Consider the following 54,598-nt stretch of genomic DNA (forward strand, 5'->3'; position numbering starts at 1 on the left):
TTGGCCGGATGTACCACCAACTCACTGGGCATTCAAAGATATTGAAGCAGCGTCCAAAAAATAAGGATCAATCAAACATTCAATCCGCAGTAATATGAAGTGCACCCCAGTTGGTTAGTCACGACTAACAATTGGGGTGCACTTCTGTGGTTAATGTTCTTTCCTTGACTCCAGAGCTTCACGCTCCGCTACGTAAGAATGAGTTCGAAATCATCACCACCGTGTCCAAGTGACAGGTGATCCTTATGATCTATGACCACTTATGGATAGTAAATGACAAGAAATCTACTTTGAGACGAGTCAAGACCATTCCAGTTTTCATAACGAACGAAGCCGTAGTTCATAAAAATACTGCACAATGGGATGCTTTAGCTTTATCTTTTCGGACATGTTTACAATCCGCTTTTTTCCAACTCGTCTGTCCACCAAGGCTAGAATATTCAATAAGATATCATGGCTCTCTATGCTTTCTTCTATCGAACTAGATAAAAACGTAGTAGCCACAACGTTAAAATTTGATTTACTTAAAGAAGCCTGTGCTGACAAAAGCTCCTTGGCATATTCTGTTATTTTTCTATTTCTTGCAATGACTTTTAGACGATCCTCAGGAACCATTCCCTTGGTCTCTTCTCTGACCGCTTCCATTTCTTCATTGGTGATCGGGATTTGGATATCTGCATCATTCTTGATTTCCTGCTCGGTTTGATACCATTTGATCGTGCTAGTTCGATCACTCATATTGAATACGTTCTTTTTATCTACGGAAATGTAACAAATACCTGCTTTATCAGGTAAATAACGGTAACTGGTTGCGCGGTATTCGACCCTTCCCTGTAACGAAGGGCAGAGAAAACTCTCTAGTTGTTGCTTCAATTTGCTCCAGGACATGTATCCTCCTATGTTTTCAAATGTTGATTCCCAGTATATTAATGATAACGAATGACAACAGGATAAGGAAATTCGTAACGATGTTATGAATTCCTTATCCCACTGAGCTTACGAGGGGCGCGATATCATTTTGTGCCCTTCCATTTAAGCAATGTCACTGCTTCCACATGCGCCGTATGCGGAAACATATCCACCGGCTGCACATGCTTCAATTCATACTTCGCCAGCAGCTTCCCAATATCCTTTGCAAGCGTAGACGGATTACAGGACACATACACAATCTTCTTCGGGGTAACTTCAAGCAAGGAACGGATCAGCGCATCGTCCAATCCGGTACGCGGAGGATCGACCACAACAACGTCGGGCTTCACTCCTTGCTTGGCCCACTGCGGCATCAATACCTCAGCGCGCCCTACATGAAACTGGGCATTCGTCGCCTGATTCCGCTCAGCATTTTTCCGGGCATCTTCTACAGCCTCTGGAATCAGCTCAATTCCGCGTACTTCCCGGGCAAATGGAGCGAGCCAGAGGGAGATGGTTCCAGTCCCACAATACAAATCAAGCAAAAGCTCGCTGCCGGTCAGTCCGGCGGCTTTTTTTACTTCATCGTACAGCTTGTGAGTTTGCTCAGGATTCAGCTGAAAAAAGGCACGAGCAGACAAGTCAAAGGAAAGCTCGCCAAGCTTTTCTGCGATGTACGGTCGTCCCCACAGTTCACGGGTGGTCTCGCCGAAGATGACGGATGTCTTTTGAGCGTTGACGTTTTGCACGATGCTGACCAACTCGGGCAGTTGCGTACGCAGCTCCAGAATCAATTCCTTAACACGCGGAATCTCCTGGGTAGCGGTCACGAGGGTAAGCTGTGTTTCTCCTGTGGCAAATGCGACACGGGCCACTACGGTACGAATGACGCCAGTTCGCTTGCGCTCCTCATATACAGGAATACCCAGCTTCTGTATGATTTGCTTGGCAGTGCGAACGATGGCTGTCGTTGCTTCATGCTGCACTTGGCAAGTCTCCAAATCGACAAGCTGATGCGTACCTGTCTGATACAGTCCAGCGACCAGCTTGCCGTCCCGTTTGCCGACCTGAAACTGAGCTTTGTTTCGATACCCCCAAGGGTTGTCCATGCCAATAGTAGGTGCTACCGGCGGATTTTCCAAACGGGCGTACTTGCGGAGCGATTCGATCACAAGCTCCTGCTTCGAGGCGAGCTGCGCCTTGTAATCCATATGCTGTAGACTGCAGCCGCCGCACTCCTCGTACACGGGACAAGGTGCTTTTGTTCGTGCAGGTGACTTTTCTACGACCTTCAATAATCGCGCTGTGGCGTATTTTTCTTTTACCTCTGTTACTTGTGCATGGATCACTTCACCTGGCAGTGCTTTATCTACGAAGACAATTTTCCGTTTAAAATAGCCAATCCCTTCGCCGTTGATTCCCAGGCTTTTTATGGTTAGGGTCATTTGCTGACCGACAGTGAGCTTCGTCTCTTCTTGCTTTCCGTCCCGGGGACGGACGTCCTTTTGATGCTTGGCTGATGACTTCATGGGGCGTGGCTCTCCTTATTTCATGATGGTTTCTATTATACATGGATTCCCCCTACAGACCCAAGCAGAGCAGAAGAGGATGTCACAGATAATGGCAACTTCCTCCCCTGAGCTGTTTTTGTTATAATAGTGCGGAGAATAACGAGGGAGTTGTGACGCTAGATGCAAGAGCTATTTGACAAAATGAAAGAATATCTCAACATGGATTCCGAGATTTCCTTCGCCGAATTTGATGGTTATTATAAAAATGTGGTTGCGTTCCTGAACGACAACTGGACAGGTTTGAACGAAGATGACACCATGAAAATGCTGTTCATCCTCGATAACCTCAAATCCAACGGGGAAGACCGTGCGAAGCGTAAGGAAAAGGAAGCCAAAAAATACGGGAAAATGGCACAGCGCACTGAAATCTGGGCAAATGCTCTGATTGGCCGTCTGCGTGAAGCTGGCTTGACTGACGAAGAAATCGGCAAGCGTTACGAAGAAATCTACGAAGCAGTATAATAGCAAGAAAATGACGATGAGGTCCGATCACGGGCCTCATCTTTTTTTGGTTTCATCAGCCCGACCTACGAGATATGTCAAAGGACTGGGAGTCATTTTCAAAAAGTTATGTCATTAGAACCAAATTTTGTAAAAACAATGTTAATAGGGCAAAATTACAGGATAAATATGGTAATCTTTAGAGGAATTCTCTATCCTATCAAAAGGAGTTGGACCATTTGACCAAGCAAAGAAAGCATCGGCTATCATCCTTTCTTCTCTCCCTTGCGCTCTTCACAGGCATCTTTACGCTGCCACTGACGAACGCCACTGTCACCAAGGCAGAGGGACCACTCGATCCAGCACCTGTTTTGACGCCGAAAGTCGTAAATAACAACAACAGCAAAAAAATTCTCTTTGATAACACGCATGGACAGACAGCGGGAGCAGCCGACTGGGTCATTGACGGAGCATTTTCCGATTTTGGCGAAGCATTAGCGGACGAAGGGTATTATGTTACCGAGCTGCGCAAGACGACACCGATCACTCTGAGCGATTTGGAGGATTATGCGGTATTCGTTATCGGAGAAGCAAATATCCCTTATAAAACCACTGAACAGCAGGCGATGCTTGATTACGTGCAAAACGGCGGCAGTATTTTCTTCATCGGGGATCATTACAATGCAGACCGCAACAAAAACCGCTGGGATGCAAATGAAGTATTTAACGGGTATCGCCGCGGAGCCTGGAATGATCCAACGCAAGGCATGGACACGGGAGAACGCAATTCAGCTGCCATGCAAAATGTAGACAGCTCTGATTGGCTGGGAACCAACTTTGGCATCCGTTTCCGATACAACGCCCTTGGCGACATCACGGCAAATAACGTCGTGCCTGCAAGTGAATCGTTTGGGATTACAAGCGGAGTAAGCACAGTAGCGATGCACGCTGGCTCGACCCTGGCTATACTCGATCCGGATAAAGCGAAAGGAATTGTTTATTTGCCAACTACGAATGTGAAGTGGGCAAATGCCGTAGACCAAGGGGTGTACAATGGTGGCGGCGTAAACGAAGGACCCTATGTAGCGATTTCCAAGGCAGGAAGCGGAAAAGCAGCATTCATTGGTGATTCCTCTCCTGTTGAGGATGCTACGCCAAAATACAAGCGCGAGGAAAATGGCGCAAGTAAAAAGACTTACGATGGATTCAAGGAGCAGGATGATGCCCAGCTTCTCGTCAATCTGATCGATTGGCTGGCAGAACCAGAGGCGTACACGAGCTTTGACCAGTTGACCGGTTTTACTCCAAGTCCTGTCACACAGCTGTTGCCGATGGAAAATCCGCAAACCTCAACAGAGCCTGTGCCAGAGCCTTGGGCGGCACCTGCTGCTGGCTACAAATGGTGGGATGCTTCTACTTTTAAACAAGGTTCTTATGGTTACTCGAGTACGACGCCGAATCCGGGTACTGGCCAGGAATTCGAAGATTTTGAAACAGGGACAAAAGCAGCTTATGCAGCCGGAGATGTGACATTGGAGAGCGGCACATGGAATTTGGATAATGCCCTGTTAGGAAATACGACTGCGGATAAAAAGCTGGGCAGTCAATCGGTAAGAGCACGAGCAGCTGGCTCAATCACGATGAAGTTTGATGTAAGCAACGTAACGACGGTCACGATTTCCCATGCAAATTATGGTACAGATACAGGCGCTACGTGGAAGCTGCAAAAATCGGTAAACGGCGGGCAGACGTGGCAGGACGTCAGCAGCCTGCAGAGCAGCACCGGGGCTTTGCAGCAGCAGAGCTTTACTGTGAACGAAACAGGCAACGTCCGTTTCAAAATCGTCATCTCGGGAACGTCTGGCAAACGCCTCAACTTTGATGACATAACGTTTGACAACTAGGACGAGTACATTTATAATTTGTAACTAATTTGAATAGTTCGTTAGTTGCGTAGATAAGGAAGAGTAAAAGCAGAGAGCAGCGTTGCAGAGAGTCGTCCCTCGTGCTGAAAGGATGATCGCCAGCCTGTTTTGAAAATCACCTTGGAGCAGTGTCCTAGAAAAGAGAAAGCTAATTTCTGTTAGTAAAGGACAACGGATTCGTCTCCGTTACCAGACGGGAGTTCCCATGTTGAACTTCCCTAAGTCTGTTTTCCGTGAGGGGAATAGAGTAGCTGAGTGGTACCGCGATGCCCTCGCCTCAGCCAGCCATGCGCATATAAGCGCTGCTGGCGGGGCGGGGGCTTTTCTTTTTCATGAGACAATAGAGACATGAGACACCTTTGGGAGGAGCATTCAATATATGAGTACAGTAACTGTGGAAGAGATCGTGGTAGCCAACCATGCCTTGAAAGACGTGGTAGAAAAAACACCGCTACAAAAAAACAAGGTCCTGTCCGAACGATATGGCTGCAATGTGTATTTGAAACGAGAAGACCTGCAAGTAGTACGTTCGTTTAAAATCCGAGGTGCTTATCATTTTATTCGCAATCTTTCGTCAGGCGAGAGGGAAAATGGTGTTGTATGTGCCAGTGCGGGGAACCATGCACAGGGTGTGGCTTATTCGTGTCATCAATTAAAAATTCAGGGAACGATCTTTATGCCGACGACAACTCCGCGGCAAAAGGTCACGCAGGTGAAGCTGTTCGGCGGATCTTATGTGGAAGTGGTTCTGATTGGGGATACGTTTGACGATTCTTTTGCAGAAGCGATGAAATATTGCATACAGGAAGAGAGGACCTTTGTTCATCCGTTTGATGATCCGCTTGTAGTTGCTGGACAAGGCACTGTAGGCTTGGAAATCATGAATGACATGGAGGAGCCTGCCGATTTTGTTTTCATGAGCATTGGCGGGGGCGGACTGGCAGCTGGTGTAGGTACGTATGTAAAAGGGATCAGCCCGGATACGAAAATCATTGGGGTAGAACCTGCGGGAGCGGCTTCTATGAAAGCGGCGCTTGAGCTCGGTGACGTGGTGACCTTGGATGAAATTGATAAATTTGTCGATGGAGCGGCTGTTAAACAGGTAGGGCAATTGACCATGTCACTTTGTCGTGATGTGCTGGACGACATCGTAATGGTGCCAGAAGGAAAAGTATGTACAACAATCCTTGATCTGTATAACAGCAACGCGATTGTGGTGGAGCCAGCAGGCGCTTTGTCCATCGCTGCGCTCGACTTTTACCGGGAGCAAATTGCCGGCAAAAACGTAGTGTGTGTCATCAGCGGGGGTAACAACGATATTGACCGGATGCAGGAAATCAAGGAGCGCTCGCTGTTACACGAAGGATTGAAGCACTATTTTGTGATTCACTTCCCACAGCGTGCAGGCGCGTTGCGCGAGTTTATGGAAAAGGTGCTCGGGCCGCATGATGATATCACGCGTTTTGAATACACCAAGAAGAACAACAAAGAAAATGGACCTGCATTAGTGGGAATTGAGATGAAGTGCCAGGCGGATTATCAGCCGCTGGTGGCGCGAATGAAGCAGCATGGAATCAGCTATGTAGAGATCACAAATGATCCGTATCTGTTCAATTTGCTGATTTAAAAAGGCTGCTAAACCAGTCTGGAAAACAGAGCTGTGATCATTGTGTTACAACAGATTGCGAATTTGCAAAAATGTATGAATACAGCGAAAAAGAGAGCAAGCGAGAGAGAATGAGCGCGAGAGAAAGATAATGCGGCGTAATGTATTATAACAAACTTTTATAAAACAGCTCCTGTTGTAATACAATACAGATAACAACACACGGGGGGTTAAAATCATGACGCCGATCACTACTTTCTTTCGCAATCTGGAAGCAAAATGCTGCGCTGCTTGCGGGCAAACCATCAACGAACAGGCAGAATCCTATGCTACAGAATGCTTTACTTGCCAGGAGCAGGCATCCTTCGACGCCTACAAGCACTACCATCAAAAACGCTAATGAACCGATTCGAGAGATAAGGTGTACCGCTTGGCAGCAGCCAAAAGCAGGTGCGCCTTTTTTGTATGGAAAGCTACAAGGCTGTTTTCAGCAAAAAGGAACTTCCTTTGACTATCCAGAAAGTATGTAGGAATGGTTTCAAAAGGAGCGAGGGGGGATGAGCATTTTGAAAGTCGTTTCTTTTTCTACAGATCGGCTCACAGAGGCAGGGAGATTGCTCGCTCTCTGCCAAAAACGAGCAAATGCAGCCATTCCTATGCTGCCAAGTCAAGGGGAGGCAGAAGAAATAGCCATTCGTGCTCTCACGGGCGAGTGGGAGAAAACAGGTGTATCAGGAGTAGCTGCGCTAGACGATGACAAGCTAGTCGGCTATGTCATCGGTCAAAAACAAGAAAATGCTATGCGTGGCAGGCACGTTTGGATCAGTTTGGCTGGTCAGGCGATAGCTTCGGAACAGCCTGTAGAGCTGTATCGGGATTTGTACGCAGCAGCGGCCCAGGAATGGGTGGATGAGGGATATTTTTACCATTGCGCACTGTTGCCAGCCGGTAATCCGGAGCTGTTACAGACATGGTTTTGTCTCGGGTTTGGTCATGAGCAGGTACATGGTCTGCTCTCATTAGAGGAGCTTCAGCTGAGTGCCTCCTCATTGTGGGTGGAGGGAGTGGAGCTTCGCTTGGCGACGCCCGACGATCGTGAGGCGATTGCAGACGTATCATCGCTGATCAGGACTTATCAAGCAAAATCGCCTGTGTTCGGCGTAGCATTGCCCGAAGACGCACAAAAGATTCGCGATGGTTATTCAGGGCTGGTCGATGATCCGCAGGTCGATCTGTGGATTGCGAAAAAGGGAGAAGAAATTATTTCCTTTCAGGCCTACTTCCCAGCTGACAGTGATCCATTCACGATGACTCCAGAGCACTGTATCGAATTGGGGATCGCGGCGACTCGGCCCGAGTACCGAGGAAGCGGGATAAATTTCGCGTTAACGACGAGAGGCTTGGCCCATGCAAAAGAAAAAGGCTATCATTATTGCATGACTGATTGGAGAATGACGAATCTGCAATCCTCTCGTTATTGGCCACGTCAAGGCTTTGTTCCGGTTGTCTACCGGCTTTCTCGGCTGATCGATCACAGAATTGCTTGGGCAAAAGGATAAGGAAAGAGGAAAAGGCCGCTGCGTGTCAGGATGCAGCGGCTTTTACGTATCCTTCAGCGACTGGAGGGGGATGCCTTCGAGGCTTGCTGCTTTACATAGTCAATCAGCCCCAGCTGAAAGCCCTCTTGGGTAAGCAATCGCTTCGCTTCGTAAGTACTTGCATAGTAAGCGTGAACATGTGGGTCATTTTCGAGAACTTGCCGGCATGCTTCATCAGCGTACAGCTCCAGGTACCAATCTGCTGATTTGATTTGCGCGACCAGGTCTTCATAAGGGGGCTCCGGTTTTTTCCACGGATTCAGGCGGTGAAACAGTTCACCAAAAATCGCTACAACGACTAAAATTCCGATTAAGAACATGGCTGTCACCTCAAAGGTTGGTTCCCTCCCATGTTACCACTCCATTGCCCCTGTTTTCCACGGGTAAGTCCGCCTGCTTGCAAAACAGTCAGAAAGGAGGCATCCTAGAATGATAAGAAGGCTTGTACGAGACAGCTTTTTGGAAGGGACTGAGGATAACAGATGTTTCATCCGTTAGTATTTGACAACATCAGGGTGGTGCTGGAAGGAGCAGTATACGATCGTGATTTTGAGGGCGCCATCACCATTACCGGGCGCTTGGACGTGATGGATATGGCTTCTTTTCACCGGATGTTTCAAATAGAGTTTACATTAGTGGATCGGGATAAAAGTGAGCAAGCTGTAATCGCAGAGATGCACCTGCGAACAAGCCTGGCTGATATTGCTGCTGAACAGCTGGAGCAGCCGTTGACAGAGCATGTTGGCTGTACGATTTGTATTCATTTTCATTTGCCGATGACGAATCATGAGGATGTTCCGCAAAAAATAAGATCAATCACAACGATTCTGGACGATATATGGGGAAGTCGACCATACATAACACAAACGCTGAAGGCCAAGGTAGAGGAAAATCGGATCGAGTGGCCGCCAAAGCATCTGCGGAATCAGGTAACTCTTGATTTTTATCGTAAAATTGACGAGGGGAATATTGACGACTTGCGCTTTTTAATTGATCACACGGTGCAGTCGCTCACGCAGCTACAGGCGTTTGCAGACAACGACCTCAGCTAAATTTGCATAGGGGCATTTACAATTCCCAGCATGCGTATTATTATTTTGTTAACCTTATTATAATTTTAGTTAACAAACGGAGGCTATACGCATGAGAAATGAACGCTTGAGGTGGCTTCTCTTATCTGCTATTTTTGCTGCGATTACGGCTGTCTTGTCCCAGCTGACGATTCCATTGCCTTTGATCCCGATTACGGCGCAGACGCTTGCTGTAGGCTTGACTGCTACGATTTTGGGCAGTCGCTACGGAACGGTAGCACTTTTGATTTACGTGCTGCTTGGTGCGATCGGCTTGCCAGTTTTTACAGAGGCTAGCGGCGGCTTGCAAGTATTGGTTGGGAAAACCGGAGGCTATATCTTCGGATTTATCGTGACCGCATATGTAACGGGCCTGTATCTGGAAAAGACGAGCTTTACCTTCGTAAATGCTGTGATCGCCAATATTATCGGGATGATCGTTACATTGATTTTTGGTTCCATTCAATTGAAATTTGTACTGGATGTTCCATGGGACAAAGCGTTTGCATTCGGCGCGACACCATTTTTGATGGTAGGCGTGATCAAGGCAGTGCTCGCTGCCCTCATTGGAATCAAGGTGCGGGAGCGTCTGGTTGCAACACGCTTGCTGCGTACACAACAATCAATTACAAACTAGCTTGCAGTCTTTTTTTATAGTCATCCGATTTTCGGGTGGCTATTTTTTTCGCATAATCTCCTTTTTGTGCTGGATACTATTCCGTAACATGCCGTATTTACCACAAGGAGGACGTTATGAATGTAACGATTTCGGGACCAAAGGGTCTGCCGCTCTCGGGGAATCTGTTATCCTTTCGCCGTGATCCGCTACAGTTTATCCGTAATGCTTCTGAGGAGCACGGTGATGTGGTGCATTTTCGATTTGGACCGAAACGCCATGTCTACCTGCTCACGAATCCAGATCAGATCAAAGAAGTGCTGGTGACCAAGCAAGCGCATTTTCGCAAAGGAAAAGGGCTGCAAGTAGCGAGAGCAGTCGTAGGAGACGGAATTCTTACGAGTGAAGGGAAGAAGCATTTGCGGCAAAGAAGATTGATGCAGCCAGCCTTTCATCGTGAACGAATTGCTGCTTATGGTCAGGTCATGGTTCGCCAAGGGGTTGACCTGATGAGCGAATGGAGGGACGGTGAAGTTCGCGACATCCACCACGATATGATGAAGGTCACGCTGGCGATCATTACCGAGACGATGTTTGGCAAAAGCATCAAAGAAGGCGCCGATCAAATTGGAGAGGCGATTGATATCGGATTGAAGTACGTTGCCAACAAGGCGTCCTCGTTTATTGACATACCGCTGTCTGTACCGACAAAAAGCAATCGCCAGTTTATGGAGTCGAACGAGACATTGGACAAAACGATTTTTTCGTTGATCGAGGAAAGACGTAAAAGTGGGGATCATGGGAAAAATGACCTTTTGTCGATGCTCTTGGCGGCACGAGACGAGGATGACGGCGAAGGGATGACTGACGAGCAAGTGCGTGATGAGGTTATGACCATTTTTGTGGCAGGTCACGAGACGACAGCCAATACGATGTCCTGGATTTTTTATTTGCTGGCTACACATCCAGAAGCAGAGAAAAAGCTCCAGGATGAGCTGTCGACGGTCCTGTGTGACCGGCTGCCTACAGTCGAAGATTTGCCTCATCTGACGTATACGAATTTGATTGTACAGGAGACGCTGAGGCTGTATCCAGCGGCGTGGACGATTAACCGGGAGGTCGTGGAAGAGGTAGAGATCGGCGGCCATACTTATCAGCCAGGGGAGACCTTGATGATGAGCCAGTACGTCATGCATCGCAATCACCGTTACTTTGACAATCCTGACGAGTTTATCCCTGAGCGTTTTGAGGGCGATTTGCTAAAACGAATTCCGACCTATGCCTATTTCCCGTTTGGGGGAGGTCCGCGTGTATGCATCGGGAATAACTTTGCCTTGATGGAAGCAGCTCTGCTTTTGGCGACGATCGCCCAGCGCTATCGATTGCGCCTAGAAACTCCTGATCAAAAGGTAGAGCCAGAGCCGTTGGTTACATTGCGGCCGAAAAATGGCTTGCCCATGAGAGTAGAGAAGAGAGGATAAAAAAACCCACTATCGAGGACTCCTCTTAGATGAGCGACCGCGTTTTAATGGAAGGTTTTTATGCGTTCCAGAAAGTTTAAGCAAGATTGCTTTTATACGTTGAAGCACTTAAACTTTCTTGCACGTTAAAAAAGGAAGGGGATTTTTGGACAAAAAAAAGGGCATCTTTTCACCTACGGGTTACGCCGTGTTGTGTCAGATACCGAACTGGGGGTTATTTATCACTGAAAGCAACATGCTTACAAGTAATAATGTAACAGAGAAAAATAAAAAATATATTAACTGAGAATAAATCTATATAAATTTTAAATGTGGTAAAAAGGAATCGTGAACGAGAAGCTGCTTCCGACTCCGAGCTCACTGTTTACCATCAGTTCTCCACCATGTCGTCGAACGATGCTTTGGGAGATTGTCAAACCAAGTCCCGTACCACCGTTGTTTCGGTTGCGGGACTTTTCTGCGCGATAAAATTTGGTGAATACTTTGGGCAGGTCTTCACTGGAGATGCCCTCACCCTTATCAATCACGGAGAAAAGCACATGTCCTTCACGCTGGTCACAGGTAATCATGATAGAGCCTTCTGGCTTATTGTAGTAAATCGCGTTGTTGAGCAGGTTTTCCATAACCCGGCGCAGCTTTGTTTCATCCGCCTCAATATGCAGCTCGTTGGAAACACGCAGCTTCCACTGGAAGGAAAGGCCTGCGTCCTTGATGCGGGTCAAATAGTCTTCAATAATCCCTTTCAAGAACCCTTTTACATGAATCCGGCTAATGTTGAGCCTTACTTCAGTGCTTTGCTGGCTAAAGTCCTGCAATTCGTCCAGCAGCTTTTCCAGATCAGACGTTTTCAATTCGATTTTGCTCATCTGCTTCTGAATCCGCTCAAGCTCAGTGACGCGTCCTGAGCCGATGTAGGAAGCGTATCCCTTGATTGTAGTCAGCGGTGTACGGAAGTCGTGGGCGATCGAGGCGATCATCTCAGATTGACGTTCCTCGGAAAAGCGCAGCTCATCCACCATATCCCCGAAGTAGCGAAACAATTGACCGAACTCGTCATGGGATTTGTAGGTAAATGAGACGAGTCGCTTTCCTCCGCGAATCTCTTGAGTTACACGTGACAGCTCGCTCACAGGGCGCAAAATCCAGCGGACAAATAGAGTGAGTAGCACCAGACCGACCAATACAAGGCTTCCGTAAATAAACCAAAGCATCATGGATACACCAGTTGTAGACATGATGTCATAGTCGTCTGTGTAAAAATAAATGACAATTTCCCCTTCGCGTGGCGGCTCCTGTTGAAAGTGGTATTCCGCAACCGTCTTGAGGTCCCCCTTTTTGGAGGAACTCCGGTTCGAAGTGGACGAAGGGACCTTTAAATCATAAGCTTGCGAGGTTTTGTTGAATATCGTATTGCCGTTTGCGTCCTTGATCACCATGCGGTACATGACGTCCTCAGGAAGCTGCTTTTCCAGCTCCTGACGCTCCGTAGGGTCCTTGAAGTTGCTCGTACGCAATAGCTGATTGACTCGAACCTTTTCCGCTGCTTCCTTTTCGTATTGATATTGATTGTGTCTGTCATTTTTTAGCTGGTCAACAATGATGTCTTGAAAGACGAATTTGAACAAAAGGATATTCAGTGTGATCAAAGCGATAAACGAAAGAAACAGTTTATTGCGCAAGCTCATTTATTGCTTCTCCCCGATAAATACGTAGCCTGTCCCCCATTGTGTCTTAATGAACTGGCGGTTCGTCTCCAGCTTTTCACGCAAGTTTTTAATGTGGACGGTCACTGTATTAAGCGAGCCGTAGCCATAGCCCCAGACACGATCGTAGATTTGTTCCCGTGTAAACACGATGCCAGCATTTTCAGCGAGGAATGTGAGCAGTTGAAATTCCTTGGTGGATAGCTCAATTTTCTCATTGCTGACATAGACAGAATACGTTTCTTTATGAATTTCCAGGTCTTTAAATTTGAGGACTGTAATAGAAGAGTTGGCAGCTTCTTTATCCGGCTGCTCTTCGGTATGCTTGCGAATGCGCTCATAGCGGCGCAAATGGGCACGAATACGGGCAAGTAGCTCTTCCGTATCAAAAGGCTTGGTAATGTAATCATCGGCACCGATTTCAAAGCCTACGACCTTGTCCACAGCTTTTCCTTTTGCACTTAGAAACAGAATCGGCAAATCCCACTCACGGCGAATTTGGGAGCAGAGCTCATAGCCGCTCATATTCGGCATCATAATATCTAGCAGAATGAGATTCGGGCGATGGCCCTGGCTGAGCATCTGCAGTGCATCTTCGCCATTTTCGGCTGTGGACACCTGAAAGCCTTCGTTTTCCAATATGTCTTCTAAGAGTTCAATAATCTCGAGGTTGTCATCGACAATTAATATGTGATCCTTCACCGGTTATACCCCCAGTTACTTCTATTAATATGGAAACGAGAAATCAGAAAAAAATTATTTACCATGTCTATCTATCATAACATGCTTTGACCAGGGAAAGGCAAGTATGCCCCTCACTATAATCAAATACTTATAAGTGAGGTCACCTCATGACACCAGGTACTAAGTTTCGTCAGAAAAAGCCAGAGACGCGAAGTCCCTGGCTCTTATTTTTTTGCCGAACTACTTTTTAGTTGCTTGATTTTCCGGCAACGATGCAGCTTGCACCGCGTTTTCCTTCTTCGGGTTTTCAGCCTTTGCTTCCAGAACAGGCGTGTTGATGCGCTTTGCACCTACATAACGCTTGCTCCAGTAGTAGGGATCGCTCAACTTGGTGTTGACGACGCCACGGCCAGTTTCCGAGTGCACGAATGTGCCGTTTCCGATGTAGATGCCAACATGAGAAATGCTGCGTCCATTCGTATTGAAGAAGACAAGGTCGCCGGGTTGAAGGTCTTTCTTCTCGACGGATTCTCCTACTTCATATTGAGCCGCAGAATTGTGAGGCAAGTCTACACCTAACGCATCAAATACGTAGCGTGTGAAACCGGAGCAGTCAAAGCCCTTTTTGGATGTACCGGACGATTTGTAAGGAACGCCGTACAGATCGCTTACCACATCATTCAAAGATGTGCTTTCAGCAGCCTGTGCAGCACCGGCTCCCATCGCCAGCAATCCAGCCATAATAAAAGATACTACCAACTTGCGCAAAAGAAACTGCTCCTCCCATGAGCCTACGAGGTTAGCTGAAGGGTTCGGTCGAAAGGACGCCCTAGACTGCCGTGATACACAGCCATTCACCCCAAAAACTTGGTTCCCCCGTTTCCGCCAGGCGGAACTCGGCTATTTTCGATGTTTTTTTACACGCATACTCAACACAGATTCTACGCTTGTCCAATATTTCCTCTTTTTCGATGATTTGTTCACATTTTTGCCACAATATTTTGTCTGATGGCGTAACGTTTTGTCCAGGTAATGCAAGCTATGATTCGGCAAGGTCCTGCAAGGTCCTGCAAGGCTTTGCAAGGCTCGTCCGATTGGAGCAGGAAGCAGTATCCGTCCAAGGACGGAGGGAAAAACCAACCGCTCGCCCGTTATGGGGAGCCTATGCTCGGGGCTACAATAAGGTCATAAGGTCGACCTGCACCACATCAACAACGAATGGAGGCAAGCAAAGGATGAGCGAACGGTCTGGAAAGATACTACTCGGGCTGGTTCTGCTGCTAATTGGCGGGTTGGTTCTGTTGGACCAACTGGGAATCGACAGCGGCGACTTGATTGGCGTGTTGATTCCTTCAGTAATCATGCTGTACGGAGCTCGCAAAGTAATGGGTAATTCGGGCTCACGCTTTTGGGGAGTCATTGTCTTCCTGTTCGGGCTGTTGATGCTGTTTGGGAAGCTGCACCTCTTGTTCCACAGCATCTTGGCCATAGGGGTTATCTATTTGGGATACCGCCTATTGCGTCCGCGGCCAGAACAAAAAGAAGCACCACCAGCTTGGGAGCGTCAGTGGGCAAAAGGAGTATTGAAAGAAGATACGTTGGATGACTGGGAAAAAAGAGTAACAAGACGCCAGCCGTAAGTAACTTTGTCGAATGTGGCTTTTGGATGAAACTATATGATGTGATATGATGAGGAGGAAATAAAAAATGAGTATCTTTAGACGTTTGCGTGACCTGACAGTAGCTTCTGTGAATGATGCATTGGATTCGATGGAAGATCCAGTAGTGATGCTGAACCAGTACATGCGTGACATGGAAGTAGAAATTGGACAGGTTGAAGTAGCGGTAGCTCGCCAGGTTGCCCTGGAAAAGAAATTCCGCCAGCAGCTGGATGAGGCCAACGCACTGATCGAAAAACGTGATCGCCAGGTGAAGCTGGCCCTGACCGAAGGCGAAGATGAGCTCGCTCGCCGCGCTTTGGCAGACAAAAAGCAGTATGAAGGACGTGCAGCAGAATACGAAACCCTCTACTTGTCGGCTTCAGAAGCAGCAGCGCAAATGCGTGAGAAGCTGGCTGAGCTGAAAGAAGAGTTCTATAAAATGCGTGCTAAAAAATTCACACTGATGGCGCGTGCGCAAGTTGCTCGTACACAAAAACAAGTAAATCAAGCGGTTGTAGGTATTGGCAACCAAACAGCTGGCCGCGGCTTTGCAAGAATGGAAGAAAAGGTTATGCGCATGGAAGCAGAGGCACAAATGAGTGGACAATGGCGCGGTTCCAATGTAGGTTATGGATGGGAGAATGCTTTGTCCCAGCTGGAGAAGGATGATCTCGATTCCGAGCTTGCAAACATCAAAGCCTCATTGCAAGAGAAAAAAGCACCGGTCCAAAAACCAGAGCAGTCCTAATCGGACAGGAACTAGGGGACCAGGTGTAGAATAAAGTGTGGCAACTAGGCAGCCTGGATTTCAGGCTGCTTTTCCCCCTAGGAGGTACAGTTCTTGGTAGACTTCTTGGTCTTTTTGCGACGGTTTATCGCTGAGCCCGGTCGTGTCGGCAGCGTTATTCCCAGCTCTCGGTTTTTAAGTGCACGTATGCTGGAGCGCGTTAATTGGGCTTCCACCGATGTCATACTTGAGCTGGGGCCTGGCACGGGTGCTTTTACGCAAGCGATTTATGAAAATATACGTCCCGATACCCATTATGTGCTTGTAGAGCGCGACTCCCAGTTTCGGTCGATGCTCCACTCCCGATTTCCGGAGATTCCGATCATGGAGGAAGCAACGAGACTGCGGGATTACTTGGAGGAATTAAAACTTGGGCAGGTAGATGTGATTATATCAGGGCTGCCTTTTGCCAACTTTCCGCAAGAGCTACGGACAGACATTTTGAATGAAGTCCAATCCGTGCTGAAACCAGGCGGGCTGTTCATTACATTCCAATATTCGCTACAACTCCAAGCTGAGCTGCAGGCACGTTTTTCCAGGGTAGAGACCAGCTTTACCTTGCTGAATATACCACCTGCATTCATTTATACATGTCGTAACGGTCAGAGTGAAAACGATCGGCATGGGGCGTAAGAGAGGAGACTTCTGTGAAATTGTCCCGCTTGCACAAAATGTTGGCTGGTGTCCTGATCATTTTGACTGGGATTGGCCTTTTATTAAATGGGTTGCATATAATCACGTTCGGTCTGTTTGATCTGTGGCCGATGCTCTTGGTGTACTTTGGCGCACGGTTGTGGAAGCAGAACAATCGGATCGGCGGCGGCATATTGATCAGTCTGGGTACGATCATCGCTCTCGAAATGTGGTTTGGCATTGGCATAGATGATTTGTTTCGACTAGCAGTACCCTTCGTCTTTATTTACTTCGGCTTCCGCCTGGTGCGGGGCAGAACGCGGCAAAAGGGCCCGCTCCCAAAAAGGGATACAGTGCTCGCAAAAGATGATCTCGACTTCCAGCCTGAGTCGATGCCTGATGATGAAGGTGTAGCTGATGAGCCTAAAACGAAAAGTGAAAGCTGGACAAAATGGAGACCGCCCGGTGCGAAGTCAGGGGACAAGGATGGTTCGACCGTTTATCGAGACCGCATGTTGCCGAAAGATTCCCGCAGCTCGCTGATTGGTGATTTTCACCTGACCTCGGGCAGGTTCGAGCTGAGCCAACTGCATGTATGGCATGGCATTGGCGATGTTGTGATTGACTTGTCTCGGGCTATGCTGATGAAAGAGGAAGCGCTTCTCGTAGTGGAGGGATGGGTTGGCGACGTTACGATCTACGTCCCTGTCGATCTTCCCGTTTTAGTATCAGCGGAGCTCACGGTTGGCGATTTGGAAGTGTTCAGTCACCGCCAGGGCGGGGTCAATCGAAGCCTGATGATTCGTTCTGATCATTATGATCAGGCGGTGCATAAAGTAAATTTGCATATCTCGCTGCTAGTCGGCGATATAAAAGTCAAGTACATCTAGGAGGTACTGGCGGATGCGTCGACAGCGGTTGGCAAGTATACAATGGCAGTATGTGCGCTACGGTGTAACAATGGCCGTCAGTGCGATCGTGATAGCATTTATTTGTTTCTTTTCGCTCTACTTTCAGTGGAGAAACGATCCCAGTATCCATCAGTGGTATTTCAAGATCATCCATGATCCCCAAATCGTACTGTGGCTAGGTGACAACAGAGGGTCACTATTATCCCCAGACCCAGATTGGCTGATTCAGCTAGTGGCCTTTATTATTTCATTGCCAGCTGGATTGATTGTCGCCCTGATTATCTCTTACATCGGTGGGAACCTGTTGAAAAAGAGACTGTTTGTTCTGGGCGAAGCGGCAATGAAGCTGGGGCGGGGAATGTTATCGTACCGTGTACCAGAGCTTGGAGTCGATGAGGTAGGAGAGCTCGGCTGGCAATTAAACAGGCTTGCATCTCAATGGGAAGAGCAGGTGGCATCCTTGCAGCGCCTTTCTAATTCGAATGCGGCACTTGCCGAACAGCTGAAGCATGCAGCTGTGACGGAGGAAAGACAGCGACTGGCGCGTGAGCTGCATGATGCGGTCAGTCAACAGCTGTTTGCCATTGCAATGACCACAGCAGCGATGAAGCGGTTGGTCGAAAAAAATCCGCAGCGCGCCAGCCAGCAAATTGAACTGGTTGAAGAAATGGCAGCCGCAGCACAGGCGGAGATGAGAGCGCTATTGTTGCATCTTCGCCCGGCGACTTTGCAAAACAAAACGTTGAAGGAAGCCATTTTGGAACTTTTAGATGAGCTCACACGTAAAAATACGATGGAGCTGACGTGGGAAATCGAAGACGTCGAAGGCTTGCCGAGTGGAATTGAGGATCATCTGTTCCGAATTCTGCAGGAATCGCTCTCCAATACGCTGAGGCATGCCAGAGCCAACCTGATTACCGTTAAGCTGTTTACTCTGCAAGAGCAGGTTCGTATGCGGGTGTCAGATGACGGGGTAGGCTTTGATCCGGATGGAGATAAGCTGACGTCCTATGGTTTGCGCAGCATGCAGGAACGGGTTGCCGAGGTAGGCGGCTCGATGGAGATTTATTCAGCGATAGGCAAGGGAACGCAAATCGAGGTGCGGATTCCCCTGATGTCACAGGCAGAACGGGAAGGGTGAGATCTTTGTGATTCGGGTATTACTTGTTGATGATCATGAAATGGTACGGATGGGACTGGCTGCCTATCTCTCAACTGAGGACGATATTGAAGTCGTAGCGGAAGCGGGCAGCGGGGAAGAAGGCGTTCGGATGACGATTGAATTGCGTCCAGACGTCGTATTGATGGATCTGGTGATGGAAGGTATCGGTGGTGTAGAAGCGACCAGACGCATTCGCGAGGCTTGTCCTTCCAGCAAGGTGATCGTGCTTACGAGCTTTATCGACGATGAGAAGGTATATCCTGTCATCGAGGCTGGTGCGTTTAGTTATTTGCTCAAAACCTCGCGTGCTGCCGAGATTGTCAAAGCGATCCGTTCTGCGGTCGCAGGAGAGCCTGTACTGGAATCACGGGTTGCCGGCAAAATTATGGCGCGTTTCCGTCATGGACAGGAAGCGCATCCGCATGAACAGCTGACGCCACGTGAGCTAGAGGTGCTCAAACTGATCGGTCAGGGCAAATCCAATCAGGAAATTGCCGATGAGCTCATTATTGGGATCAAGACGGTAAAAACCCACGTAAGCAACATATTGGCTAAGCTAAATGTAGAGGATCGCACACAGGCGGCGATCTATGTACACACACATAATTTGGGTTAGATATGACTGCGCCAAAAAAAGGAAATGACGAGGAGGCTCACTCTTTTGAATAGAGAGTGAGTTTTTTTTGTATATGTGGTAAAGATAGTAAGTAATAGCTTTTGGAAAGGAGGGAGTGTAAGATGAGGCACAAACCTCAGACACGATCCAAGGTGCTTTCGGCAGACAAGGGAGTAGATATCGTCGGAGATGTTCATGGTTGTTATGACGAGTTTATCGAACTCTTGCGGCGCTTGGGGTATGAGCGAGGTCATGATGGGACGTATCGCCATCCACAAGGTCGAAAGCTCCTTTCCCTCGGAGATATTACAAGTCGTGGACCACAATCAATCAAGATGCTGCAATTTTTTTTGCTGCACACATCATCCGGCATTGCTGAGATGGTCGATAGCAATCATGGATGGAAAGTGGCGCGTTGGCTCGACGGAAGGCCTGTTACGCTTGCCCATGGGGACGAAAAGGTAGAAGAAGAGCTGCGCATGTACCAGCAAGAATTTGGACCGAAAAAGGCATCGCTTCTGCGCGAGCAAAGTCGGCGTCTTCTATTTTCTTCTCCGTCGCACATGATGATCAGGAGAAATGAAAAGCTGGTCGCAGTCGCTGTCCATGCAGGAATTAAAGATGACTATATCGGGATGGAGTCGTCAGCGGTACAAACCTTTTGCAGGTACGGGGATGTAGCCGGAACAGGGCCAGATGGTCGTCCGATCCGCAGAGAGTGGGCAAAAGAGCGCAAGGCTACGGAGCCGCTTATTGTGTGGGGACATGATCCACGCCCGAATCCAGAACGCAAAAACGGCACACTCAATATCGACCAGGGCTGCGTGTTTGGCGGAATGCTGACCGCCTATCGCTTTCCAGAGGACGAATTGATAAGTGTACCGGCAAAGAAAAACTATTCGGGTTTGACTGACACACCGTTAACACGTTATACCGCGGATTGAGAATCGTTGTTCTTGCTTTTTATCTGGTTTTGCTTCTCGTTCGTTTTGCTTACGCTAAATTGCTCCAGCGTGTTTTTGGCAGAAGAGTGAATCCCGACACTGGCCAGACCCGCGGTCAAGCCCTCGAGCAATGCTGTCTTCCAGTCAAAGCCGGGTGAATACAACCACTGATTCACCATGTACAGTCCGAGAATCAGCACGACAGCTACCCAACTACGCAGCTTTTTGGGGATGCGAAGCACGTCGGAAAGGGTAGCAGTGCCTGCCAGGGCAAAGGCAATAATTAAGCCCAGATCAAATCCCAAGGCACACTACCTCCACAAATTCGGCTTAGTTTTTCAGTTTTTCATACAGACGCTTGAGGATGACTGCTTCAGCCCAGAGGGGCAAAGGCTTGTCAGCTTGGCTGCGCCAATCTTCATTGGTGAGCAGCCCTTGGTCAAACATCCAGTCGATTGCTTCCTGTTTCCAATCGGGCAAAGTGCCACCTCCTCCGTTGCCAGGATTGCCGGTCCCCCCGCCATTGCCTGGTGAGCTGGTCGGTGTTGGCGTCGGTGTCGTTTTTGGCGGCTGATAAGGGAGCTTGGCATACTCACAAAAGGCTCGAACGACTGCTTCTGCGAGGTCTTTCCAGTCTTTGGCGAGCTTATCTGCATCCAATGGGTTGTCGGCAAAGCCATATTCCACGATGACTGTTTCCACGCTGCCCGTCTCCCGATGCATATAGTAGTAGTCGAGTCCGGGATTGTTAGGAAGCGTACGAGTAAAAATTCGTCGATTAGGCATGCCTTCTGCTTCCAAATCCTCCTGAATCAAGCGAGGGAATGCAGCAGAGCCATAAATGGAGTAAATGACTTCGGAGCCTCTGCCGCCGCCAGAATTGATATGATTGGAAATACAATAACGAGCCCCACTGTTGCGGACAATCGCAGTTCGAGCATCGCTTGAGAGGGTAGTATCTGTTGTTCGCGTCATGGCGACGGCAATGTTTAATTCTTGGAGTCGGTTGTATTGGTAGGTTGATATCTTGAGGGTCATATCCTTCTCTGAAAATTGGGAATTATTACCTCCCCCAGGATCGACACCACCATGGCCGGCATCGAGAATGACGATAGGATTCATTGTCACATCACCTCTTGCAATTAGGATATGCTAGAAGTAGCGATCATGCTTGAGGCGGACTCATCAATTTCCGATGGTGCAATGTACAGATTGTCCAACTATGGTACAATGAACATGTATATAATTACGCAAAGAGGATGGTAATGTATTGATGGCTTGGTACAACTGGGTAATTCCGATTGTTACACTCTTACTTGGCCTCGTAGGCGGATTTGCCGGAGGAACTTATTATTTGAAAAAGCAGGTCTCCAATATGCAAATGGACGACAAGCAGCTGCAAGCCATGGCCCGTTCTATGGGGATGAACCTTAACCAGAAGCAACTGAAACAGATGAGCCGTACGATGAAAAACATGAAAATGCCAAATAAATTCGGTAAATAAAGCGGAGGGATGTCGTTATGGGGCCGACTCGCCTGCGCTACACGATGATTGGCTTTATTATCGGGGTATTTATCGTGTACATGAAAGATCTGCCGATCGGTGAAGGAACCCGATTTGCAGCCCCTTTTTATTTGGCGGGCGTCGGCCTGCTGATTGATGGCATCATTTTACGCTTGAAACAGAGAAAAGGAAACGATGAGTAGGGGGAGGAGCCTGGCTGAATGTCAGGCTTTTTTCTTTTGCGTAAAGGTATGTAAACCTCCACAAAATGAAGGGAAATATGTTGACAGAGTCCACTAAATAAACTACATTATTTGTTGACAAAGTCCACTAAAAAGGAGTAGCGTCATGCAGCAGGACATCATTTCAGATATACGAAAATTCAACCGGTTTTACACCATCCTGCTCGGGATTTTGGAAAAGCATGTATTGGATACCGGATATTCCTTAACCGAGGCACGGGTGATTTTGGAGATTGGCTTCATGAGAGAGTGCATCGCAAATGATCTGGTCGAAAGGCTAAAAATTGATCGTAGCTACATGAGTAGAATCATTGCCAAGCTCAGCAAGGATGAACTGCTTATAAAAGAAAGCTCACCCTTAGATAGTAGAGTCAGCTTGATTCAGTTGACTCCGAAAGGGATGGCTCTTTTTCAGCAGTTGAATGAAAAATCGGATGAACAAATAGCAGAGCTACTGCAAGGGTTATCACAAAAAGAGATAAATGAAATACATGCTTCTATGCTATTGATCCAAAACAAATTAGACAGGTAGGGGAGGATACAAAAAATGATTCGATTTGAAAATGATTATGCAGAAGGTGCCCATAAGCGCATTTTGAAACGGTTACTGGAAACAAATGAAGAGCAGACACCTGGGTATGGTATGGATAAATACTGTGAAAATGCCAAGGCGTACATTAGAAAAGCGTGTGATATGGAGAATGCAGACGTACACTTGTTAGTCGGGGGAACACAGACGAATACGACGGTTATCGCTTCCATATTGCGCCCGCACCAAGGTGCAGTTGCTGCTAGTACCGGTCATATAGCCGTACATGAAACAGGGGCAATTGAAGCGACTGGTCATAAAGTACTTACGTTGCCGAGTGACGATGGGAAAATTCGGGCTGAGCAGGTAAAGGAAATGTATGACGCTCACTGGAATGATGTCACTCATGAGCATATGGTACAACCAGGCTTGGTTTACATTTCTCACCCTACCGAGAATGGAACAACCTACAGCAGAGCAGAGCTGGAAGCATTAAGCAAGGTTTGTCGCGAGCATGGCTTGCCACTGTTTTTGGATGGCGCCAGATTAGGATATGGACTGGTTTCAAAAGATAGTGATCTTTCTTTGGCAGATATCGCAAGGCTTTGCGATGTGTTTTATATCGGAGGAACAAAAGTGGGAGCATTGTGCGGCGAGGCAGTCGTCATTACAAATGATGCTCTGAAAAAAGATTTTCGCTATTTCATCAAGCAAAGAGGAGGACTGCTCGCGAAAGGCAGATTGCTCGGAATACAGTTTGAAACCTTGTTTGAGGATGGCCTGTATTATGAGATTGCGAGTCACGCCGTTGAAATGGCGATGATGATTCGAGAGGCATTTATCGAAAAAGGATACTCATTCCGCTATGATTCAGTAACCAACCAGCAGTTCCCTATTTTGCATAATGATGTGCTAAGCGAATTGGGCAAAAAGTATTTCTTTTCCTTATGGGAAAAATTCGATGACAATCACAGTGTTGTGAGATTTTGTACGAGCTGGGCTACGAAAAAAGAAAATGTAGAAATGCTGATAGAGGATATCAAGGCATTGTAAGTGAGAAAAGGAGCGGGTAATCCGCTCCTTTTCCTATTAGCTTACACCTGTATTACCTCACTGCAGAGGGCCCAAGAAGCTGGAGCATTTTCTCCTTTTTCATCTCCTCCACTACAGTCCGGAAGTCACTTTACTTTAAAGCTCTTTTCTTTCAATGACCTACGTAAAAATCAATTCATAAATCATTTTTGTAATCAACGTGATAGAAACAGCCAAGAACAACGGACGAACATAACGGACGCCTGTTTTGATCGCCACACGCGCACCAATGCTCGCACCGAGAAGCATAGCGACACCCATGACCAGACCAGTCAATAAAATAACCTTGCCTTCCATAGCGAAAACGAACAAGGCGGAGATGTTACTCGCCAGATTCAGAATCCGTCCATTCCCGGCAGCGATCACAAAATCATAACCGAACAAGAGCACCATCAAGAAAACGAAAAACGAACCGGTTCCCGGTCCGAAAAAGCCATCGTAAAATCCAATTAAAAAGGTAAAGGGAATCCCGACACCGAGTGTGAACTTGGTGAGGCCTTTAAAGTTGGAATCTTGACCGAACCGTTTGTTAAACAAGGTGTAGACAAAAATCAGTGCCATCATGATGATAACCAGTACCTTTAATAGCTCCTGAGGAACAAACAGTACCGTTTTTGCCCCAAAGTAGGCCCCTATTAATGAGACGGGAAAGAGGATAAGCATGAGCTTCTTGTCAAACTTGCCGTTTCGAATAAAGGTTACGGAGCTGGTAGCGGACGAAATTGTACCTGCGAGTTTGTTCGTACCCAGTGCCAGGTAGGGAGGAATTCCTAAACCCAAGAGAGCAGGGAGAGAGATCAGCCCACCTCCGCCTACCGTACTGTCAATGAAGGCAGCGACAAACCCGAAGAATGCGAGAAAGATAATGGTTGATAAGTCCATTTCCACAAAAGATCACCTGATTCTCTAGTTTGTATTAATCCAAGTCTAGCATGCTCTACCCTGTTTGCAAGATGGAAATCTACTGAAATAAATGAATAGATTAATATACTTTGCAAACCGATTTGTTGTAAAAGTACGTTCTTTGAAGTATAATAAAGGCGAAGCTTGACCCATACATATTTTGAGGAGGAATGTTAAAATGGCACATCAACTTCCTGCATTGCCTTATGCACATGATGCACTGGTTCCACACATCGACGCTCAAACCATGGAGATCCACCACGGACGTCACCATGCTACGTATGTAAACAACCTGAATGCTGCTCTCGAAGGTCATGCTGACCTGCAAAACAAAAGCGTTGAAGAATTGATCAGCAACCTGGATGCTTTGCCAGAAGGTATCCGCACTGCAGTTCGCAACAACGGTGGCGGACATGCAAACCACACTCTGTTCTGGGAAATCCTGAGCCCGAACGGCGGCGGCGCACCAACTGGTGAGCTGGCTGACGCTATCAACGCGGCTTTCGGAAGCTTTGACAACTTCAAAGCTGAATTCGCAAAAGCAGCTACAACTCGCTTCGGTTCCGGCTGGGCTTGGCTGACTGCTGAAGGCGGAAAAGTGGCTATCTCTTCCACTCCTAACCAAGACAGCCCTGTAATGGAAGGCAAAACACCTATCCTCGGTCTGGATGTATGGGAGCATGCTTACTACCTGAACTACCAAAACAAACGCCCTGACTACATCGCGGCGTTTTGGAACGTAGTAAACTGGGATGAAGTAAGCAAGCGTTTCGCAGCTGCGAAATAATTGCAGGCTCACTCATCAAAAGCTTGTCGTGTAATGCGGCAAGCTTTTTTTGCATTGCACCAAGGATATTCTTCAATACTACAATGAGAAGGCCCCCAAAAATGCCAGGAGGAAATCAAAAGCTGGCGAGAGGAAACAGGAGAAAATGCGAAGCTCTTTGGGACACCTACCGAGGCGCAATGGATAAAGAGAAACACGCCTTTAAGCGTCCACCTTTGAGAATCACCTTGAAAAGGCTACTTTTGGACGCGGTTTCTCTTTAGAAATGGAGCCGTCCAGTGAATCAACCAAGCTAGTGGCCCAAGAAGCTGTAGCATTTTCTCCTGTTTCCTCTCCTCCACTACCCCCCCCCCCCCCCGACAAAAAAGGGGATAGTAAACAAAACAAATATGCGTTATAATACTTACAAAAAGTAACTAAGTTTATAAAGTAAAGCTATATAGCTTTCAGAGGAGAGTGTTTCCCATGATGCCATCATTTTTTATCGCTCACGGAGCTCCGTTGCTTGCGATTGAAAACAACGTATATACACAAGCCATGAATCAATTGCCAAGTCTTCTGCCGCGTCGTCCACGCGCAATCGTCATGTTCTCGGCGCACTGGGAGGCTTTTGAACAAAACGTTGGGTCCGTAGATACATTCCCGACGATCCATGACTTTGGCGGCTTTCCGCAAGAGCTGTATGAAATTCAATACCCGGCCAAAGGTGACAGCGAAATCGCCAAAGAAACTGTCGAGCTTTTGCAAAAGGCGGGTGTACCTGTCAGCTTCAATTCAACGCGCGGGCTGGACCACGGACATTGGGTCGTGCTGAGACATGTATTCCCGGATGCAGATGTTCCGGTCGTCGCACTTTCCGTCAACCCAAATCTGACGATCGAACAGCAGTATGCGATTGGAAAGGCACTGAGTCCGCTGCGTGAAAAAGACGTACTCATTATCGGAAGTGGCGGTACCGTTCATAATTTTTCTTACATCGACATGCGCGAGACATCCGGTGGTGCATTTGAGTGGGCACTCCAGTTTGAGGAATGGCTGGAAAATACGCTGACTGAATGGAAGGTAGACGATCTGGCGAAATATCGTGAGCTCGCTCCTCATGCGGAAAAGGCCGTTCCTGTATATGGCAGCGAGCATTTCGTTCCGCTGGTTTATGTGATGGGGGCAGCAGATGATGCTCGCTTTGCGAAGCGAGTGCATATGAGCTTCCGTTACGGCAGTCTCAGCCATACGATCTGGCAGTTTGGTGAGGCCAAGTAATGCAGGATCGCATGGAGGATGTTTATCAAGAGTACAAGGCCCTCCTGTTTTCACTTGCTTATCGTATGCTCGGGTCGGTTACCGAGGCAGAGGATATCGTACAGGAGACGTTTCTTGCTTTTGCGCAAAATGACATCAACGACATTCACCATGTAAAAAGCTATTTGTGCAAGGCAGTGACTAATCGCTGCCTGGATTTGTTAAAATCCGCGCGTTGGAAACGGGAGCAGTATGTAGGAGAATGGCTGCCTGAACCGTTTATGGATGAAAAAAGCGAGAACGATCCCTTGCATGCAGTGATGGCAAAAGAGGCTGTGTCCTACGGCTTGCTCGTTTTGCTCGATACACTCACCCCAATTGAGCGTGCTGTTTACGTGTTGCGTACCGCTCTTGACTACGATTATCGTACAATCGCTGAGATGCTGGAAAAAACAGAGGATAGCTGCCGCAAGCTGTTCAGTCGTGCCGGACAAAAGCTCAAGGGAGCCGGCTTGCAGACAGAGGCGCAGCCGGAGCGATCCACCCGATTGGTCACACAGCTCATCCAAGCAATATCGCAATCTGACGCCAAAACGTTGATCCGCTTGCTGACTCACGATGCTGTTCTTGTAAGTGATGGCGGCGGAAAAGTAAAAGCGGCTATCAATCCTATTTACACGGATCAGCGTGTCGTTGCTTTTTTACTCGGGATCTGGCCCCGGTGGGCACCTAGCTCGACGATGGAGGTTCGCTCTATGAACGGTCAGGACGGAATTGCCCTGATTTCAGATGGCGAATTGAAAATTACCTTCCAACTCGTTCTGCATCCAGAAGAGGAGCGGATCGAACGGCTTTACATGATGGTCAATCCAGAAAAATTATCCCATCTTGCCATGAAAGCATGATTTTTTGTCACAAGATCGAGTGGGTAGTCGTCTTTGAGGGTGTAAACCAATAAAAAGGCGAGAGGATCGATGATCATGAAAGCAAGAATGAACTATCGCAACGTAAACCCGCAAGCATATCAAGCAATGCTTCAGCTAGAAAAATTTGTGCAAGAAAGTGGCCTCGACAAAAAGCTTATCGAGCTGATCAAAATTCGTGCTTCGCAAATAAACGGCTGCGCTTTTTGCCTCGATATGCACACGAAGGATGCGCGCAAGCTGGGAGAGACAGAGCAACGTATTTACTTGCTGAATGCTTGGAGAGAATCCGCTGTTTACTCGGAAGCGGAGCGCTCTGTACTTGCCTTGACTGAGGCTGTGACAGTCATTACGAATGGCGGTGTGTCTGATGAGGTGTATGCAGAGGTCAGAGAGCACTTTGACGAAGACCAATGTGTAGCACTCATTATGGCAATCAATACAATCAATTGCTGGAACCGAATTGCAATCACTACGGGGATGACGGCTCCAGCTATCCTGTAAAAAAGAGAAAGACACGCTTGCATGATAATGCGCGAGCGTGTCTTTTTTGTTTAAACATCCATCTCCACTTTTCTTCCCGGGTAATACTGCATATTCTCGGAATGAGGGTTTCCTTTTGCCGAAATGGACGTCGGGGTAATTCTGAAAATAGCGGTGGCACTTCCCATAGAGGAACGATACTTGAGCACATGCTGCAACGACAAAGGAGCGGAATAGTAGCCGGGCACGTATTTGTCGATCATGGCTTGCATGGCGTCACGCATCTCGGCAGGCTCCTGTACGCGTTCGATCGTGCCCGATATAAATACACTCATGTACATCGTGTCCAGATTGGCAGGCACAGGATCAGCCACCGTGCCATACTCCTCACAGACACTGAAGCACACGCGATTATTGGCGTTTATCATCTCGATTTTTCGGCCTGAATCAGCGCCGTGAAAGTAAATACAGCCATTCCACCAGGCAAAATTCAAAGGAAGAATGTACGGCTCGAGCTCGTTTGCTAAACCGAGATTACCGACCTTGGCTTGGAGTAAAAAGGCGTCAATTTGCCCTTGATCGGTAATGGTACGTTTAGAATATCGGATGGGTATCATGGCAGGTCCTCCAGTCAGCTTACGATTTAAGATTGCTTGTAAAACGATCGTAATCGGTTTCTGACGTGGTATGAAGGGGCAATTTTGCACAAAGGAAGCGGGTCAGATGAGAAAGACAAAGACCGCCCAAAGCTTTTGCTTTTTGGACGGTCCTAGTTTTTCTTATATCTTACCCTAACTGCCGATTGGAATCCAATTTTTTGCTAAGCTGATCCTCACCGCGATGAATCCAGCCAACAAACGAATCGCGAATGGTCAGATCAAAGTCGAGATACACAACCGCGACGAACATGTAATGACTTTTCCCTTGAAAGCGGGAGCGATAGCGCAGATCGATCCATTTTACCTCGTAGCCAAAGGGACGTTCCTTAGTCTCCACATGCACATGATGGGTGAAGGCGAGGAAGGATTGCACCTTGAAGCTTTTTTTGGCAGCTGCGATACGCTCATTTTCGGGCTTAATGGAAAACGTGTCGAGAATGACGACGTCACCGGAAACAACCTCGCCTACGTACCAGTGGTGCTCAGTCTTGGCAACAAAAGTCCAGTACGTCCACGAAAGTGTGGGGATGATCGTGTAAGTCCCAGCTTTTCCGATGCGTTGACGCACCAGCTCTGTCGTTCGTTTTTGTACTTGAACCCGCCAGTAGTAATAGCCGGCGATAATGATGTATATCAGAAGAAACGACCTGCCCGGATCGACGCCCGAAGCCCAAAGCAAGAAGCCGACGAGGTGAGCGGCGAAAATGAACGGGTCAAAAATGAAGATGGCGTTGAGAGCGACCCATTTATCGCGAAACGGGTACAAGCCCTTGGTGCCATACGAATTGAACAAGTCCACGAATACGTGCAGGCAAACCGCTAAAAAGATCCAGCTGAGCAGATGGAACCAATGTGTTTGCGGCATAATTGCCTGTATGAGGACAAAGATCGCTCCTGTCCAGAGAAACAGTGCTGGAACAGAGTGCGAAACTCCCCGATGGTTGCGTACATAGGCAGCGGTGCCACGGAGGCGGACCAAGCCATCCAGATCAGGTGCTTGTGAGCCGATGACCGTGCCGATCATGACGGCTCCTGCGAGTGCCGGAGTAGAAGCTACAACAGGATCGAGATAGGCGAGACCGGCTAATCCAAAGCCCATGGCAAAGTGTGTGGCGGTATCCATGGAATCGTTGTCTTCCTCCCTTCCTTACAGGCTGATCTTTATTGTTTATTATAGCGCGCGGGACGATATATTTCCCTCATTCTGCTGAAAAAAATTGTGAGCTTGTTCCCATTGGGCTAGAAAGGTATGATGTAGGGGATGAACCTCGAAGGGGAGGGCGCTTAATGTGATCACTGTTTTTATCGAATATAAATTAGAGCCTGAAAAGCGCACCAAAGGGATGCTGCTGCTCGCTGATATGGCTGCCCGCATGGAAGGAATGGGCGCAAAGCAGTATCGCTCCTGGGAAGGTGTGGATCAGCCAGGATTGTTCGTAGAAGCTTTTGATGTAGAGACGTTGGAGCAATACGAGCAAATCAAGGCAGTCCGCCTCGCTGATCGGGACTTTTGCAACTGTGTGGCGGGAGCGGGCAAGCTGAATGTATGGGCTTTTCGCGCCGCCGAGCTATAGCTTTTAACAAAAGGAGCAGACAAAAAAGAAATGGCAAGGAAAAAAGAAACCAGTTTGCAGTATACATTGCCGGAAGAATTTCACGTATTCGGATTCGCCAAGGATTTGCTAGCCTGGTACGACTCACAGAAGCGTGATTTACCTTGGCGCATTAACCGCGATCCTTATCGAGTCTGGGTATCGGAAATCATGCTGCAGCAGACTCGGGTAGAAACCGTTAAACCTTATTATGCAAATTTCATGGAAAAATTTCCGACCGTAATCGATTTGGCCAAGGCACCAGAGGAAGAAGTGCTCAAGGCGTGGGAGGGGCTTGGCTATTACTCCCGCGCTCGTAATTTGCAAGCGGCTGCCCGCGAGGTAACGGTGCGTTATGGTGGTGTCGTGCCAGATACACCTGAGGAGATCTCGACGCTAAAAGGCGTTGGTCCGTATACAGCAGGAGCGATCCTCAGTATCGCGTATGAAAAGGCCGAGCCAGCCGTAGATGGCAATGTCATGCGGGTATTTTCCCGCTTGCTGTATTTGACCGATGATATCGCCAAACCTGCCACACGAATCAAAATTGAGCATCTCGTAAGGCAAGTCATTCCTGTCGGGAGAGCCGGAGATTTCAACCAGGCATTGATGGAGCTAGGTGCGATGGTCTGTGTTCCAAGGACGCCGCAATGCCTGACCTGTCCGGTGTTTGATTACTGTATGGCACGACAGGAAGGCGTTCAGGAGGAGCTGCCGATCAAAGGCAAGGCAAAGCCGCCGCGTCCTGTAAGCCTGCAGGTTGGTGTCATCGTGCGTGATGGCAAGGTATTGATCAATAAGCGTCCGGAGCAGGGGCTCTTGGCTGGGATGTGGGAATTCCCGATGGTGGAGTCCGATGCAGACAAGGACACAGCCAAACGTGAAGCACTTGCCAATGGACTGCGCGAGCGATTCGGTATCGATGTCGAGGTGCTGGAGCCGATTGGCGAGGTTCAGCATATTTTCTCCCATTTGCAATGGAACATGCAGGTCTGGTCCTGTGACTGGATTGATGGTGAGGAATTACCGACTCATGCCCGTTACGAAGCATGGGAGGAGCTGGACTCGTATACATTCCCCATGGCTCATCATAAAATTAGGCAGTTGTTGCAGCGATAATTAGATAGTTCAGCATGAGAATAAAAGCTGTCGAGTGCATCTCGGCAGCTTTTCGTATTGTTACAGACTTTTTAAATCGATTTGTAACCTTTTCCCAGCTCGTTCGACTATAGAGTATCCCAAAAAGAAGGGGGTGTCCCCGTTTGCAGGATCAAGCCCGTCTTTCTGAACAGATTAGATGCATCTATGAGCTGTATTACAGAGATGTGTATCATTTTTTTCTACTGTTCACCGGAACCAAAAGTCAGGCGGAGGATTTAACACAAGAAGTGTTTATCAAGGTATTAAAAGCATTACCTACATTCGAGAAGCGATCGTCAATTAAGACATGGGTTCTTTCGATTGCAAAGCATACTGGAATTGATCATTATCGCAGAAAAAAACTGATTCACTTCTCCAGCCAGCTTTTGCGTATCCTTCCTTCAAAAAATGGTCTGCCAGAACAAGCACTCGTAGAAAAGGAGGAACGTGCAAATTTAGAACAATCCCTGTACAAGCTCAAGGAAAAATATCGAATAGTCATCATCCTTCGCTGTGTGAATGAGCTGAGTGTGAAGGAAACGGCTGAAATATTGGGATGGAGCGAAGCAAAGGTAAAGGTCAGCTATCATCGGGCATTAAAACAACTAAAGAATGAGTTGTTTTTAGAGGAAGGAGAGTCTTCACATGCCAAATAAAGACAAGCTGGAGAAGCAAATCAAGGCATTGGCAGAAGAACCGGATAAACAGTATGTCGCGAGGCTGGGGGTAAAGCTGGTGAAGCAGGCAAACCAGATGGAAGCAAAAAGCAGAGCGCTGCGATACTTTAGCGTAGCAGCTGGTATTATCGCATGTCTGTTGCTGATCGTTACCCTCAAACTAAACGCAGAGTCCGAGGCTCCTGCCGCAGTTGGAGAAGCGGATTCTCCCTCTGTTTTGATCTATCACACACATAGCCAGGAGTCATTTGTTTCTGAGACAAAAACTTCTACAGAGATTCATTCTGTGAATGATCCACAGCACAATATTTCGCGAGTAGGCAAAAGATTGGCAGATGCCTTACAGACAAATAAGATAAGTGCAATCCAGTCCCCCATTGACTTTGCTTCCGAGGCGAAAAACCAACAAAAAGACTTCAGTGAACTGTATTTGATGTCACGTGAAAACGTAAAAGAGATGTTAGTGATTCATCCAGACATCCAAATGGTTTTAGATGTTCACCGTGGCAGTAGAAAAAGAAACATAACCACCCTCAAGATCAATAACACCGAAGTGGCAAAAATCAGGCTAGTCATTAATAACTCCCATCCGAATTGGGAACGAAACCTGGGCTTCGCACAAACGATTAGCAAGAAGGCACAGGAAATGTATCCGGAGTTTCCAATCGAAGTAATCGAGCAAAAGGGCATGAGTCCAGTCTACTGGAATCAGGATTTGCATCCACGCGCTGTGCTTGTAGAAATAGGCGGGATGGAGAATACGTTAGAAGAAGAATACGCGTCAGCCGACATACTCGCCAAAATCTTGGCAGAGGTTTTACGCAAAGCAGACTAAAAAAAGAAGAAGATCACGTCCCTAGGAGACCTGATCTTCTTTTTTGCTTTTATAATCGTGCGTGTATATTAGCGATACAAATACTCTGGAAATTGCATCGCGATCTGATGCTTTTGCTCTTCCCACTCGGCAATTGCTTTCTTTTGCAAATAGTGTGCCTCCTGTTGCTCTGGAGTCACTTTCCGTTTCTCAATGATGATGGTGAAAAAAATCATCGGAATGTACATGAGCGTATCCCTCCCATCCCTGTAAATTGGTGCAGTCAGCTGCCATCTATCGCTTTGACTCCTGTAAATCTCATCATCTGACGTCTTTGTTTGGTTTTCATAAAAAAATCCCTCCTCAACGTGGTTGTTTGCAAATATTAGATGTGGCTAATCAATTGTGCTGCTTGAATGGCGTGGGCTTCCGCACGTTCCTCAAGGTAACGTGTGCGAGCGTACGTAGCTATACGTTGCTCAGCATTTACTTGTTTGCGTTCAATCTTGATTGTGAAGAACAAAAAGTTCAGTATCATATCCGATCACCTCCCTTCAAAGGGTAAAAATTGAATTTGATCCATTTTTTGATTTATAGAGAAAGAAAAAGACCACAGGCAAAACGCCAGCGGTCTTTTGGAAACACAAAGAAAATGAAAGACCACAAGCAACAACGCCTGTGGTCGGGTATTTGACGAAAAGGGAATGTTGAAGATACGAATAACAACTACGATTCGTCAGTCCAGGAGGCGTTGCCATATTCAGTTGTAACAAAGATAAGACGGTCATAAAAAGCAGCATTGGGTTGTAGTAGTACATTCATCATCATCATTTGTCACAGCCTCCTTTTCTTTCGTAGTGTTTTAGAACGTACTCTAAGAATATGGGAATTTCTTCTTGAAGTAAAGCACTTTTTCACCTATTTTCAAAAAGAAATTATTTTCTGACAATTATTCATTTCTGTGAACAGGTGACAAAAAGTGGCGAAGGATGCGAAACGCCACTTTTTGCAAGGTGGGGCAGATTCATTTTTGCTGGTACACGAGTTGCGGAGCATCGCTGGCGTTTTTATCGTCAGCATCCTTTTTCGGCCATATATAAACCAGCTCGAGCTTGTGCTGTTTCTCGTATTGGGAGATAGCAGCGTCTATGGATGCCGCTTCAAAGGACAGGGGAGGGTTCTTTGAAGCAAATCTGGTCTCTTCCATCCCAACGACCTGCCCCCTCTGATCAAGGGTCACATTATACGTACGGCCTGCAATAGGAACACCGTCAATCGAAGCGCCAAATGAATAGCCGATCTCCTTGTCATCCCAGCCTGATCCGAGTAAGCCAAGTGCGGTTATCTTTTTATCCAGATAGCGCTCTAGAAACTCGACAGCCTTTTTCACGTCATCTTCTCGCGGGGCTCGCTTCGATCCGTTTGTCTCGGTAGCAGTATCCTGAACATGATAGGCAGTCAGCACACCATTAGGGCTTACTTGAGCAGTAATCGTTTTATCAGCTCCGGCCCATGTGTATTCCGTTCCCGATCCTTTGCCATACGAGATGGAAGTGGGAGATGTGCCTCGCTCTCCATCAAAGGTGACGCCGAATTCCTGCTGAAGCAAAGTGATAGCGTCATTCACAGAATGTACCTCGAGCTTTTTCCCATGTGATTTCACAGGGATTGATGATTTGGGGGATGGAACCTGCGATAGTTGCTCTGGCTTAGCCAGCATTTTTCCTGTTTTCGCATCCAAATAGCCGGGAAAATCCAGTTCGTAGCGTTTAGTGAGTGCGCCATCTTTGTCGTACCGATAGACAGGCTGCATCGTGCCTGCGATGATTTCTACTGCCTCCTTTTCAGAAAGAATGTCTACTGGGGGAGGAAATTGAGACAAGTTGCGCTGCTTCTCAGGCAAACGATTGAATTTAAAATAGCTTACCGTATCATGCTCTACACCTACCGAATAGCTGTCGTTATAAAAGGGGACACCATGAATCATACGACTGAAAACAATTTTCCCTTCCGTGAGGTCGGTCTGCTTGGTATTAACCTTGTATTGCTGGCCTTCATCTCCGAGCATTTCGTTTAAATAAGACTGGGCAATCTGGAGTGGAGGGGACTGCTTGTCTGGCTCGTTGTTATTAGGCTCAATGGGTGGCTGCTCTTTTTCATCAATGGTTGGCGAATTGGCTTGTGCTTCGGACACTTCTGTATTGGCTGGAGGTGTTGGCACTTGTGCTTTTGTTTGTGATTGCTCGGCAGATTTAGGCTGCTCTGCGACATGGGTGGTAGCTGCTGGCTCTTGTGGATGATCAAGAGGTAGAGAAGCGATATTTGAATCTGCAGGGGAGGTAGATGCCTGCGGTGAAGGCTGCTGCCAGGGCATTGCTGTGACCCAGCTTCCCAATAGTATGACGACTGCTGCTGTTGCTGTATGAGTCAAGATGCGGCGATGACGCAACCGGCGTTTTACAGCAGTCGCTTCTTTTTGCAGTTTTTCATCCAAGTAAGCAACAAATTCCGGTCGTGGTGACTGCTCCAGCTCAGGCAATCGTTTTAGTTGTTGTTCCAGTTCCTCAAACGAATTCATTTTGCCATCCTCCTTCCTTAGGTTCGGTCATATAGCGCTGGAGCTGTTTGAAGCCGCGATGATAATCTACTTTTACTTTTGCTTCTGAAATCGCCAGAAGCTCTGCAGTTTCCTTGATGCTATACCCTTTGATACTGCGTAAAATAATGACCATACGATAGCTGGGCTTTAGCTTTTGCAAAGCTTTTTTCAATTCTACCAATTCTTCTTTGTGTGATAGCTCTGCTTCTGGCACGCCCTCAGTTGTGACAATATTGCGCAGGAGCTTTTCGGAAAAGAACAGCTTCAGCTTTTGCTTGCGGTAATAATCGATAGCGATGTATTTGGCGATGGAGAACAGCCACGTCTTGATCACTACGCGCCCATCATAGCTTGGGAGTGAGCGCAATAAGCTCGTAAACACCTCTTGGGTCAAGTCCTCGGTCTCGTTTTGATTGTTGGTGAAATAGAGTAAAAAGGAGTAGACGTCCTTGTAGTGAGTCTGATAAATAAGGCGAATTCTCTCGTTAAGCTCGTCATGCAAAACATTTCCTCCTTATTTGGTTTTAGTCGGGATGATTTTTCCGGTTACAGCATTGATCTTGTCCATGCGATAGCCTTGGGGAGCCTGATAGGTGAGAACAGCCTGCTTCCCGTTGTCTTTCGGATAGAAATAAATCAGTTGCAGCGGATTGGCTTTCAAAAATTCCTTTGCTGCTTGTTCGGCAGAGACCAGCTTTACCCCCTCAGGTGGCTTGGCAGAGAAGCGAGCTTTGGTAGTCCCGTAAAAATCAGTGATTTGTCCCCCGTCCAAATGGATAGAAACTCGATCATTTAGATTAGGAATCCCATTGTGAACAGGAGCAAAGGAGAACATGTAACCGCGCCAGCTTTCCGGGCGATGATTTATAATCTCCATCACTTCACTTGTGTCTGCGGGCAAATATTTTTCCAGCTCCTTGATTGCCAAAAGTCTGGCTTGTTCACGCGTGACATTTTTTGAACCCATTTCAGATGCTCCCTGGGAAAAATAAGTGACGATTTCCCCGGTTGTCGCATCTGTGTTGACGAGCGCTTCTTGTTCCGTTCCTTCCCTCCACCAATAACGCTTCCTCGTTTGATCCTTGGTCATTTCTTCGCGCAGCTCTGCTGCCTTTGCTTCGATACCGCGTTCTTTTTTCAGATAGGCAACAACCTCTTCTTTTGTTTTTGCAGAAAAGGTCGTTCCTGTCGGCTTTACGTTAATGATCGGTCCAGGGGTATCGTAATTGACTTGTTGTACCCCCAGATCTTTACCTGTTTTCGCATCGATATAGCCGGAGAACATCGGTTGGTAGATGAATGTATCACCGTTATAGGAGAGGGTCATTATGCTTGCAAACAATGATTCCAACTCTTCTGGAGGTAGAGCGTCCTTGGGATCGTCAAAATTCGTTTCTTCCACGGCTGGAACTGGGTAGTTGAAGTTGGAATTTGGCATGGGGAATTGTCCACCCTCAGTAATGCGTCCATCAGCGTCTACGGTTATGCGCACGCTTTGGCTAGGGTAAAAAAGCCCGTTCACAACCTTGGAAAATGGGATTCCTAAGGTGTTTGAAAGATACGGATTATACCGATATCCCCGCATATCCTCACCATACCATTGCTTGAGAAAGGCAGTAGCCTGCTTAACAGCCTGTTCTCCCTGTGCCAAGATTTCATCCGTGTTCGAATCATCTAATAGGCGGAATCGCTTTAATTCGCCTGTTTTTTTATCAAACGAAAGCACGACATTTGGCAGAACATTTTCTTCGTCATCGGATTTCTTTAGCAAAACGCGAACGGTGTTATCGCTGTGTTCATCAATCGTCACTGTTTTATACGGATAGTCTTCTAGGTAAGGCAAAAGCTTTTTGGCCTTGGCTATAGAAGCATCAATCGTTTTCATAATATCCGCTACAGTCCCGGATTGAGCCTTCTCTGCTGTTTTATTGCTCTTCTGTGTCGCGTAAATAGGTGTTGCCGCCAGTAGACTGGTGGTTGCCAGCAGGCAGACGAGTTTCATTATTTTCTTCATGAATGGTTATCCCTCACTTTCTTCTGCCTACTTATCCGTAAAAAAGAGAAAAAGGTTACAAGATTGCAAAAGAAATTTTATAGAAGGCTTTTTTCATTTTACAGGAAAGGAAAAAGAGCAGACCCTCATTTAAGAGAATCTGCCCTTTCCTTTTTATACCATGCTACTGAGTGACCCCTAGCATTTGTTTCATATCATTTTGGGCATCCCCAATTAACTGGATATGAAATAATTCTTGTAATACTTGCAGAACTCCTGAAGAAATAAACTCGGGCAATTTTGGTCCAATCCGAATATCTTTTATGCCTAGACTAAACAGGCCAAGTAGAATCGCAACAGCCTTTTGTTCAAACCAAGACAGAACGATGCTTACCGGTAATTCATTCACATTACACTCAAACGCTTCCGCCAGTGCTGCTGCGATTGTAATAGTAGAAACCGAGTTATTGCACTGTCCCAAATCGATGTATCTTGGAATCGACGTACCTGGCACCGTGCCGAAATCCACATCGTTAAAGCGGAATTTGCCACATGAAGTAGTAAGAATGACAGTATCCGGGGGAAGGGATATAGCCAGTTCGCGGTAATACTCTCCTCCCTTGCCAGGAGCGTCACAGCCGGCAATAACAAAGAAATGTGAGATCTTTCCTTCTTTTACCGCCTGTATAATCTCCGGCGCGATACCGAGGACTGTTTGATGATGGTATCCTGTTGTCAACGTCTGTTCCGATTCGATGGTTACCTCAGGCAGGGACAATGCTTTTTCGATCAACGGCGTAAAGTCGTCATTTTCAATTTTAATTACGTTCTCCAAGCCTGCTATGTCATAGGAGAAGAAGCGATCAGCATAGCTGCCACGGATTGGCATCACGCAATTTGTCGTCGCCAGTATTGCCCCTGGAAATTGCTCAAACAATTGGCGCTGATCATACCATGCCTTCCCAATGTTCCCTTTTAGATGGGGATATTTATTCAAGGCGGGATAACCATGTGCAGGTAGCATCTCGGAATGGGTGTAGATATTAATTCCTTTCCCTTCCGTTTGTTTTAAGAGCTCTTCCAAAGCAAATAGGTTGTGCCCCGTTACAACGATACATTTTCCTTCTATTTTGTTTTGTGAGACGGTTATCGGCTGTGGAATTCCGAGACGCTCTGTATGAGCTTTATCGAGTAGCTCCATCACTTTAATCGCCGCTTTTCCTACCTTCATGGCCATTTGCAAATGCTCTTCCAAATTAAAGTTGACATTTGTTAATGTAAAATAGAGAGCTTCCTGTGTAATACCGTCCACTTCAGGATCGATATATCCCAACTGACGAGCATGTGTAGCATAGGCAGCGATCCCTTTTAAAGCAAAAATAATCGTATCTTGAATACTCGCAAGCTCTTCATTCTTTCCGCAAACACCTACAATCTTGCAACCGCCAGTGGGAGTCTGTTCACATTGATAGCAAAACATTTACCATCACTCCTTCTGTTCAAGCTTTCGCCTTGATTATAAGAAGAGCGCACAGAAGAAGCTGTGATAAAAATCACATCGGGAAAATGCACTGCCTCTTATCATAGGGGGTGCAGAGGAACGTAATTTTTATTCCCAAGTGAGGGGTGTGGTTATGGTTCGAAAATGGCAGCTACCGTTACAGACGTTGAACCTGGTCGTTGGCTTTATGGTTTGGGTGATACTGTCATCACTCATGCCTTTTATCAAAGAAACGGTTCCCTTGAGTCCGGGTGAAGTGGCGTGGGGTACGGCAATTCCTGTGTTGCTTGGATCACTGCTGAGAATTCCCATCGGATATTGGAGCAACCGATTTGGTGCGAGAACAATCTTTTGTATAAGCTTTCTTTTACTGTTAGCACCCGTGTTTTATATCAGCAAAGCAACCACCTATGTTGATTTATTAATAGGCGGCATGTTTTTGGGGATAGGCGGGGCAGTGTTTTCGGTTGGTGTCACTTCTCTTCCGAAGTACTACCCAAAGGAAAAGCATGGGTCTATAAATGGAATCTACGGTATGGGCAATATCGGTACTGCCCTGACAGCTTTTTCGGCTCCGGTTCTCGCAGTAAGCTTTGGCTGGACCACTACTGTTCAGATGTTCATGATATTGCTCGTAGGATTTGCCTTGCTTACCTTCTTTTTGGGGGATAAGAATGAACCTAGGGTCGTAACTCCTCTCCGGCAACAGATCATGAGTGTCTACAAAAATGAGAAGCTGTGGCTGATCAGTCTTTTCTACTTCATTACATTTGGATGCTTCGTTGCTTTTACCGTTTATCTGCCTAACTTTTTGGTCAGCCATTTCCAATTGGATAAAGTGGATGCTGGTATGAGAACAGCGGGCTTCATTCTTTTGGCTACGGCTGCAAGACCGTTGGGAGGCTGGCTTGGGGATCGATGGAATCCATTCAAGGCGCTGATGATTGTATTTGCAGGACTTGCTTTGGCCGGAATTCTGCTTTCTTTTTCGCCATCTATGCAGATGTATACGGTGGGGTGCTTGCTCGTCGCAACATGTGCGGGCATGGGGAACGGAGCTGTGTTCAAATTAGTGCCGATGTATTTCTCCAAGCAGGCAGGAATTGTGAATGGGATTGTTTCTGCCATGGGCGGATTGGGAGGATTTTTTCCGCCGTTGATGTTAACGATGTTGTTTAATCTGACAGGGCACTACGCGATCGGGTTTATGGCATTGTCCCAGTTTGCATTGGCCAGCTTGATCTTAGTTGTCTGGATGTTTTATCAAGAAAAGCTGCAGCTCGCTTCCACGATTCTAGAAAAAACAGGAGAAGCCATATTGATTACTGATACAAAGGGAGTCATCCAAAGTGCGAATCATGCTTTTTCGAAAGTAACAGGCTTTAGCATGAACGAGGTGATTGGCAAGTCGCCAAATATTTTAAAGTCTGGTAAACAGGATGCTGTCTTCTATCAAAAAATGTGGGAATCCATCAAGCAAAATGGTTATTGGCAAGGGGAGATCTGGAATCGCCGGAAGAATGGGGAACAGTATTTACAGTGGTTGACCATAAGCGCAATTTTAGACGATGGTGGAGAAGTACAATACTATGCTGGGATGTTCAGTGAGCTGACGCATCAAAAGCATGCCTGACGATACAAAAGGTACAAAAAAAGTCTTGGACTTGTCGGTCCAGGACTTTTTTACGTATAGGGATTTATAAGCGTGACGCTTATGAATTCCGGAGCGCATGTCAAGGTGCCTCAGCGTTCGCTCCCGGCATTACTTCGGTGAAACATTCCGCTAAACGCGGTCGCTCCTCCTTGGAGAAGCATCGATAGAGGTTTTCTTACATTTGGCAAATATCAGGGGGGCAATCATCACAATAGATGGCTGCTTTTATATAGGCAATGTCTTTTATCAAAATATGTCCTTGGGGGAGCAGATCAATGACGTCCTGTTTTTTCAAATCGGACAGCATTCGGTTAACACTTTCTCGTGTCAGACCAATGAATTGGGCCAAATCACGATTGGTAAGGGAAAGGTCAATGAGTATTCCATCAGGATGGGGCTTGCCGTACGTATTGCTCATACGGATTAAAGTGGAATAAAGAGCGCCGATCTTGCCATTGAGAAGCAGGTCACGAAACTTGGACTGCATTCGCCTGTTCATGAGTCCCATCCAACGCAGGAACTCTACGCAAAATTGGCCGTTTTTAATCAGCATTTTTTCTAGTCCTTGACGAGGGATTATCCACACTTCACTAGCCATCAACATGGTGCCAGTAGAGGTGTATGTCAATTCAGTCTCAAAAAGTCCAGAGACGCCGACAAGCTCACCTGCACCAAATACTTGCAGTGTCAGTTCTTTGCCATCATTGGTAGTCTTAGTCATCTTGATTTGGCCCGTGCTAATTAAAAATAACTGGTTAGCTTGCTCTCCATCGAAAAATAAGACAGCACCGGGATCAAAATTCTTTTTAATCGCCAAGGTCTCGAGGCTTTTAACAAAATCGGGAGTGATCTGTTCCGCGAAAGTAGCACTATTTCCGTTCATGTGGCCCTCCCTTTTTCACAGGAAAAAATAACGAAGCCGCCTACATTATATCATCCCTTATTCACGAGATGAATAGAGAAATCATGATGAGGTGGGAGCAGGTGTGAGATACATCACAACCCTTGATGTTGCCGATTGCTACAATGTTCTCGAACGAAGGGAATGAAAACGAATAATCGCAGGGAGGGTGTAGTATGGATCGTATTTTTGCTTCCAAGGTGGCGAAGCGGGCTTTTATCATCGTCTCTTGTTTGTTTGTGTTGTCTTACGTGGGAACACGTTTTTTCGCTCATATAGACCTTGCGTTGTACGGATATATGGTGGGAACGCTTGTCTTTATCGGAGGCTTTCTTTATCGATTTTCCGCTTGGGCAGATCGTCCTCCAACCAATATTATTCTGAAAAAGGGTTTGCGGCTGCTATTTCGGAAAAGCACACCAAATACAGCGGTGGATCATCTGGCCGTCTATCGCTTTATTTGGAATCGGGGATGGTATCGCTGGACACAGCACATTTTGCTCGGATGGGGCTGTGTTTTGTCAGCACTAGTCACGTTCCCTTTAGTTTTTGGCTGGATGTATTTTACGATGGCGGATAACGGGTACTATCAGGTCGTCTTTATGGGTGTAAATGTATTGACTGTACTGGCGGATGGGTGGATCGCCTTTCTCTTTTACAATGCGCTGAACATCACTGCCTTCATGGTTATTGGCGGTGTGGTCATGGCTTTGTATCGCAGAATCAAGAACATGCAGGCGAGAGCTGAACAAACCTTTTTCTACGATTTTCTGCCTCTCTATCTGTTGTTGTTTGTCAGCGTTACTGGGCTTTTGTTAACGGCAAGCAATCTGTTCCTTGAGGGCTTTGGACACCCGATCATGACGGTAATCCATCAATTCTCTGTCATTCTTACCCTCATCTATTTACCATTCGGGAAGCTCGCCCATATCCCGTTCCGACCGATGAGTGTGTTTGCCCGAAATTATCGTGAGCATTATGCAGAACAGGAAATGAAAAAATGCAAAGTGTGCCAGACTGGCTTCGTTTCGGCTGAACAATCAGCTGACGTGATCAACGTGCTGGGGAAAAACGAGATGGTGTTCCATATGGAAAATAGGTTCCACTTGGCTGAGCTCTGCTTGCCGTGCCGCAGAAAATACCGCATGTTCCGCTTCACAGGAGTTCCTACGCACGAGATCGATGTCAGGGAGGCAAATCAACATGCTAAAGGATAAATTTTTTAAAGCCATTGAAAACAAGACACATCCTAACGAGAAATTGGTAAGCACGCATTGTAGTTACTGTGGCATGCAGTGTGGGATGAATTTGCGGGTAGATACAAAGGCGAACAAGATTATCGGGGTGGAGCCACGCTACGATTTCCCTGTCAATCTGGGGAAGCTGTGTCCAAAGGGAGTTACGGCCTATCAACAAGTGAACCATCCGGATCGGATAAAGCGGCCGTTGATTCGTACAGATGCTTCCTTAAAGGGTACAGCAGAAGGCTTTCGGGAAGCGACATGGGCGGAAGCGCTGGACTTAATCGTCTCCAGATTCAAGAAATTGCAAAGTGAATACGGCAAAGATACACTGTCCGTCTATTCTGGCGTTTCCATGACTAACGAAAAATGCTATCTTACTGGAAAATTTGCGCGTGTCGGCTTGCAAACTCGCTATATCGATTACAACGGTCGCTTCTGCATGTCTTCCGCTGCGGCAGGATTTAATCGCAGTCTGGGGATCGATCGCGGTTCTACTGTTCCCTGGACTGACATTCATCAGACGGACTGCTTGTTTATCGCAGGTTCGAATGCGGCTGAATGCCATCCTACAAGCATGTTTCGTATTTGGGAAGTGCAAAACCGGGGCGGCTATTTGATTGTGGCCGATCCAAGAGAAACGCCATTGGCTAGGCGAGCAGATATCCATCTAGACCTGCGTCCAGGCACTGATTTGGCACTGGCAAACGGAATGGTTCATCTGCTTATCAAGAACGGACATATAGACGAAGGATTTATTCGGAATCATACAAACGGTTTTGAGGATACGAAGGCATTAGTCGCTTCCTTTACCCCTGAGTATGTGAGTGAAATAACAGGGATCGATGTGGACAAATTGATTCGAGCTGCAGATATATACGGCAGGTCCCCAGAGGCTATCGTGATGTTTTGTCGCGGTGTGGAACAGCAGTCCAAAGGGACGGACAACGTATCTGCTTATACCAATATGGCGCTGGTCTCAGGCAAAATAGGCCGGCCAAAATCAGGCGTGGCTACCTTTACTGGTCAAGGCAATGGACAAGGAGGTCGGGAGCATGGGCAAAAAGCCGACCAACTGCCAGGCTACCGAAAGATGGATAATCCCGAGCATGTGCGCGAGATAGCTTGTGCCTGGGGCATCTCTGTGGAGGAAATGCCGCAAAAAGGTGTGTCTGCCTATGAAATGTTCCAGCTTATGAAGGATAAAACCATACGAGGACTTTATCTGCTTTGTTCGAATCCGGTGGTAAGCGCCCCGAATCTAAACCATGTACGGGAGTCAATGAAGAGTCTGGATTTTATGGTTTGCTGTGATTTTTACCTGTCCGAATCAGCCGAATATGCAGACGTTGTACTGCCAGTGACAACCTGGGCGGAGGATGATGGAACAACAACCAATTTGGAAGGGCGTATCATTCGTCACCGTCAAGCACAGGATTGGTACGCTGAATCAAAGCCAGACTGGTGGATCCAGATTGAAATTGCGAAAAGAATGGGGCGCGGGCAATACTTCGAACATTTGAAGTCACCACTTGATATATTCAATGAATTGCGTCAGGTCTCCAGAGGTGGGGTCGCTGACTACTACGGTGTCACCTATGAGAAAATTGAGCAGCGCAACGGTGTTTTCTGGCCGTGTCTTACGGAGGATGACGAAGGACAGCCTCATTTGTTCCTGGATAAGAAATTTTATCACCCTGACGGCAAAGCAAAAATATGTGCACTACCCTACCGCCCCCCTGCGGAGGAGCCTGACGAGGAATACCCTCTGCGGCTTACGACAGGACGTGTTGTTTTTCACTACTTGTCCGGTAACCAGACGAGACGAATCCCGTTTTTGAAAGCCATGTATCCTGATCCTCTTCTAGAGGTCCATCCAAAGACGGCTCACCGTTATGGGATTGAGCACGATGAACTGGTGACGCTGAAAACGAGAAGGGGAGAAGCGCAGTACCGTGTAAAAATCATCGAGGCGATTCGTGAGGATACGCTGTTTGTTCCCTACCATTGGGGAAAAGCGGAATCTATCAATCTGCTAACCAATCCGGCATTGGACCCGTACAGCAAAATGCCAGAATTTAAAGCGTGCGCAGCGCAAATCATCAAGCACAAACATGGAGGAGTTCGCCATGGGTAAACAGGTTTTATATATCGAAATGGACAACTGTATCGGTTGCCGAAGCTGTCTGGCGGCGTGTACGCAATGTGGCGGGCATGACAACCGAAACCGAAACTACGTACTGGAAGTAAACCCGTTTATCAACAGACAGACGATTCCTCTCATGTGTTTTCACTGCGTCAATCCGGCTTGCGCGCGCAGCTGTCCTGCTCAGGCGATTCAAATCGCAGATAACGGTGCTGTTTTGTCAGCCCTGGTAGAAAAATGTATTGGTTGTCAAAACTGTACGATCGCTTGCCCATATGGGATTCCCAAATTTGATGAAGAGCAAAATCTCATGTACAAGTGTGATCTTTGTTATGACCGGACGAAAGAGGGGATACCGCCGATGTGCGCATCAGTTTGCCCTACCAACACATTGCAGTGGATTAGCGAGGCGGAACTGGAAGAAAAGCAGGCACAAGTCCCTCTGGCCAATGGCAAATGGACAGCCAGCCACTCGCCGGACGCGATGGAAGGCGAAACAAATGTGAAAATCAGCCTGCCTGGCATTCTGCAAGGCAAACAAAAGCTATTCTAGAAAGGAGCTGTGCGTTATGGAGAACAACGAGAACTCCAGCAAAATTCCTTTGAAGGATGACAACTATACCCATAACATCAATCGTTCCAACGAGCGCTGTTTGGATCGACGAAGCTTTATGAAAACAATGGTTGGCGCAGCTGGTCTTTTTGCGGTATCGACACTGCCATGGGGAGCCTTGGCTGCCAAAGAGCTAGTGAGTCCATCCAAACAAGCGTATCCGAAACACAAAATTGCGAATCTCTCTGAAATAAAAGTTGGAGAAGCTGTCGAATTTGCCTATCCGAGTGAGCATGACACAGCGCTATTGGTGCGCGTGAAAGAACAAGAATTTAAGGCATATCAAAATGCATGCACCCACCTGCGCTGTCCGGTATTTTGGGATCGGGAGGAAAAGGAACTGTTATGTCCATGCCATCACGGGAAATTTGATGTAGCGACAGGACAGCCGCTCGCTGGCCCTCCCAGAAGACCGCTGCCAGAAATTGTCCTACAAGAGAAAGATGGGGCGGTATACGCTGTAGGGGTGAAACGATATGAAGAGCAGCTATAGTGGTGTAATCCTTTTGGCATTGATCTTGTTTGCGAGCATTGTTTGCACGCAGTACACGGTAAATATGTATTTTGCTCAGAGGTATATCCATGTTCTGTTGTTTAGCGGCGCCACGGTAATCCTGTTCCCGTTGGCCTGGATTGTGTATGGCAAAACCATTGGGGATAGGCGAGGAGGAGGAAAATGATTAACGTACTTCACCAAGCACTACCCGCGTGGGTGGATAAAAAAATGGGGATTCTCATTCACGATTTGGCTGATGATGCCGAATCACATGCTCGACCTATCATGGAAAGGCATCTGGCAAAATGGGAGTTTACAGAAGACAAAGAGCATTTGCGGCTATATTTTAATCCCTGTCAGTTTGTTGCGATTCCCCTCCTGAATGGTCCTGTGATTTTTTCCGAAGAAGATTTCGGTGTCCTTATGGTTGCCCGTGACAATCAGGGACAATTGGAATATCGCGTTTCCTTTTGGAGCTAACCCTAGGGCAAGAAAAAGAGTCAGGCCATAAAATCCTAGCCCCTTTTATGTCGTTCCGGTCTGATTTCTAGATATCGCTGGTGGAAGAAGGGGGGAGATCTATGGAACAACAGCATTGGGGATGCATGGGGATGATGCAGGTGTTTAGGGGCGGGAAGAAGTTATGTCCGCCTCTGCAAAAATTGAAAGAAGAGCACCGGTCCTTGGGAGAGAAGATAAATCGACTGGCAGGCTTGGCAAAGGAACTGGGGCAGTCAGCAGAACCTTCTTGCACGAAACGCTTAACGGAACTTCACGAGATAGCCTCCTCCTTTCTCATGGAACTAGACAAACACTTCAGGTGTGAGGAAGAAAGACTGTTTCCAATATTGGGAGGCTATATTGGACGGGATATGGGACCAATCGCGGTAATGGAATATGAGCATAGGCAAGCAAAAGAACACATCTCGTTGTTTCTGCGCTTAGTTGAAAAAGGAAGAAGGAATGAGCAGGAGGAAATAACAACTGCTCTCCACCATTTGCGGATATCTGTGGAAATTTTGTTGCAGCATTTCTTTAAAGAAGAAAACGTATTGTTGCCGATGGCAGACCACTTATTAAGTGACGCAGATAAAGCGCAGTTACAAAGACTGTTTCAAGATGGAGTAGATGAATAATGATAGCATTTGTTGGGTCCATGAATCTTTATTCTCATGGGCCTTTGTTGTTTCAAAAACGGCACTTGTAGAAAAAGCCGAACGGGAGTTGTATAATAAATGAGTGGTTTTAAGTATTAGTACCTGCTGTTAATAGTTGGTCTGATTAGGAGGCAATACTTTTATGAATACAAAAAAAGTAGCATTAGTAACCGGGGGAACGAGAGGAATCGGTAAAGCAATTGCTCTGCAATTGGCTGAACAGGGCTATGATCTCGTCCTGAATTATCTCCGTAACCGTACTGCGGCGAGAGAAGCAGCAGCTGAGCTGGAAGCAAAGGGTGCACGTGTGCACTTGATTAAAGCTAACGTAGGTGATGTGGCAAAAATCAAGGAGCTGTTCGCAGAAATCGATCAGGAATTCGGTCGCCTGGACGTATTTGTAAACAATGCGGCATCTGGTGTTCTTCGTCCATTGATGGAGCTGGAAGAAAGCCACTGGGATTGGACGATGGAAATTAACAGTAAAGCACTGTTGTTTTGTGCGCAAGAAGCGGCAAAGCTAATGATTAAGGGTGGCAACGGGGGAAAAATCGTCAGCCTATCCAGCCTTGGTTCCATCCGTGTTCTGGATAACTACACAGCAGTAGGCGTGTCCAAAGCAGCGGTAGAAGCGATCACTCGTTATCTGGCTGTTGAGCTCGCTCCACATAACATTGTCGTCAACGCCGTTTCCGGTGGCGCAGTAGATACAGATGCTCTCAAGCATTTCCCGAATCGCGAAGAATTGCTCGGCAGCTCCGCAGAGCGTACTCCTGCTGGTCGTATCGTAGAACCGGAAGATTTGGCGAATGCAGTTATGTTTTTACTCTCAGACAAGGCATGGATGGTTCGTGGACAAACGCTGATTGTAGACGGCGGAATTTCTCTTTTGACCTAAAATTTTACTTATGCGAAAGCTTGGAGTTGGAGACTTTGACGTGTTACCACACAAGACAAAGTTGTCCAAGTGTTGTACAATAGAGCAAGAAGGCTACGAAGGAGGCAACGTATGCTGATTCGTCCGTTTCGACTCGGTGACTATTCGGCTATCACAAGGATTTGGCAGGAAACGGGTTTGGACCAATCGGAGACGGAGTCGTTGAACGACTTGGCCCAACAGCTGGCATGGGACAGCGATCTGGTTATGGTTGCAGAAATGGAAGAAAAGGTTGTCGGAGTTGTAGTAGGCACCATTGATGGAGCGCGTGCTTATTTTTACCGACTTGCCGTTCTACCAGAGATGCAAGGCAGTGGCATAGGACGCGAACTCGTTGCCGCGATTGAAAAACGGTTCAAGCAAAGAGGCGTCAACAACGTTCTGATTATGGTCAACCAGGCTAATCCCGAAGTCCTTCCGTTTTACCTTTCGCTTGGCTATGAAGTACAAAAATATGTTACACTTTCCAAAAAGCTCTCTTCTTAAGGAGGCTTGTCCCCATTCAGATAGAGAAGAGAAGAAAGGGGAGAGTCATGTCACCAACTCCGGGCTCCAATATCCGCATTGAAAGCTATAAACACGACCATTCGTTGCACCGCATATGGGACAAATCCACGCTGATTCATACCAGTGATGCGGTGGTGATTGGGGGAAATGATCGGGTCAAGGTGACAGAAGCAGACGGACGGGAGTGGCGTACGCGCGAACCGGCCATATGTACATTCGGTCGAGGACAGTGGTTTAATACCATTGCCATGATTCGCGACGACGGCATTTACTATTATTGCAACCTTGGTTCACCCTTTAGCATGAAGGGTCAGTTGCTCAGCTACATAGACTATGATCTCGACGTGAAAGTGTTTCCCGACATGACGTATTCGATTCTCGATGAAGAGGAGTTTCTGCTGCATTCCAGACAGATGAACTACCCTCCGTTTGTCGTGGAAAGAGTACAGACAGCGCTGCGAGAAGTATTGGATTGGGTCAGCGCACGTCGTGGTCCATTTCAAAGCGGCTTCGTCCAGCGTTGGTACGAGCGTTATCTTTTAGTACGAGACGATGAGGAATAATCCCTTTCCCGTAAATTCGGGGGAGGGATTTCCTTGTTTGCAAAGGAGGTATGATGCTTGAGCATACGCCGCTACATGGCATATGTGTTGCCTTATTGGAAGCAGATTCTGGGTACCGTTTTCATTGGCATTATAAAATTTTCGATTCCGCTGGCCCTGCCGCTTCTCATCAAGTACGTAATTGACGATCTTTTGCCCAGTCCCCTTCCTCAAGAGGAAAAACTCACGCAGCTTTTCTGGCTGATGCTTGGCACGTTCTTGTTGTTTACGGTTGTTCGCGCTCCGGTGGAATACATCCGGCAATATTACGCGCAGTGGGTATCCAGCCGTATTTTGTTTGACATTCGGAATCAATTGTTCTCGCATTTGCAAAGACTTTCGATGCGTTACTACAACAACACCAAGACTGGTGAAGTCATTTCTCGCGTGATCAACGATGTCGAATCGACCAAAAGCTTTGTGGAAACAGGATTGATGAATCTATGGCTGGATACGATCACGATCGTCATGACGCTGGGGATCATGTTTTACATGGATGTTGAGCTGACGATTGTCGCCATCGTTGTATTTCCGTTGTACAGCATTTCTGTCAAATTCTTTTATAAGCGCTTACGTCAGCTGACAAAGGACCGATCAGCCGCATTGGCGCATTTGCAGGGACATTTATATGAGCGTGTGAATGGCATGTCTCTGATTCGCAGCTTCGCCTTGGAAGAGCATGAGAGCAAGGAATTTGCCAAAGAAAACAATCATTTTCTACATAAAGCTCTGACTCATACGCGCTGGAATGCCCGAACCTTCTCCGTGATCAATACGGTTACGGATATTGCGCCCCTGCTTGTCATCGCCTATGCAGGATATCAGGTGATCGGGGGAAACATGAGTGTAGGGACGCTGGTTGCGTTTTATGCGTATTTGGATCGGCTGTATACGCCACTGAGACGGTTGGTCAACTCAAGCACGGTTTTGACACAGGCGATTGCCTCGATGGACCGGATGTTTGAATTTATCGATCAGGCTTATGACATTGTCGACAAGCCAAATGCAGGCGAGCTGCCTGTTGATCCTACAACCAAACGAATCCGAGGAGAAATTCGCTTTGAGAATGTTTCCTTTCGCTATCGGGAAGAAGGACCACTTGTCCTGCAAAATGTCGATTTAACGATTGAGTCGGGCGAGACGGTAGCGATTGTCGGCATGTCCGGTGGCGGGAAGTCGTCACTGATCAGTCTGTTGCCGCGCTTCTGGGATGTGACAGAGGGACGAATTACGATTGATGGTGTTGACGTTCGGGATGTCAAGCAGCGGAATTTGCGCAATCACATCGGGATGGTTCAACAAGACAATATATTGTTTAGTGAATCGGCAAAAGTAAATATATTAATGGGCAATCCGGATGCAGACGATCAGTCTGTCTATGAAGCAGCGAAAGCAGCACATGCGCATGATTTTATTACAGCCCTGCCCGATGGCTACGATACGGAGCTGGGGGAGCGGGGTGTCAAGCTTTCCGGAGGACAAAAGCAACGGATCGCCATCGCGCGTGTCTTTTTGCGTGATCCGGGCATTCTGATTTTAGATGAAGCGACATCTGCCCTCGATTTGGAATCCGAGCACACGATTCAGGAGTCGTTATCGAGATTGACGAAAGGGCGGACGACCATCATCGTCGCGCATCGCTTATCGACGATTACCCACGCAGATAAAATCATTGTGATGAAAGAAGGGCAAATCGTAGAGCAGGGTAAGCATGAGGAATTACTCGAAAAAAGGGGCGTTTATCATGGCCTGTGGAGTGTACAAGATTTAGGGAATGCAACAGACGAAGTAACGTAAAAGCTAAGCAGAGGGAACGGGGGGAATCCGATGGAGATATGGCGCCGCAACTTGTATGTTTTATGTGGGTCATTGTTCGTCGTGATGGTAGCGATGAGCATGATCATGCCCTTTTTACCTCTGTACATTCAGCAAGATTTCGGGATAGAGGATCCGCATGAAGTAACTGCTTGGGCAGGCATCATTTTCGGAGCCAACTTTTTGACGGCAGGTCTCGTATCCCCAATTTGGGGAAACTTGGCTGACAAGCACGGGCGCAAGATCATGATTTTGCGCTCTGGCTATTTTATGTCGATTACAGTGGCACTGACGGGATTTGCCGGGAGCTTATGGCAGCTGTTGGCTCTGCGTTTAATCAACGGTCTGGTTGGAGGTATTATTCCCGCGAGTACAGCGCTCGTCGCATCTTCAGTGCCAAAAGAACAAATTGGCTGGGCACAGGGGATGCTGCAATCGTTTATTACCGCGGGAACGATTATGGGTCCGCTGTTTGGTGGACTTTTGGCAGAGCGGATCGGTTTTCGGATGATTTTTGTCATCACTGGATGCATGCTTTTGCTTGCTACGCTGGTGATTACTTTTACTGTAAAAGAAAACTTCGTGCCGCCAGAGAAAAAGGATCGTTCCAGCCTGCGTGAAGATTTTCAAATGATCTTTTCGTCCAAAGAGCTGCCTGCGCTTTTTTTTGTAACCGTCATGATTCAGTTTGCTTTGTTCAGCATTATTCCTGTTCTGCCGATTTATATTGCACAGCTGCTAGGCTCAGAAGGAGCCAAAGTAGCGTTGTGGGCAGGTCTCGTGCAGGCTGCGATGGGGGTTGCCAACGTTTTCGCCTCTCCTCGATTAGGAAGATTGGGAGACCGCTATGGCTCACAAAAGGTGCTCCTCGGCGCCTTGCTGATGTCGGCGATCCTGTTTATTCCACAAGGGCTAGTTGCTACCGTGTGGCAGCTCGTACTGCTGAGATTCCTGCTTGGTCTGTCACTTGGTGGACTTTTGCCTTCCGTCAATTCGCTCTTGCGGCGAGCGACACCTGTACACATGGTGAGTCGCGTGTACGGCTACAATAACAGCTTTGTCAGCATTGGCAGCATGCTCGGGCCGATGATTGGCGGTTTTCTGGCGGGGTATGTAAGCATCAGCGGGGTCTTTTTCATGACCAGTGCGTTTTTGTTTATCAATGCCGGATGGGTGTACTACAGTTTTTTTAAAAACAAATCTATGCATCAGACAGATTCTGGAATATAATGAGAGAAATTTGAAGCAAGCGAGGTGCACCTCCATTGTGATGAGTTGTCGGTGGAACTAATTTTTTATTCCAACAGGACAATTAAATAAAGTCCTGAGCCGACAGGAGGTTTCACGCCGTGTGGAATAGACGGTTTATTTGCCTCTGGGCGGGTCAGACTCTGGCCAATCTGGGGGATGTTTTTTATATTGTCGCGTTTATCTCAGTCATGTACGCGGCTACTAACTCTGTGATGTACACTGCTTTTATTCCAGTGGTCAACGTGACGTCACAGTCACTGAGCAGCTTCCTCGCTCCGTTGGTTTTCCAGCACTTGTCCCTGCAGCGGATGCTTGTGCTGTCTCAGGGGCTCAAGACGATTTTGCTGGGTATCGCTTCTTTTGTCGTGGCGATGGGAGTAGGCGAGCAAAAGCTGGTGATCTGGCTGTTATTCGGACTTGCGGCTATGATTGCCTTTATGGATGGTTGGGCAAATCCAGCCCGCAACGCCCTCGTCCCACGATTGGTTGATCGTTCCGAGCTGATGCGGGCGAATGGACTTTTGGCAACCTCAGATCAAACGGTACATTTTGCTGGTTGGGCGGCAGGAGGGCTGCTTGTTGCATGGCTGGGGGCAAGCGTAGTTCTTTTAGGAACAGTAGGAGCTTATGTGGTGGCAACAGTAGCGATGCTAGGTGTTGCTCCTGCAAAGGATGGCAAAAAGGAAGAAGACAGCCAGTCCGAACCACGGCAGGCTAAATCGAATTGGCTCACAGGCTGGAGAATCATCCGGGATACGCCCTCACTGCAGCTGCTGGTTGCCATGGATATCGTAGTTGGGATGTCAGGTGCAGCTTGGATTGCGGCGATATTGCTGCCTTTTGTTCTTGATGAATTGGGAAGTAGCGAGGCATGGTGGGGATACATCAACGCTGGCTACATGCTCGGAGCAATTGCTGGCGGAAGTGTGCTGCTAATGCTCGCTCATCGGCTCAAGCGTCATCTGTATAAGGCGATTGCGATTGGGACCATTTGTTCAAGCTTGATTACCTTTGCCTTTGGTAGCAGCACGAATCCGTTGGTTGCCCTTCTGTTTTCCTTTTTGCTAGGACCTTTTCTGGAAATGTTCCTGGTCAGTAAACAGACGATACTGCAGCAGCAAACAGAGGAATCGGCATTGCCGTATGTATTGTCGGCAAAAGGGACGATTGACATGATGGTATTTGGAGTCTCGTCTCTGATCATGGGAGCGTTTGCGGAAATGCTGGGAACGAGAGCGGTGTATTACCTTTCCGCTGCGCTTTTGATCGTCGGCTTTTCGCTCGCATGGAAGCTGTATCAACACGCGAACCGGCAAACTAGTGCTTCTATATCGTAAGTCGTAAGTGTAGCCCTCTGGTAGAGATTGCCGGAGGGTTTTTTGAACGTATAAGAATTTATAAGCGCGAACGCTTAAAAATTCTGGAGCGCATGAAAAATTTCCGCTAAACGCGGTCGCTCCTCCTTGAGGATGCCTCGATAGAGGTTTTCTTATACAATATAGGTGAGAAAACAGATGGGAAAAATGGAAATGGAGTGATTGGAATTGAAGATTCTCGTTTTGCATGGCAGCTCAAGAGATGAAGGAAACACCGAGCAATTGACCAATTTGGCTTTGCAGGGAGTCCCTCATACAAGCATTCGTTTGCGAGAAAAGGAGATTCGCCCGATTCACGATCAAAGACATGATGCAGACGGCTTCGCTTCCGTTGCAGACGATTATGATGAAGTGATCGAAGCTGTGATGGCGCATGAATTTATCATTTTTTCCACTCCGATCTATTGGTACGGCATGTCTGGCTACATGAAAAATTTTGTGGATCGCTGGTCACAAAGCTTGCGGGATAAGCGCTATTCTTTCAAAGAATCGATGGGGCAAAAGCGCGCTTATGTGATCACGACAGGCGGCGATCAACCTCGTCTAAAAGGACTTCCGCTGATCCAGCAATTCCAATTCGTCTTGTCCTTTGTAGGAACAACCTATGAAGGCTATCTCATCGGCGAGGGAAATAAGCGAGGAGATATTTTAGGGGATAAGCGAGCGATTGAGGATGCAAAGCTGTTGAATGAATGGCTGAAGTCTCAGCTATAAGAGCAGTTGAAACGAAATACGTGAATTATAGAATGAAGACCGGAATTCGCTTCCGGTCTTTTAGCGTGTGCGCCCAGCATGGGCGTTATCTCTAGGGTTAAAGTCCCGAATGGTGAAGGCAGTAGTAACCATTAGCCTAAGACAAGGGTGTCCACCGTGAGGTGGAATCTGAAGGAAGTTGGCGGCAAACCTC

At 47.3% G+C, this 54,598-nt stretch carries 61 protein-coding genes and 1 riboswitch (1 of these 62 cut by a window edge); of the genes, 43 read left to right on the forward strand and 18 right to left on the reverse strand.

Annotated elements, in window-relative coordinates; translation table 11 throughout:
• On the forward strand, positions 1 to 64 hold the 3' end of the coding sequence (locus C3B52_RS25465; protein WP_103109192.1) for a cadherin-like beta sandwich domain-containing protein. The gene continues 3,914 nt to the left of window position 1, outside the view; 64 of the gene's 3,978 nt are visible here — the last part of the coding sequence; the start codon falls outside the window, past its left edge; the stop codon is at positions 62 to 64.
• A 254-nt stretch (positions 65 to 318) separates the two neighbouring features.
• On the opposite strand, the gene C3B52_RS25470 is transcribed toward C3B52_RS25465, so the two are convergent.
• Complete coding sequence (locus C3B52_RS25470) at positions 319 to 888, reverse strand: SF0329 family protein (RefSeq protein ID WP_103109193.1); 570 nt, start codon at positions 886 to 888, stop codon at positions 319 to 321.
• A gap of 125 nt (positions 889 to 1,013) precedes the next feature.
• Positions 1,014 to 2,438, reverse strand: coding sequence for a 23S rRNA (uracil(1939)-C(5))-methyltransferase RlmD (gene rlmD, locus C3B52_RS25475; protein ID WP_103109194.1), 1,425 nt, complete (start codon positions 2,436 to 2,438; stop codon positions 1,014 to 1,016).
• A 162-nt stretch (positions 2,439 to 2,600) separates the two neighbouring features.
• On the opposite strand from rlmD, the gene C3B52_RS25480 reads away from it, so the two are divergent.
• The 5 genes from C3B52_RS25480 to C3B52_RS25500 all read left to right on the forward strand — a co-directional run bounded on the left by C3B52_RS25480 (position 2,601) and on the right by C3B52_RS25500 (position 8,011).
• Positions 2,601 to 2,942 carry a hypothetical protein gene (locus C3B52_RS25480; RefSeq protein WP_103109195.1) on the forward strand — a complete coding sequence of 114 codons (342 nt, stop codon included), beginning with the start codon at positions 2,601 to 2,603 and terminating at the stop codon, positions 2,940 to 2,942.
• A gap of 209 nt (positions 2,943 to 3,151) precedes the next feature.
• Positions 3,152 to 4,825 carry an Ig domain protein group 2 domain protein gene (locus C3B52_RS25485; RefSeq protein ID WP_373419745.1) on the forward strand — a complete coding sequence of 558 codons (1,674 nt, stop codon included), beginning with the start codon at positions 3,152 to 3,154 and terminating at the stop codon, positions 4,823 to 4,825.
• A 400-nt stretch (positions 4,826 to 5,225) separates the two neighbouring features.
• A complete protein-coding gene (gene ilvA, locus C3B52_RS25490) occupies positions 5,226 to 6,473 on the forward strand; it encodes a threonine ammonia-lyase IlvA (protein WP_103109196.1) in 1,248 nt (415 codons plus the stop codon).
• Between the two features lie 217 nt (positions 6,474 to 6,690).
• Entirely contained in the window at positions 6,691 to 6,852 is a 162-nt protein-coding gene (gene yhfH / locus C3B52_RS25495) for a protein YhfH (protein ID WP_084765575.1), read from the forward strand.
• Between the two features lie 157 nt (positions 6,853 to 7,009).
• Complete coding sequence (locus C3B52_RS25500; protein WP_235615861.1) at positions 7,010 to 8,011, forward strand: GNAT family N-acetyltransferase; 1,002 nt, start codon at positions 7,010 to 7,012, stop codon at positions 8,009 to 8,011.
• A gap of 53 nt (positions 8,012 to 8,064) precedes the next feature.
• Here the strand turns inward: C3B52_RS25500 and C3B52_RS25505 are convergent, their stop codons facing one another.
• On the reverse strand, positions 8,065 to 8,370 hold the full coding sequence (locus C3B52_RS25505; RefSeq protein WP_103109197.1) for a hypothetical protein: 306 nt from the start codon (positions 8,368 to 8,370) through the stop codon (positions 8,065 to 8,067).
• A gap of 162 nt (positions 8,371 to 8,532) precedes the next feature.
• Between C3B52_RS25505 and C3B52_RS25510 the strand changes: the two genes are divergently transcribed.
• The 3 genes from C3B52_RS25510 (at position 8,533) to C3B52_RS25520 (ending at position 11,217) form a co-directional block, all read left to right on the forward strand.
• A complete protein-coding gene (locus C3B52_RS25510; RefSeq protein ID WP_103109198.1) occupies positions 8,533 to 9,102 on the forward strand; it encodes a hypothetical protein in 570 nt (189 codons plus the stop codon).
• A gap of 91 nt (positions 9,103 to 9,193) precedes the next feature.
• A complete protein-coding gene (locus C3B52_RS25515) occupies positions 9,194 to 9,757 on the forward strand; it encodes a biotin transporter BioY (RefSeq protein WP_103109199.1) in 564 nt (187 codons plus the stop codon).
• Between the two features lie 116 nt (positions 9,758 to 9,873).
• Complete coding sequence (locus C3B52_RS25520; RefSeq protein ID WP_103109200.1) at positions 9,874 to 11,217, forward strand: cytochrome P450; 1,344 nt, start codon at positions 9,874 to 9,876, stop codon at positions 11,215 to 11,217.
• 305 nt (positions 11,218 to 11,522) lie between these two features.
• Here the strand turns inward: C3B52_RS25520 and C3B52_RS25525 are convergent, their stop codons facing one another.
• From C3B52_RS25525 to C3B52_RS25535, 3 genes are all read right to left on the reverse strand, one after another.
• Positions 11,523 to 12,902 (reverse strand): sensor histidine kinase, encoded by a 1,380-nt coding sequence (locus C3B52_RS25525; RefSeq protein WP_103109201.1) that lies wholly within the window; start codon positions 12,900 to 12,902, stop codon positions 11,523 to 11,525.
• Positions 12,903 to 13,622 (reverse strand): response regulator transcription factor, encoded by a 720-nt coding sequence (locus C3B52_RS25530; protein WP_103109202.1) that lies wholly within the window; start codon positions 13,620 to 13,622, stop codon positions 12,903 to 12,905.
• Positions 13,623 to 13,844: 222 nt separating this feature from the next.
• Complete coding sequence (locus C3B52_RS25535) at positions 13,845 to 14,372, reverse strand: C40 family peptidase (RefSeq protein WP_103109203.1); 528 nt, start codon at positions 14,370 to 14,372, stop codon at positions 13,845 to 13,847.
• Between the two features lie 5 nt (positions 14,373 to 14,377).
• Positions 14,378 to 14,516, reverse strand: a riboswitch (cyclic di-AMP (ydaO/yuaA leader).
• A 323-nt stretch (positions 14,517 to 14,839) separates the two neighbouring features.
• Between C3B52_RS25535 and C3B52_RS25540 the strand changes: the two genes are divergently transcribed.
• The 7 genes from C3B52_RS25540 to C3B52_RS25570 all read left to right on the forward strand — a co-directional run bounded on the left by C3B52_RS25540 (position 14,840) and on the right by C3B52_RS25570 (position 20,318).
• A complete protein-coding gene (locus C3B52_RS25540) occupies positions 14,840 to 15,244 on the forward strand; it encodes a LiaF transmembrane domain-containing protein (RefSeq protein ID WP_103109204.1) in 405 nt (134 codons plus the stop codon).
• Positions 15,245 to 15,311: 67 nt separating this feature from the next.
• On the forward strand, positions 15,312 to 16,013 hold the full coding sequence (locus C3B52_RS25545; RefSeq protein WP_103109205.1) for a PspA/IM30 family protein: 702 nt from the start codon (positions 15,312 to 15,314) through the stop codon (positions 16,011 to 16,013).
• Between the two features lie 93 nt (positions 16,014 to 16,106).
• On the forward strand, positions 16,107 to 16,685 hold the full coding sequence (locus C3B52_RS25550) for a class I SAM-dependent methyltransferase (RefSeq protein ID WP_103109206.1): 579 nt from the start codon (positions 16,107 to 16,109) through the stop codon (positions 16,683 to 16,685).
• Positions 16,686 to 16,699: 14 nt separating this feature from the next.
• A complete protein-coding gene (gene liaF, locus C3B52_RS25555; protein ID WP_103109207.1) occupies positions 16,700 to 17,575 on the forward strand; it encodes a cell wall-active antibiotics response protein LiaF in 876 nt (291 codons plus the stop codon).
• Positions 17,576 to 17,588: 13 nt separating this feature from the next.
• Positions 17,589 to 18,737: a HAMP domain-containing sensor histidine kinase gene (locus C3B52_RS25560; RefSeq protein WP_103109208.1), complete on the forward strand. Its 1,149-nt coding sequence runs from the start codon at positions 17,589 to 17,591 to the stop codon at positions 18,735 to 18,737.
• Positions 18,738 to 18,744: 7 nt separating this feature from the next.
• Complete coding sequence (locus C3B52_RS25565; RefSeq protein ID WP_103109209.1) at positions 18,745 to 19,374, forward strand: response regulator; 630 nt, start codon at positions 18,745 to 18,747, stop codon at positions 19,372 to 19,374.
• A gap of 122 nt (positions 19,375 to 19,496) precedes the next feature.
• Positions 19,497 to 20,318: a metallophosphoesterase gene (locus C3B52_RS25570; protein WP_103109210.1), complete on the forward strand. Its 822-nt coding sequence runs from the start codon at positions 19,497 to 19,499 to the stop codon at positions 20,316 to 20,318.
• Here C3B52_RS25570 and C3B52_RS25575 read toward each other — a convergent pair.
• The gene (locus C3B52_RS25575; protein WP_103109211.1) at positions 20,303 to 20,623 is read right to left on the reverse strand and encodes a hypothetical protein; all 321 of its coding nucleotides are present in this window, start codon (positions 20,621 to 20,623) and stop codon (positions 20,303 to 20,305) included. The genes C3B52_RS25570 and C3B52_RS25575 overlap by 16 nt on opposite strands.
• A 25-nt stretch (positions 20,624 to 20,648) precedes the next feature.
• Complete coding sequence (locus C3B52_RS25580) at positions 20,649 to 21,440, reverse strand: N-acetylmuramoyl-L-alanine amidase family protein (protein ID WP_103109212.1); 792 nt, start codon at positions 21,438 to 21,440, stop codon at positions 20,649 to 20,651.
• A 151-nt stretch (positions 21,441 to 21,591) separates the two neighbouring features.
• Between C3B52_RS25580 and C3B52_RS25585 the strand changes: the two genes are divergently transcribed.
• The 4 genes from C3B52_RS25585 (at position 21,592) to C3B52_RS25600 (ending at position 23,646) form a co-directional block, all read left to right on the forward strand.
• Positions 21,592 to 21,822, forward strand: coding sequence for a YneF family protein (locus C3B52_RS25585; protein WP_049736898.1), 231 nt, complete (start codon positions 21,592 to 21,594; stop codon positions 21,820 to 21,822).
• Positions 21,823 to 21,839: 17 nt separating this feature from the next.
• Positions 21,840 to 22,025, forward strand: a complete 186-nt coding sequence (locus C3B52_RS25590; RefSeq protein ID WP_103109213.1) for a hypothetical protein — start codon at positions 21,840 to 21,842, stop codon at positions 22,023 to 22,025.
• A 145-nt stretch (positions 22,026 to 22,170) separates the two neighbouring features.
• Complete coding sequence (locus C3B52_RS25595) at positions 22,171 to 22,596, forward strand: MarR family winged helix-turn-helix transcriptional regulator (protein ID WP_103109214.1); 426 nt, start codon at positions 22,171 to 22,173, stop codon at positions 22,594 to 22,596.
• Between the two features lie 15 nt (positions 22,597 to 22,611).
• Positions 22,612 to 23,646, forward strand: a complete 1,035-nt coding sequence (locus tag C3B52_RS25600; RefSeq protein WP_103109215.1) for a threonine aldolase family protein — start codon at positions 22,612 to 22,614, stop codon at positions 23,644 to 23,646.
• A 159-nt stretch (positions 23,647 to 23,805) separates the two neighbouring features.
• On the opposite strand, the gene C3B52_RS25605 is transcribed toward C3B52_RS25600, so the two are convergent.
• Positions 23,806 to 24,573: a TSUP family transporter gene (locus C3B52_RS25605; protein ID WP_103109216.1), complete on the reverse strand. Its 768-nt coding sequence runs from the start codon at positions 24,571 to 24,573 to the stop codon at positions 23,806 to 23,808.
• A 193-nt stretch (positions 24,574 to 24,766) separates the two neighbouring features.
• On the opposite strand from C3B52_RS25605, the gene C3B52_RS25610 reads away from it, so the two are divergent.
• The 4 genes from C3B52_RS25610 to C3B52_RS25625 all read left to right on the forward strand — a co-directional run bounded on the left by C3B52_RS25610 (position 24,767) and on the right by C3B52_RS25625 (position 28,041).
• Positions 24,767 to 25,375, forward strand: coding sequence for a superoxide dismutase (locus C3B52_RS25610; RefSeq protein WP_103109217.1), 609 nt, complete (start codon positions 24,767 to 24,769; stop codon positions 25,373 to 25,375).
• A gap of 465 nt (positions 25,376 to 25,840) precedes the next feature.
• Positions 25,841 to 26,635, forward strand: coding sequence for a dioxygenase family protein (locus tag C3B52_RS25615; protein ID WP_103109218.1), 795 nt, complete (start codon positions 25,841 to 25,843; stop codon positions 26,633 to 26,635).
• Positions 26,635 to 27,519 (forward strand): RNA polymerase sigma-70 factor, encoded by an 885-nt coding sequence (locus C3B52_RS25620; protein ID WP_103109219.1) that lies wholly within the window; start codon positions 26,635 to 26,637, stop codon positions 27,517 to 27,519. The genes C3B52_RS25615 and C3B52_RS25620 overlap by 1 nt, the downstream gene beginning before the upstream one ends.
• A gap of 75 nt (positions 27,520 to 27,594) precedes the next feature.
• Complete coding sequence (locus C3B52_RS25625; protein ID WP_164684925.1) at positions 27,595 to 28,041, forward strand: carboxymuconolactone decarboxylase family protein; 447 nt, start codon at positions 27,595 to 27,597, stop codon at positions 28,039 to 28,041.
• Between the two features lie 50 nt (positions 28,042 to 28,091).
• Here C3B52_RS25625 and C3B52_RS25630 read toward each other — a convergent pair whose 3' ends face one another.
• Together C3B52_RS25630 and C3B52_RS25635 are read right to left on the reverse strand one after the other, a co-directional pair.
• Positions 28,092 to 28,637 (reverse strand): pyridoxamine 5'-phosphate oxidase family protein, encoded by a 546-nt coding sequence (locus C3B52_RS25630; protein ID WP_103109221.1) that lies wholly within the window; start codon positions 28,635 to 28,637, stop codon positions 28,092 to 28,094.
• Between the two features lie 169 nt (positions 28,638 to 28,806).
• Positions 28,807 to 29,802 carry a metal-dependent hydrolase gene (locus C3B52_RS25635; protein WP_103109222.1) on the reverse strand — a complete coding sequence of 332 codons (996 nt, stop codon included), beginning with the start codon at positions 29,800 to 29,802 and terminating at the stop codon, positions 28,807 to 28,809.
• 166 nt (positions 29,803 to 29,968) lie between these two features.
• Between C3B52_RS25635 and C3B52_RS25640 the strand changes: the two genes are divergently transcribed.
• The 4 genes from C3B52_RS25640 (at position 29,969) to spoIIP (ending at position 32,923) form a co-directional block, all read left to right on the forward strand.
• On the forward strand, positions 29,969 to 30,253 hold the full coding sequence (locus tag C3B52_RS25640; protein ID WP_103109223.1) for a hypothetical protein: 285 nt from the start codon (positions 29,969 to 29,971) through the stop codon (positions 30,251 to 30,253).
• A gap of 30 nt (positions 30,254 to 30,283) precedes the next feature.
• Positions 30,284 to 31,390 (forward strand): A/G-specific adenine glycosylase, encoded by a 1,107-nt coding sequence (gene mutY / locus C3B52_RS25645; protein ID WP_103109224.1) that lies wholly within the window; start codon positions 30,284 to 30,286, stop codon positions 31,388 to 31,390.
• Between the two features lie 143 nt (positions 31,391 to 31,533).
• Entirely contained in the window at positions 31,534 to 32,067 is a 534-nt protein-coding gene (locus C3B52_RS25650; RefSeq protein ID WP_103109225.1) for an RNA polymerase sigma factor, read from the forward strand.
• Positions 32,057 to 32,923 carry a stage II sporulation protein P gene (gene spoIIP / locus C3B52_RS25655; RefSeq protein ID WP_103109226.1) on the forward strand — a complete coding sequence of 289 codons (867 nt, stop codon included), beginning with the start codon at positions 32,057 to 32,059 and terminating at the stop codon, positions 32,921 to 32,923. Before C3B52_RS25650 ends, spoIIP begins: the two co-directional genes overlap by 11 nt.
• Positions 32,924 to 32,991: 68 nt before the next feature.
• Here the strand turns inward: spoIIP and C3B52_RS25660 are convergent, their stop codons facing one another.
• The 6 genes from C3B52_RS25660 to hcp all read right to left on the reverse strand — a co-directional run bounded on the left by C3B52_RS25660 (position 32,992) and on the right by hcp (position 38,974).
• Positions 32,992 to 33,150: a YrzI family protein gene (locus C3B52_RS25660; protein ID WP_103109227.1), complete on the reverse strand. Its 159-nt coding sequence runs from the start codon at positions 33,148 to 33,150 to the stop codon at positions 32,992 to 32,994.
• Between the two features lie 137 nt (positions 33,151 to 33,287).
• Entirely contained in the window at positions 33,288 to 33,440 is a 153-nt protein-coding gene (locus C3B52_RS36785; protein ID WP_164684926.1) for a hypothetical protein, read from the reverse strand.
• A 486-nt stretch (positions 33,441 to 33,926) separates the two neighbouring features.
• On the reverse strand, positions 33,927 to 35,480 hold the full coding sequence (locus C3B52_RS25665; RefSeq protein WP_103109228.1) for a YcdB/YcdC domain-containing protein: 1,554 nt from the start codon (positions 35,478 to 35,480) through the stop codon (positions 33,927 to 33,929).
• Entirely contained in the window at positions 35,467 to 36,003 is a 537-nt protein-coding gene (locus tag C3B52_RS25670; RefSeq protein WP_103109229.1) for an RNA polymerase sigma factor, read from the reverse strand. Before C3B52_RS25670 ends, C3B52_RS25665 begins: the two co-directional genes overlap by 14 nt.
• Before the next feature lie 12 nt (positions 36,004 to 36,015).
• Entirely contained in the window at positions 36,016 to 37,503 is a 1,488-nt protein-coding gene (locus tag C3B52_RS25675) for a YcdB/YcdC domain-containing protein (RefSeq protein WP_164684927.1), read from the reverse strand.
• Positions 37,504 to 37,678: 175 nt separating this feature from the next.
• Positions 37,679 to 38,974, reverse strand: coding sequence for a hydroxylamine reductase (hcp, locus tag C3B52_RS25680; RefSeq protein ID WP_103109231.1), 1,296 nt, complete (start codon positions 38,972 to 38,974; stop codon positions 37,679 to 37,681).
• A gap of 154 nt (positions 38,975 to 39,128) precedes the next feature.
• On the opposite strand from hcp, the gene C3B52_RS25685 reads away from it, so the two are divergent.
• Positions 39,129 to 40,628 carry a nitrate/nitrite transporter gene (locus C3B52_RS25685; RefSeq protein ID WP_103109232.1) on the forward strand — a complete coding sequence of 500 codons (1,500 nt, stop codon included), beginning with the start codon at positions 39,129 to 39,131 and terminating at the stop codon, positions 40,626 to 40,628.
• A 196-nt stretch (positions 40,629 to 40,824) separates the two neighbouring features.
• Here the strand turns inward: C3B52_RS25685 and C3B52_RS25690 are convergent, their stop codons facing one another.
• The gene (locus C3B52_RS25690; RefSeq protein WP_103109233.1) at positions 40,825 to 41,532 is read right to left on the reverse strand and encodes a Crp/Fnr family transcriptional regulator; all 708 of its coding nucleotides are present in this window, start codon (positions 41,530 to 41,532) and stop codon (positions 40,825 to 40,827) included.
• A gap of 194 nt (positions 41,533 to 41,726) precedes the next feature.
• Between C3B52_RS25690 and C3B52_RS25695 the strand changes: the two genes are divergently transcribed.
• The 14 genes from C3B52_RS25695 to C3B52_RS25760 all read left to right on the forward strand — a co-directional run bounded on the left by C3B52_RS25695 (position 41,727) and on the right by C3B52_RS25760 (position 54,405).
• Positions 41,727 to 42,767 (forward strand): hypothetical protein, encoded by a 1,041-nt coding sequence (locus C3B52_RS25695; RefSeq protein ID WP_103109251.1) that lies wholly within the window; start codon positions 41,727 to 41,729, stop codon positions 42,765 to 42,767.
• Positions 42,754 to 44,928 (forward strand): molybdopterin oxidoreductase family protein, encoded by a 2,175-nt coding sequence (locus tag C3B52_RS25700; RefSeq protein ID WP_103109234.1) that lies wholly within the window; start codon positions 42,754 to 42,756, stop codon positions 44,926 to 44,928. Before C3B52_RS25695 ends, C3B52_RS25700 begins: the two co-directional genes overlap by 14 nt.
• The gene (locus C3B52_RS25705; RefSeq protein ID WP_103109235.1) at positions 44,921 to 45,490 is read left to right on the forward strand and encodes a 4Fe-4S dicluster domain-containing protein; all 570 of its coding nucleotides are present in this window, start codon (positions 44,921 to 44,923) and stop codon (positions 45,488 to 45,490) included. Before C3B52_RS25700 ends, C3B52_RS25705 begins: the two co-directional genes overlap by 8 nt.
• A gap of 16 nt (positions 45,491 to 45,506) precedes the next feature.
• Positions 45,507 to 46,043 (forward strand): Rieske 2Fe-2S domain-containing protein, encoded by a 537-nt coding sequence (locus C3B52_RS25710; protein WP_103109236.1) that lies wholly within the window; start codon positions 45,507 to 45,509, stop codon positions 46,041 to 46,043.
• Positions 46,027 to 46,230 (forward strand): hypothetical protein, encoded by a 204-nt coding sequence (locus C3B52_RS25715; protein ID WP_103109237.1) that lies wholly within the window; start codon positions 46,027 to 46,029, stop codon positions 46,228 to 46,230. Before C3B52_RS25710 ends, C3B52_RS25715 begins: the two co-directional genes overlap by 17 nt.
• Complete coding sequence (locus C3B52_RS25720; RefSeq protein WP_103109238.1) at positions 46,227 to 46,526, forward strand: hypothetical protein; 300 nt, start codon at positions 46,227 to 46,229, stop codon at positions 46,524 to 46,526. Before C3B52_RS25715 ends, C3B52_RS25720 begins: the two co-directional genes overlap by 4 nt.
• Before the next feature lie 101 nt (positions 46,527 to 46,627).
• Positions 46,628 to 47,182 carry a hemerythrin domain-containing protein gene (locus C3B52_RS25725; RefSeq protein ID WP_235615862.1) on the forward strand — a complete coding sequence of 185 codons (555 nt, stop codon included), beginning with the start codon at positions 46,628 to 46,630 and terminating at the stop codon, positions 47,180 to 47,182.
• Positions 47,183 to 47,345: 163 nt separating this feature from the next.
• The gene (gene fabL / locus C3B52_RS25730; protein WP_103109239.1) at positions 47,346 to 48,101 is read left to right on the forward strand and encodes an enoyl-[acyl-carrier-protein] reductase FabL; all 756 of its coding nucleotides are present in this window, start codon (positions 47,346 to 47,348) and stop codon (positions 48,099 to 48,101) included.
• Positions 48,102 to 48,212: 111 nt separating this feature from the next.
• Entirely contained in the window at positions 48,213 to 48,626 is a 414-nt protein-coding gene (locus tag C3B52_RS25735; RefSeq protein WP_103109240.1) for a GNAT family N-acetyltransferase, read from the forward strand.
• A gap of 47 nt (positions 48,627 to 48,673) precedes the next feature.
• A complete protein-coding gene (locus C3B52_RS25740) occupies positions 48,674 to 49,210 on the forward strand; it encodes a DUF402 domain-containing protein (protein WP_103109241.1) in 537 nt (178 codons plus the stop codon).
• A 57-nt stretch (positions 49,211 to 49,267) separates the two neighbouring features.
• Complete coding sequence (locus tag C3B52_RS25745; RefSeq protein WP_103109242.1) at positions 49,268 to 51,046, forward strand: ABC transporter ATP-binding protein; 1,779 nt, start codon at positions 49,268 to 49,270, stop codon at positions 51,044 to 51,046.
• Between the two features lie 30 nt (positions 51,047 to 51,076).
• Positions 51,077 to 52,294: an MFS transporter gene (locus C3B52_RS25750; RefSeq protein WP_103109243.1), complete on the forward strand. Its 1,218-nt coding sequence runs from the start codon at positions 51,077 to 51,079 to the stop codon at positions 52,292 to 52,294.
• A 119-nt stretch (positions 52,295 to 52,413) separates the two neighbouring features.
• Positions 52,414 to 53,652, forward strand: coding sequence for an MFS transporter (locus C3B52_RS25755; RefSeq protein ID WP_103109244.1), 1,239 nt, complete (start codon positions 52,414 to 52,416; stop codon positions 53,650 to 53,652).
• Positions 53,653 to 53,859: 207 nt separating this feature from the next.
• Complete coding sequence (locus C3B52_RS25760; RefSeq protein WP_103109245.1) at positions 53,860 to 54,405, forward strand: flavodoxin family protein; 546 nt, start codon at positions 53,860 to 53,862, stop codon at positions 54,403 to 54,405.
• Positions 54,406 to 54,598 lie beyond the last annotated feature (193 nt).

It is taken from the genome of Brevibacillus reuszeri, assembly GCF_002897295.1.
Lineage (GTDB): Bacteria > Bacillota > Bacilli > Brevibacillales > Brevibacillaceae > Brevibacillus > Brevibacillus reuszeri_A.

Bases quoted from the DNA above. Each gene is read 5' to 3' on its own strand.
- C3B52_RS25470 (WP_103109193.1), bottom strand. From the start codon at position 888: ATGTCCTGGAGCAAATTGAAGCAACAACTAGAGAGTTTTCTCTGCCCT.
- rlmD (WP_103109194.1), bottom strand. From the start codon at position 2,438: ATGAAGTCATCAGCCAAGCATCAAAAGGACGTCCGTCCCCGGGACGGA.
- C3B52_RS25480 (WP_103109195.1), top strand. From the start codon at position 2,601: ATGCAAGAGCTATTTGACAAAATGAAAGAATATCTCAACATGGATTCC.
- ilvA (WP_103109196.1), top strand. From the start codon at position 5,226: ATGAGTACAGTAACTGTGGAAGAGATCGTGGTAGCCAACCATGCCTTG.
- yhfH (WP_084765575.1), top strand. From the start codon at position 6,691: ATGACGCCGATCACTACTTTCTTTCGCAATCTGGAAGCAAAATGCTGC.
- C3B52_RS25500 (WP_235615861.1), top strand. From the start codon at position 7,010: ATGAGCATTTTGAAAGTCGTTTCTTTTTCTACAGATCGGCTCACAGAG.
- C3B52_RS25505 (WP_103109197.1), bottom strand. From the start codon at position 8,370: ATGTTCTTAATCGGAATTTTAGTCGTTGTAGCGATTTTTGGTGAACTG.
- C3B52_RS25510 (WP_103109198.1), top strand. From the start codon at position 8,533: ATGTTTCATCCGTTAGTATTTGACAACATCAGGGTGGTGCTGGAAGGA.
- C3B52_RS25515 (WP_103109199.1), top strand. From the start codon at position 9,194: ATGAGAAATGAACGCTTGAGGTGGCTTCTCTTATCTGCTATTTTTGCT.
- C3B52_RS25520 (WP_103109200.1), top strand. From the start codon at position 9,874: ATGAATGTAACGATTTCGGGACCAAAGGGTCTGCCGCTCTCGGGGAAT.
- C3B52_RS25525 (WP_103109201.1), bottom strand. From the start codon at position 12,902: ATGAGCTTGCGCAATAAACTGTTTCTTTCGTTTATCGCTTTGATCACA.
- C3B52_RS25540 (WP_103109204.1), top strand. From the start codon at position 14,840: ATGAGCGAACGGTCTGGAAAGATACTACTCGGGCTGGTTCTGCTGCTA.
- C3B52_RS25545 (WP_103109205.1), top strand. From the start codon at position 15,312: ATGAGTATCTTTAGACGTTTGCGTGACCTGACAGTAGCTTCTGTGAAT.
- C3B52_RS25560 (WP_103109208.1), top strand. From the start codon at position 17,589: ATGCGTCGACAGCGGTTGGCAAGTATACAATGGCAGTATGTGCGCTAC.
- C3B52_RS25570 (WP_103109210.1), top strand. From the start codon at position 19,497: ATGAGGCACAAACCTCAGACACGATCCAAGGTGCTTTCGGCAGACAAG.
- C3B52_RS25580 (WP_103109212.1), bottom strand. From the start codon at position 21,440: ATGAATCCTATCGTCATTCTCGATGCCGGCCATGGTGGTGTCGATCCT.
- C3B52_RS25585 (WP_049736898.1), top strand. From the start codon at position 21,592: ATGGCTTGGTACAACTGGGTAATTCCGATTGTTACACTCTTACTTGGC.
- C3B52_RS25590 (WP_103109213.1), top strand. From the start codon at position 21,840: ATGGGGCCGACTCGCCTGCGCTACACGATGATTGGCTTTATTATCGGG.
- C3B52_RS25595 (WP_103109214.1), top strand. From the start codon at position 22,171: ATGCAGCAGGACATCATTTCAGATATACGAAAATTCAACCGGTTTTAC.
- C3B52_RS25600 (WP_103109215.1), top strand. From the start codon at position 22,612: ATGATTCGATTTGAAAATGATTATGCAGAAGGTGCCCATAAGCGCATT.
- C3B52_RS25610 (WP_103109217.1), top strand. From the start codon at position 24,767: ATGGCACATCAACTTCCTGCATTGCCTTATGCACATGATGCACTGGTT.
- C3B52_RS25615 (WP_103109218.1), top strand. From the start codon at position 25,841: ATGATGCCATCATTTTTTATCGCTCACGGAGCTCCGTTGCTTGCGATT.
- C3B52_RS25620 (WP_103109219.1), top strand. From the start codon at position 26,635: ATGCAGGATCGCATGGAGGATGTTTATCAAGAGTACAAGGCCCTCCTG.
- C3B52_RS25625 (WP_164684925.1), top strand. From the start codon at position 27,595: ATGAAAGCAAGAATGAACTATCGCAACGTAAACCCGCAAGCATATCAA.
- C3B52_RS25630 (WP_103109221.1), bottom strand. From the start codon at position 28,637: ATGATACCCATCCGATATTCTAAACGTACCATTACCGATCAAGGGCAA.
- C3B52_RS25635 (WP_103109222.1), bottom strand. From the start codon at position 29,802: ATGGATACCGCCACACACTTTGCCATGGGCTTTGGATTAGCCGGTCTC.
- mutY (WP_103109224.1), top strand. From the start codon at position 30,284: ATGGCAAGGAAAAAAGAAACCAGTTTGCAGTATACATTGCCGGAAGAA.
- spoIIP (WP_103109226.1), top strand. From the start codon at position 32,057: ATGCCAAATAAAGACAAGCTGGAGAAGCAAATCAAGGCATTGGCAGAA.
- C3B52_RS25660 (WP_103109227.1), bottom strand. From the start codon at position 33,150: ATGTACATTCCGATGATTTTTTTCACCATCATCATTGAGAAACGGAAA.
- C3B52_RS36785 (WP_164684926.1), bottom strand. From the start codon at position 33,440: ATGATACTGAACTTTTTGTTCTTCACAATCAAGATTGAACGCAAACAA.
- C3B52_RS25665 (WP_103109228.1), bottom strand. From the start codon at position 35,480: ATGAATTCGTTTGAGGAACTGGAACAACAACTAAAACGATTGCCTGAG.
- C3B52_RS25675 (WP_164684927.1), bottom strand. From the start codon at position 37,503: ATGAAACTCGTCTGCCTGCTGGCAACCACCAGTCTACTGGCGGCAACA.
- hcp (WP_103109231.1), bottom strand. From the start codon at position 38,974: ATGTTTTGCTATCAATGTGAACAGACTCCCACTGGCGGTTGCAAGATT.
- C3B52_RS25685 (WP_103109232.1), top strand. From the start codon at position 39,129: ATGGTTCGAAAATGGCAGCTACCGTTACAGACGTTGAACCTGGTCGTT.
- C3B52_RS25690 (WP_103109233.1), bottom strand. From the start codon at position 41,532: ATGAACGGAAATAGTGCTACTTTCGCGGAACAGATCACTCCCGATTTT.
- C3B52_RS25695 (WP_103109251.1), top strand. From the start codon at position 41,727: ATGGATCGTATTTTTGCTTCCAAGGTGGCGAAGCGGGCTTTTATCATC.
- C3B52_RS25700 (WP_103109234.1), top strand. From the start codon at position 42,754: ATGCTAAAGGATAAATTTTTTAAAGCCATTGAAAACAAGACACATCCT.
- C3B52_RS25705 (WP_103109235.1), top strand. From the start codon at position 44,921: ATGGGTAAACAGGTTTTATATATCGAAATGGACAACTGTATCGGTTGC.
- C3B52_RS25710 (WP_103109236.1), top strand. From the start codon at position 45,507: ATGGAGAACAACGAGAACTCCAGCAAAATTCCTTTGAAGGATGACAAC.
- C3B52_RS25715 (WP_103109237.1), top strand. From the start codon at position 46,027: ATGAAGAGCAGCTATAGTGGTGTAATCCTTTTGGCATTGATCTTGTTT.
- C3B52_RS25720 (WP_103109238.1), top strand. From the start codon at position 46,227: ATGATTAACGTACTTCACCAAGCACTACCCGCGTGGGTGGATAAAAAA.
- C3B52_RS25725 (WP_235615862.1), top strand. From the start codon at position 46,628: ATGGAACAACAGCATTGGGGATGCATGGGGATGATGCAGGTGTTTAGG.
- fabL (WP_103109239.1), top strand. From the start codon at position 47,346: ATGAATACAAAAAAAGTAGCATTAGTAACCGGGGGAACGAGAGGAATC.
- C3B52_RS25735 (WP_103109240.1), top strand. From the start codon at position 48,213: ATGCTGATTCGTCCGTTTCGACTCGGTGACTATTCGGCTATCACAAGG.
- C3B52_RS25740 (WP_103109241.1), top strand. From the start codon at position 48,674: ATGTCACCAACTCCGGGCTCCAATATCCGCATTGAAAGCTATAAACAC.
- C3B52_RS25750 (WP_103109243.1), top strand. From the start codon at position 51,077: ATGGAGATATGGCGCCGCAACTTGTATGTTTTATGTGGGTCATTGTTC.